The sequence below is a fragment of the Novosphingobium meiothermophilum genome (genome assembly GCF_003171715.1).
In the GTDB taxonomy this organism is placed as follows: domain Bacteria; phylum Pseudomonadota; class Alphaproteobacteria; order Sphingomonadales; family Sphingomonadaceae; genus Novosphingobium; species Novosphingobium meiothermophilum.
The window spans coordinates 284,858-339,310 of sequence record NZ_QGHL01000008.1 but is presented as its reverse complement, the minus strand read 5'-3'; the positions used below and the strand labels follow the sequence as shown (position 1 = coordinate 339,310).

General features: G+C 64.8%; 61 protein-coding genes (2 of these 61 only partly in view). 32 read left to right on the top strand and 29 right to left on the bottom strand.

What is annotated here, in order from left to right:
* Positions 1-1,519, bottom strand: the 5' portion of a protein-coding gene (locus tag DKM43_RS10165; protein ID WP_109798486.1) for a TonB-dependent receptor. The gene continues 809 nt to the left of window position 1, outside the view; only the first 1,519 of its 2,328 coding nucleotides appear in the window; it begins with the start codon at positions 1,517-1,519; its stop codon lies beyond the left edge, outside the window.
* Between the two features lie 194 nt (positions 1,520-1,713).
* Here DKM43_RS10165 and DKM43_RS10160 point away from each other — a divergent pair, with 194 nt between their 5' ends.
* Positions 1,714-2,340 (top strand): TetR/AcrR family transcriptional regulator, encoded by a 627-nt coding sequence (locus DKM43_RS10160; RefSeq protein WP_109798485.1) that lies wholly within the window; start codon positions 1,714-1,716, stop codon positions 2,338-2,340.
* On the opposite strand, the gene DKM43_RS10155 is transcribed toward DKM43_RS10160, so the two are convergent.
* Positions 2,322-2,720, bottom strand: a complete 399-nt coding sequence (locus DKM43_RS10155; RefSeq protein ID WP_109798364.1) for a hypothetical protein — start codon at positions 2,718-2,720, stop codon at positions 2,322-2,324. The two genes, DKM43_RS10160 and DKM43_RS10155, sit on opposite strands and share 19 nt — an antisense overlap.
* Before the next feature lie 101 nt (positions 2,721-2,821).
* On the opposite strand from DKM43_RS10155, the gene coaBC reads away from it, so the two are divergent.
* A complete protein-coding gene (coaBC, locus tag DKM43_RS10150; protein WP_109798363.1) occupies positions 2,822-4,027 on the top strand; it encodes a bifunctional phosphopantothenoylcysteine decarboxylase/phosphopantothenate--cysteine ligase CoaBC in 1,206 nt (401 codons plus the stop codon).
* Entirely contained in the window at positions 3,999-4,481 is a 483-nt protein-coding gene (gene dut / locus DKM43_RS10145) for a dUTP diphosphatase (RefSeq protein WP_109798362.1), read from the top strand. The genes coaBC and dut overlap by 29 nt, the downstream gene beginning before the upstream one ends.
* 78 nt (positions 4,482-4,559) lie before the next feature.
* On the opposite strand, the gene DKM43_RS10140 is transcribed toward dut, so the two are convergent.
* The 4 genes from DKM43_RS10140 to secB form a co-directional block, all read right to left on the bottom strand.
* The gene (locus DKM43_RS10140) at positions 4,560-5,324 is read right to left on the bottom strand and encodes a DUF4136 domain-containing protein (protein WP_109798361.1); all 765 of its coding nucleotides are present in this window, start codon (positions 5,322-5,324) and stop codon (positions 4,560-4,562) included.
* A gap of 153 nt (positions 5,325-5,477) precedes the next feature.
* A complete protein-coding gene (gene trpS / locus DKM43_RS10135) occupies positions 5,478-6,497 on the bottom strand; it encodes a tryptophan--tRNA ligase (protein WP_109798360.1) in 1,020 nt (339 codons plus the stop codon).
* An 11-nt stretch (positions 6,498-6,508) separates the two neighbouring features.
* Complete coding sequence (gene murJ / locus DKM43_RS10130; protein ID WP_109798359.1) at positions 6,509-8,080, bottom strand: murein biosynthesis integral membrane protein MurJ; 1,572 nt, start codon at positions 8,078-8,080, stop codon at positions 6,509-6,511.
* Between the two features lie 79 nt (positions 8,081-8,159).
* Positions 8,160-8,678 (bottom strand): protein-export chaperone SecB, encoded by a 519-nt coding sequence (gene secB, locus DKM43_RS10125; protein ID WP_109798358.1) that lies wholly within the window; start codon positions 8,676-8,678, stop codon positions 8,160-8,162.
* 254 nt (positions 8,679-8,932) lie between these two features.
* Between secB and DKM43_RS10120 the strand changes: the two genes are divergently transcribed.
* The 3 genes from DKM43_RS10120 (at position 8,933) to DKM43_RS10110 (ending at position 11,429) form a co-directional block, all read left to right on the top strand.
* Entirely contained in the window at positions 8,933-9,619 is a 687-nt protein-coding gene (locus DKM43_RS10120) for a Tim44/TimA family putative adaptor protein (RefSeq protein WP_145960499.1), read from the top strand.
* Positions 9,620-9,690: 71 nt separating this feature from the next.
* A complete protein-coding gene (mltA, locus tag DKM43_RS10115; RefSeq protein WP_109798484.1) occupies positions 9,691-10,857 on the top strand; it encodes a murein transglycosylase A in 1,167 nt (388 codons plus the stop codon).
* Positions 10,854-11,429 (top strand): Smr/MutS family protein, encoded by a 576-nt coding sequence (locus tag DKM43_RS10110; RefSeq protein WP_109798356.1) that lies wholly within the window; start codon positions 10,854-10,856, stop codon positions 11,427-11,429. The genes mltA and DKM43_RS10110 overlap by 4 nt, the downstream gene beginning before the upstream one ends.
* Here DKM43_RS10110 and DKM43_RS10105 read toward each other — a convergent pair.
* Positions 11,426-12,709, bottom strand: a complete 1,284-nt coding sequence (locus DKM43_RS10105; RefSeq protein WP_109798355.1) for an RsmB/NOP family class I SAM-dependent RNA methyltransferase — start codon at positions 12,707-12,709, stop codon at positions 11,426-11,428. The genes DKM43_RS10110 and DKM43_RS10105 overlap by 4 nt on opposite strands.
* A 73-nt stretch (positions 12,710-12,782) precedes the next feature.
* Between DKM43_RS10105 and DKM43_RS10100 the strand changes: the two genes are divergently transcribed.
* Positions 12,783-12,959 (top strand): DUF1674 domain-containing protein, encoded by a 177-nt coding sequence (locus tag DKM43_RS10100; protein ID WP_109798354.1) that lies wholly within the window; start codon positions 12,783-12,785, stop codon positions 12,957-12,959.
* Positions 12,960-13,011: 52 nt separating this feature from the next.
* On the opposite strand, the gene DKM43_RS10095 is transcribed toward DKM43_RS10100, so the two are convergent.
* The 4 genes from DKM43_RS10095 to dksA form a co-directional block, all read right to left on the bottom strand.
* Positions 13,012-13,437, bottom strand: a complete 426-nt coding sequence (locus tag DKM43_RS10095; RefSeq protein WP_109798353.1) for a DUF4112 domain-containing protein — start codon at positions 13,435-13,437, stop codon at positions 13,012-13,014.
* Between the two features lie 5 nt (positions 13,438-13,442).
* Positions 13,443-14,912, bottom strand: coding sequence for an ABC transporter substrate-binding protein (locus DKM43_RS10090; RefSeq protein WP_109798352.1), 1,470 nt, complete (start codon positions 14,910-14,912; stop codon positions 13,443-13,445).
* Between the two features lie 67 nt (positions 14,913-14,979).
* Complete coding sequence (locus DKM43_RS10085; RefSeq protein ID WP_201739831.1) at positions 14,980-15,336, bottom strand: PilZ domain-containing protein; 357 nt, start codon at positions 15,334-15,336, stop codon at positions 14,980-14,982.
* Positions 15,337-15,528: 192 nt separating this feature from the next.
* The gene (dksA, locus tag DKM43_RS10080) at positions 15,529-15,987 is read right to left on the bottom strand and encodes an RNA polymerase-binding protein DksA (protein ID WP_109798350.1); all 459 of its coding nucleotides are present in this window, start codon (positions 15,985-15,987) and stop codon (positions 15,529-15,531) included.
* Between the two features lie 311 nt (positions 15,988-16,298).
* On the opposite strand from dksA, the gene DKM43_RS10075 reads away from it, so the two are divergent.
* Positions 16,299-16,646: an SEL1-like repeat protein gene (locus DKM43_RS10075; RefSeq protein ID WP_236632499.1), complete on the top strand. Its 348-nt coding sequence runs from the start codon at positions 16,299-16,301 to the stop codon at positions 16,644-16,646.
* A 42-nt stretch (positions 16,647-16,688) separates the two neighbouring features.
* On the opposite strand, the gene DKM43_RS10070 is transcribed toward DKM43_RS10075, so the two are convergent.
* Positions 16,689-17,678: an agmatine deiminase family protein gene (locus DKM43_RS10070; protein WP_109798349.1), complete on the bottom strand. Its 990-nt coding sequence runs from the start codon at positions 17,676-17,678 to the stop codon at positions 16,689-16,691.
* A 14-nt stretch (positions 17,679-17,692) separates the two neighbouring features.
* Entirely contained in the window at positions 17,693-19,378 is a 1,686-nt protein-coding gene (locus DKM43_RS10065) for a M28 family metallopeptidase (protein WP_109798348.1), read from the bottom strand.
* 114 nt (positions 19,379-19,492) lie between these two features.
* Here DKM43_RS10065 and DKM43_RS10060 point away from each other — a divergent pair, with 114 nt between their 5' ends.
* From DKM43_RS10060 to DKM43_RS10030, 7 genes are all read left to right on the top strand, one after another.
* Positions 19,493-22,204 (top strand): bifunctional [glutamine synthetase] adenylyltransferase/[glutamine synthetase]-adenylyl-L-tyrosine phosphorylase, encoded by a 2,712-nt coding sequence (locus tag DKM43_RS10060; RefSeq protein ID WP_109798482.1) that lies wholly within the window; start codon positions 19,493-19,495, stop codon positions 22,202-22,204.
* The gene (locus tag DKM43_RS10055) at positions 22,201-22,674 is read left to right on the top strand and encodes a peroxiredoxin (protein ID WP_109798347.1); all 474 of its coding nucleotides are present in this window, start codon (positions 22,201-22,203) and stop codon (positions 22,672-22,674) included. Before DKM43_RS10060 ends, DKM43_RS10055 begins: the two co-directional genes overlap by 4 nt.
* Before the next feature lie 14 nt (positions 22,675-22,688).
* A complete protein-coding gene (locus DKM43_RS10050) occupies positions 22,689-23,498 on the top strand; it encodes a ferritin-like domain-containing protein (protein ID WP_109798346.1) in 810 nt (269 codons plus the stop codon).
* Between the two features lie 193 nt (positions 23,499-23,691).
* Positions 23,692-24,399, top strand: a complete 708-nt coding sequence (locus tag DKM43_RS10045; protein ID WP_109798345.1) for a M23 family metallopeptidase — start codon at positions 23,692-23,694, stop codon at positions 24,397-24,399.
* A 271-nt stretch (positions 24,400-24,670) separates the two neighbouring features.
* On the top strand, positions 24,671-25,189 hold the full coding sequence (locus tag DKM43_RS10040; protein WP_145960498.1) for a hypothetical protein: 519 nt from the start codon (positions 24,671-24,673) through the stop codon (positions 25,187-25,189).
* Positions 25,190-25,315: 126 nt separating this feature from the next.
* Positions 25,316-26,323 (top strand): sterol desaturase family protein, encoded by a 1,008-nt coding sequence (locus DKM43_RS10035; protein WP_109798343.1) that lies wholly within the window; start codon positions 25,316-25,318, stop codon positions 26,321-26,323.
* Between the two features lie 5 nt (positions 26,324-26,328).
* Positions 26,329-27,018: a hypothetical protein gene (locus DKM43_RS10030; RefSeq protein ID WP_236632498.1), complete on the top strand. Its 690-nt coding sequence runs from the start codon at positions 26,329-26,331 to the stop codon at positions 27,016-27,018.
* Between the two features lies 1 nt (position 27,019).
* Here DKM43_RS10030 and DKM43_RS10025 read toward each other — a convergent pair whose 3' ends face one another.
* Complete coding sequence (locus DKM43_RS10025; RefSeq protein ID WP_109798342.1) at positions 27,020-27,703, bottom strand: polyamine aminopropyltransferase; 684 nt, start codon at positions 27,701-27,703, stop codon at positions 27,020-27,022.
* A gap of 214 nt (positions 27,704-27,917) precedes the next feature.
* On the opposite strand from DKM43_RS10025, the gene DKM43_RS10020 reads away from it, so the two are divergent.
* Positions 27,918-29,483, top strand: coding sequence for an acyl-CoA synthetase (locus DKM43_RS10020; protein WP_201739830.1), 1,566 nt, complete (start codon positions 27,918-27,920; stop codon positions 29,481-29,483).
* Between the two features lie 22 nt (positions 29,484-29,505).
* Positions 29,506-30,813: a cytochrome P450 gene (locus tag DKM43_RS10015; RefSeq protein WP_407938489.1), complete on the top strand. Its 1,308-nt coding sequence runs from the start codon at positions 29,506-29,508 to the stop codon at positions 30,811-30,813.
* A 9-nt stretch (positions 30,814-30,822) separates the two neighbouring features.
* Here DKM43_RS10015 and DKM43_RS10010 read toward each other — a convergent pair whose 3' ends face one another.
* Positions 30,823-31,242, bottom strand: a complete 420-nt coding sequence (locus tag DKM43_RS10010) for a DUF983 domain-containing protein (RefSeq protein WP_109798341.1) — start codon at positions 31,240-31,242, stop codon at positions 30,823-30,825.
* 120 nt (positions 31,243-31,362) lie between these two features.
* Between DKM43_RS10010 and DKM43_RS10005 the strand changes: the two genes are divergently transcribed.
* Positions 31,363-31,986, top strand: coding sequence for a lysophospholipid acyltransferase family protein (locus DKM43_RS10005; RefSeq protein WP_109798340.1), 624 nt, complete (start codon positions 31,363-31,365; stop codon positions 31,984-31,986).
* Positions 31,979-32,788 carry a DUF1295 domain-containing protein gene (locus DKM43_RS10000; RefSeq protein ID WP_201739829.1) on the top strand — a complete coding sequence of 270 codons (810 nt, stop codon included), beginning with the start codon at positions 31,979-31,981 and terminating at the stop codon, positions 32,786-32,788. The genes DKM43_RS10005 and DKM43_RS10000 overlap by 8 nt, the downstream gene beginning before the upstream one ends.
* Before the next feature lie 28 nt (positions 32,789-32,816).
* Here the strand turns inward: DKM43_RS10000 and DKM43_RS09995 are convergent, their stop codons facing one another.
* On the bottom strand, positions 32,817-34,574 hold the full coding sequence (locus tag DKM43_RS09995; RefSeq protein WP_109798339.1) for a bifunctional metallophosphatase/5'-nucleotidase: 1,758 nt from the start codon (positions 34,572-34,574) through the stop codon (positions 32,817-32,819).
* A gap of 191 nt (positions 34,575-34,765) precedes the next feature.
* Between DKM43_RS09995 and DKM43_RS09990 the strand changes: the two genes are divergently transcribed.
* A complete protein-coding gene (locus DKM43_RS09990) occupies positions 34,766-35,401 on the top strand; it encodes a TetR/AcrR family transcriptional regulator (RefSeq protein WP_109798338.1) in 636 nt (211 codons plus the stop codon).
* Positions 35,402-35,569: 168 nt separating this feature from the next.
* Here DKM43_RS09990 and DKM43_RS09985 read toward each other — a convergent pair whose 3' ends face one another.
* Positions 35,570-35,941, bottom strand: a complete 372-nt coding sequence (locus DKM43_RS09985; RefSeq protein WP_109798337.1) for a DMT family protein — start codon at positions 35,939-35,941, stop codon at positions 35,570-35,572.
* Positions 35,942-36,033: 92 nt separating this feature from the next.
* Here DKM43_RS09985 and DKM43_RS09980 point away from each other — a divergent pair, with 92 nt between their 5' ends.
* Entirely contained in the window at positions 36,034-36,348 is a 315-nt protein-coding gene (locus DKM43_RS09980; RefSeq protein ID WP_109798336.1) for a hypothetical protein, read from the top strand.
* Positions 36,349-36,393: 45 nt separating this feature from the next.
* Here the strand turns inward: DKM43_RS09980 and DKM43_RS09975 are convergent, their stop codons facing one another.
* The 4 genes from DKM43_RS09975 to gluQRS form a co-directional block, all read right to left on the bottom strand.
* Positions 36,394-37,266, bottom strand: coding sequence for a 3-hydroxyacyl-CoA dehydrogenase NAD-binding domain-containing protein (locus DKM43_RS09975; RefSeq protein WP_109798335.1), 873 nt, complete (start codon positions 37,264-37,266; stop codon positions 36,394-36,396).
* A gap of 69 nt (positions 37,267-37,335) precedes the next feature.
* On the bottom strand, positions 37,336-37,896 hold the full coding sequence (locus DKM43_RS09970) for a cob(I)yrinic acid a,c-diamide adenosyltransferase (RefSeq protein WP_109798334.1): 561 nt from the start codon (positions 37,894-37,896) through the stop codon (positions 37,336-37,338).
* 12 nt (positions 37,897-37,908) lie between these two features.
* Complete coding sequence (locus tag DKM43_RS09965) at positions 37,909-38,139, bottom strand: HIG1 domain-containing protein (RefSeq protein ID WP_109798333.1); 231 nt, start codon at positions 38,137-38,139, stop codon at positions 37,909-37,911.
* Positions 38,136-38,981, bottom strand: coding sequence for a tRNA glutamyl-Q(34) synthetase GluQRS (gluQRS, locus tag DKM43_RS09960; protein ID WP_109798332.1), 846 nt, complete (start codon positions 38,979-38,981; stop codon positions 38,136-38,138). The genes DKM43_RS09965 and gluQRS overlap by 4 nt, the downstream gene beginning before the upstream one ends.
* 443 nt (positions 38,982-39,424) lie before the next feature.
* On the opposite strand from gluQRS, the gene guaA reads away from it, so the two are divergent.
* Positions 39,425-40,984, top strand: coding sequence for a glutamine-hydrolyzing GMP synthase (gene guaA, locus DKM43_RS09955; protein ID WP_109798331.1), 1,560 nt, complete (start codon positions 39,425-39,427; stop codon positions 40,982-40,984).
* 34 nt (positions 40,985-41,018) lie between these two features.
* Here guaA and DKM43_RS09950 read toward each other — a convergent pair whose 3' ends face one another.
* Complete coding sequence (locus tag DKM43_RS09950; RefSeq protein WP_109798330.1) at positions 41,019-41,513, bottom strand: asparaginase domain-containing protein; 495 nt, start codon at positions 41,511-41,513, stop codon at positions 41,019-41,021.
* A 176-nt stretch (positions 41,514-41,689) separates the two neighbouring features.
* On the opposite strand from DKM43_RS09950, the gene DKM43_RS09945 reads away from it, so the two are divergent.
* From DKM43_RS09945 to DKM43_RS09930, 4 genes are all read left to right on the top strand, one after another.
* The gene (locus DKM43_RS09945; protein ID WP_109798477.1) at positions 41,690-42,616 is read left to right on the top strand and encodes an SH3 domain-containing protein; all 927 of its coding nucleotides are present in this window, start codon (positions 41,690-41,692) and stop codon (positions 42,614-42,616) included.
* Between the two features lie 97 nt (positions 42,617-42,713).
* The gene (locus tag DKM43_RS09940) at positions 42,714-43,400 is read left to right on the top strand and encodes a response regulator transcription factor (RefSeq protein WP_109798329.1); all 687 of its coding nucleotides are present in this window, start codon (positions 42,714-42,716) and stop codon (positions 43,398-43,400) included.
* Positions 43,397-44,767, top strand: a complete 1,371-nt coding sequence (locus tag DKM43_RS09935) for a sensor histidine kinase (protein ID WP_109798328.1) — start codon at positions 43,397-43,399, stop codon at positions 44,765-44,767. The genes DKM43_RS09940 and DKM43_RS09935 overlap by 4 nt, the downstream gene beginning before the upstream one ends.
* Positions 44,764-45,387 (top strand): hypothetical protein, encoded by a 624-nt coding sequence (locus DKM43_RS09930; RefSeq protein WP_109798327.1) that lies wholly within the window; start codon positions 44,764-44,766, stop codon positions 45,385-45,387. The genes DKM43_RS09935 and DKM43_RS09930 overlap by 4 nt, the downstream gene beginning before the upstream one ends.
* Here the strand turns inward: DKM43_RS09930 and DKM43_RS09925 are convergent.
* Entirely contained in the window at positions 45,384-46,073 is a 690-nt protein-coding gene (locus DKM43_RS09925; protein WP_109798326.1) for a CPBP family glutamic-type intramembrane protease, read from the bottom strand. The genes DKM43_RS09930 and DKM43_RS09925 overlap by 4 nt on opposite strands.
* Before the next feature lie 122 nt (positions 46,074-46,195).
* On the opposite strand from DKM43_RS09925, the gene DKM43_RS09920 reads away from it, so the two are divergent.
* From DKM43_RS09920 to ruvC, 3 genes are read left to right on the top strand one after another with little or no spacing between them, the layout of a single operon-like run.
* Complete coding sequence (locus DKM43_RS09920; protein WP_109798325.1) at positions 46,196-46,960, top strand: YebC/PmpR family DNA-binding transcriptional regulator; 765 nt, start codon at positions 46,196-46,198, stop codon at positions 46,958-46,960.
* A gap of 8 nt (positions 46,961-46,968) precedes the next feature.
* The gene (locus DKM43_RS09915; protein WP_109798324.1) at positions 46,969-47,319 is read left to right on the top strand and encodes a DUF3147 family protein; all 351 of its coding nucleotides are present in this window, start codon (positions 46,969-46,971) and stop codon (positions 47,317-47,319) included.
* Between the two features lies 1 nt (position 47,320).
* Positions 47,321-47,797: a crossover junction endodeoxyribonuclease RuvC gene (gene ruvC / locus DKM43_RS09910; protein ID WP_109798323.1), complete on the top strand. Its 477-nt coding sequence runs from the start codon at positions 47,321-47,323 to the stop codon at positions 47,795-47,797.
* 105 nt (positions 47,798-47,902) lie between these two features.
* On the opposite strand, the gene DKM43_RS16680 is transcribed toward ruvC, so the two are convergent.
* Complete coding sequence (locus DKM43_RS16680) at positions 47,903-47,992, bottom strand: hypothetical protein (protein ID WP_109798322.1); 90 nt, start codon at positions 47,990-47,992, stop codon at positions 47,903-47,905.
* Positions 47,993-48,020: 28 nt separating this feature from the next.
* On the opposite strand from DKM43_RS16680, the gene DKM43_RS09900 reads away from it, so the two are divergent.
* Positions 48,021-48,980, top strand: coding sequence for a hypothetical protein (locus DKM43_RS09900; protein ID WP_236632497.1), 960 nt, complete (start codon positions 48,021-48,023; stop codon positions 48,978-48,980).
* A 498-nt stretch (positions 48,981-49,478) separates the two neighbouring features.
* Here the strand turns inward: DKM43_RS09900 and ruvB are convergent, their stop codons facing one another.
* From ruvB to DKM43_RS09875, 5 genes are all read right to left on the bottom strand, one after another.
* The gene (gene ruvB / locus DKM43_RS09895; RefSeq protein WP_109798321.1) at positions 49,479-50,519 is read right to left on the bottom strand and encodes a Holliday junction branch migration DNA helicase RuvB; all 1,041 of its coding nucleotides are present in this window, start codon (positions 50,517-50,519) and stop codon (positions 49,479-49,481) included.
* 1 nt (position 50,520) lies between these two features.
* Positions 50,521-51,138, bottom strand: coding sequence for a Holliday junction branch migration protein RuvA (gene ruvA, locus DKM43_RS09890; protein ID WP_109798320.1), 618 nt, complete (start codon positions 51,136-51,138; stop codon positions 50,521-50,523).
* A gap of 72 nt (positions 51,139-51,210) precedes the next feature.
* Positions 51,211-51,528: a heavy metal-binding domain-containing protein gene (locus DKM43_RS09885; RefSeq protein WP_109798319.1), complete on the bottom strand. Its 318-nt coding sequence runs from the start codon at positions 51,526-51,528 to the stop codon at positions 51,211-51,213.
* A 96-nt stretch (positions 51,529-51,624) separates the two neighbouring features.
* Positions 51,625-51,861 carry a DUF2312 domain-containing protein gene (locus DKM43_RS09880; RefSeq protein ID WP_109798318.1) on the bottom strand — a complete coding sequence of 79 codons (237 nt, stop codon included), beginning with the start codon at positions 51,859-51,861 and terminating at the stop codon, positions 51,625-51,627.
* Between the two features lie 140 nt (positions 51,862-52,001).
* A complete protein-coding gene (locus DKM43_RS09875; RefSeq protein ID WP_236632496.1) occupies positions 52,002-52,328 on the bottom strand; it encodes a DUF1244 domain-containing protein in 327 nt (108 codons plus the stop codon).
* A gap of 64 nt (positions 52,329-52,392) precedes the next feature.
* Here DKM43_RS09875 and pyk point away from each other — a divergent pair, with 64 nt between their 5' ends.
* Together pyk and DKM43_RS09865 are read left to right on the top strand one after the other, a co-directional pair.
* A complete protein-coding gene (gene pyk, locus DKM43_RS09870; RefSeq protein WP_109798316.1) occupies positions 52,393-53,853 on the top strand; it encodes a pyruvate kinase in 1,461 nt (486 codons plus the stop codon).
* A 187-nt stretch (positions 53,854-54,040) separates the two neighbouring features.
* Positions 54,041-54,453 carry the 5' end (the start) of a TonB-dependent receptor gene (locus DKM43_RS09865; protein WP_109798315.1) on the top strand. The gene runs 1,957 nt beyond the window's last position, so only the first 413 of its 2,370 coding nucleotides appear in the window; the start codon lies at positions 54,041-54,043; its stop codon lies off the right edge, out of view.

The window sequence follows — 54,453 nt, the reverse complement described above, 5'->3', positions numbered from 1 at the left end:
TGTCGGTGGTCGGCTTGTAGGACAGCGTGACCATGGGCGTCCACGCATCGTAGCTGACCGTGTTGATCCCGGTGAAGGGCGCGGGCAGGTTCTGCGGGAAGCAGTAGGCCAGACCGTTCAGCGCGCCCAGCGTCGATGCGGTGGTGGTGCAGCGGTCGTAGGTCTTCTTCTCTTGCGTGTAGCGCAGACCCGCCGTGACCGCGAACTTTTCGGTGAAATCATAGGTGAGCTGGCCGAAAGCGGCATAGCTCTTCGTCACCTGCTCGTCGTCGATCGTGCGCAGGAAAGTGATCGGGCTGCCGAAGAAGGCGAACAGATCGTCCGCATAGGCTTCCTGATGCGAGCCGACGTTCTCGTGCAGGTAGTAGAGGCCGAACACGCCGTTCAGCTTGTCGCCGCTATACTTGAGCTGGAGTTCCTGACTGAACTGGTTCTGGCGGGTGCCCACGAAGACATCACCGATCTCGAACTGGGTCGCGTCGATATCGACAAAGAAGTCGGTCTTGAGCTTGCGATAGGCAGTGATCGAGGTGAGTTGCAGGCTGTCGGTCAGGTCGATGTTGACCGTGCCCGAAAGCCCCCAGTGATCGAGCTTCTGCCCCTGATCGGGAGCAAGGCTGGTCGATGCGCGGAAGTCGTAAGGACCATAGGGATTGGCCGGTGCCAGCACCACACCGCCCAGCGCAAAGTCCGTCCGGATCAACGGCGCGGTAAGATAGCCCAGCGTGGCGGCGTTGCGCTGGCGGGTATAATCGCCCGAAATCAGCACCTCGACCGTATCGGAAGGCTTGGCGCGAAGCGTGGCGCGGCCGGCGAGGTTATTGCGGTCGTTGTAGCGGCGGCCCGTGCGCGGATCGGTCACGATGCCGTCACGGTCATCATAGACACCCGCAACCGAGAGCGCGAGCTTGTCTTGAATCAGCGGCGCGGAAACATAACCCTTGGCCGTCACCTCATCGTATTGGCCATAGGTGAAGGCCGCTTCGCCGCGCAGGGTCGAAAGATCGGGCTTCTTGGAAACGACGTTTACCGCGCCGCCGATGGTGTTCTTGCCGTAGAGAGTGCCCTGCGGGCCGCGCAGCACCTCGACCCGCTCGACATCGAACAGGTTCAGCAGCGCGCCCTGAATGCGGCTGAGATAGACGCCATCGACATAGACGCCGACCGCCGGATCGAAGGTGGCCAGCGCATCGGGCTGGCCGATGCCGCGGATATAGAAGTTTGCGCTGCTGGCCGAACCGCGGCCCTGCACGATATTGACGTTGGGAATAGCACCCTGAACGGCGGACAGATCGCGGCCACCCACCTTTTCCAGCGATTCGGTGCTGATCGCCGAAACAGCGATCGGCACGTCGAGCAGGCGTTCCTCGCGGCGGCGGGCAATGACGAGAATCTCGCCCGAATCGTTTGCCGCAGCGGTTTCGTCGGCAGGTGCTTCCTGCGCAAAGGCAGGCATGGCGGGCAGCGCCATCAGCGCGGCGGAAGCGGCCAGAACGGCGCGGGCAGAAAGTCGGGTCATCACAAACAGGCTCCCTCTCGCGGACTTCGTGCGTCCGCATTCCTGCTGATATTGAAAGTTGAACCACCTTTCAACTTCTCGTTGTGATAATCCGATTTGCCCGCTACGAATCGTGGCGGATTGGCAACAGCATCACCGCCGGGCGCGCGGCTGGATGCATCAGGCCGGGGGAGAAGCCGCGTGGACGATCAGCCATGGCGCAGGTAAGCGCCGCCAGTCCCGGCAAAGTGCCGCGCACTGCGCGGGGCCGGGAAACCCTGCGCAAGCTGCTCGATGCTGCTGCGGCCGAGTTTGGCGAGCGGGGCTTTCACGAAGCGTCAATCAGCGGCATCACCCGGCGTGCCGGCACCGCGCTCGGCAGCTTCTATACCTATTTCGATTCGAAGGACGCGATCTTCACCGCGCTGGTGCGCGACATGTCGGCCCGCGTGGCAACCACTGCTGCGGCCGCCGTCAGCGAAGGATCAATCGGTCTCACGCGCGAACGCGAGGCGCTTGAAGGATTCCTGCGCTTTGCCCGCGAACACAAGGAAATCTATCGGATCATCGACGAGGCCGAGTTTGCCGACCCGGTCAGCTACCGCGCGCACTATGAAGGCACGGCCACCCGCATCGCCGCGCGCCTTGCCGAAGGCGCCGCGGCTGGCGCACTGCGCGATGGCGCGCAGGATGTGCGCGCCTGGGCCATCATGGGCATGAACGTGTTTCTGGGCCTGCGTTTCGGCGTGTGGGACACCTCACGCCCGGTCGAGGAGATCGCCGAGATCGCCGCCGATCTGCTGGGCCGGGGCCTGGCGCGGGATCAGGCGGCGATTTCCTGAAGCCGGTGGTGCGGCAAGAGGCGCCATGCGGCCAGCATCAGCACCACGTGCCCTGCCTCGACCGCCATCGGAAATGCCCAGCCCGGATAACTGCCCGTCACTGCCAGATCGATCGCCCGGCCCACAAACGAAATGCCGAAGAGCACGGCGGGCACCAGCAGAAGATCAGCGTTGCGCCGCCATGCGCCCCACATCATGCAGAACGCCGCAACCCCAAAGAACGAGGTGAAATCCGCGCGGATGGTTGAAATGCCCGCCGTGCCCGTGGCGGCGATGCCAAACCCCGTGGCGGTCTGCGCCGGCCCGGTCAGAAAGCCGATGGCTATGAACAGATCGAACAAGCCCGCCAGAAACACCAGCGAAGTCAGCACCAGTCGCATTTGCCGGATCCCCCTTTTTTGCTTTGCGCCCAGCCTGCAACAGAATGCGGCCATGCGCAAAAGGATTGCGCGCGGCGGTGCGCCAATGCACAAGCGCGGGCATGATGAACAAGCGCATCCTGCTGATCGTCGGTGGCGGCATCGCGGCCTACAAGGCGTGCGAACTGGTGCGGCTGCTGCGCAAGGAAGGCGCGAGCGTCACCTGCGTGCTGACCGAGGGCGGATCGCGCTTCGTCACCGCGATGACGCTGGCCGCACTCAGCGAAAATCCGGTGCATACAACGCTGTGGGACCTCAAGAACGAGGTCGAGATGGGGCATATCCAGCTTTCGCGCAGCGCCGATCTGGTGGTCGTCTGCCCGGCCACGGCAGACCTCTTGGCCCGCATGGCCGCGGGCATTGCCGATGATCTGGCCAGCACGCTGCTGCTGGCGACCGACAAGCCCGTTCTGGCGGTGCCTGCCATGAACGTGCGGATGTGGCAGCATCCTGCAACGCAGCGCAATGTTGCCGTGCTGCGCGGCGATGGCATCACGGTGATGCAGCCAGATGACGGCGCAATGGCCTGCGGCGAGTTCGGCCCCGGACGCCTGCCCGAACCGGCAGCCATCGTGGCTGAAATCGCGCGGTGCCTTGAAGGACGTGCAGGGCCACTTTCCGGCAGGCACGTGCTGGTCACGGCAGGCCCGACGCACGAGCCAATCGACCCGGTGCGCTACATCGCCAACCGTTCCAGCGGAAAGCAGGGCTTTGCCATTGCCGCCGCCGCCGCCCGCGCAGGCGCAAGGGTGACGCTGGTTTCCGGCCCGGTGAACCTGCCCACGCCGCCCGGCGTGACGCGCATCGATGTGGAGACCGCGCGCCAGATGGCCGCCGCGGTCGATGCCGCGCTGCCTGCCGATGTGGCGGTGATGGTGGCCGCCGTGGCCGACTGGCGCAGCGCCGGCGAAGCGGCACAGAAGATCAAGAAGGATGGTTCGGGCACTGTCCCCCCGCTGCAACTGGTGGAGAACCCCGACATTCTGGCCACGCTGTGCCGGTCGGACCGGCGGCCTGCGCTGGTGGTCGGCTTTGCTGCCGAAACCAACGACGTGCTCGACCATGCGCGCGCCAAGCTGCTGCGCAAGGGTGCCGACTGGATCGTGGCAAACGATGTTGCCACCCATGCCATGGGCGGTGACATCAACCGTCTGCATATCGTGAACGCAGAAGGCGTGGACAGCCTGCCCGAACTGCCCAAGGACGCCGCCGCCGCCACCCTGATCGAGAGAATCGCCCATGCCATCGCTGCAAGCAAACACGCCTGAAGTTCCGGTGCTCGTCAAACGTCTGCCCCATGGGGCGGACCTGCCGTTGCCGGCCTATGCCACGCAAGGCGCTGCCGGAATGGACGTGGTTGCGGCCGAGGACATCGATCTTGCTCCGGGGGGGCGTCATGCCGTGGCGACGGGCCTCGCGCTGGCCATTCCCGAAGGCTACGAGATCCAGGTCCGGCCGCGCTCCGGCCTTGCGCTGAAGCACGGGGTCACGGTGCCCAACACGCCGGGCACGATCGACAGCGATTACCGCGGCGAACTGAAGATCATCATGATCAACCACGGCAGCGAAACCTTCTCTATCCGCCGGGGCGACCGTGTTGCCCAGCTTATCCTCGCGCCGGTCACGCGCGGCACCTGGGTCGAGGTGGATTCGCTTGCGCATACCGAACGCGGCGAAGGCGGCTTCGGATCGACCGGCGGGCTGGCCGCGCTGAAAGGCTGACACAAGCGCAAACGTTCAACGCAAAGAAGGCCCCGCATCGCTGCGAGGCCCCTTTTGCCTGTTCGCACAGGGTGCGGGTCAGTCGATCTTCTTGATCGTCTTCTTTTCGGGCGCGATCGAGATACGCACGGTTTCACCGTTGTTGCCGGGGAAATTCGTGAACATCGCCTCGACCAGATTGGGCACGACATAGGACAGCCGGTTCGACTGCGAAGCGGCTTCGGCCTTGCCCTCGAACAGACGCTGACCATCCTCGCGCCGATCGATCTTCAGGTTGATGCCCGAAGTATAGACCGTCACCACATCGACGCCGCCACCCCAGCCCGCGCCGCCGAAGAAGAACGGATCATACCAGCCCCAGCCCCATCCGCCACGGCCGTAAAAGCCGGCGCGGCCCCAGCCGCGGCCCCAACCGGGACCCCAGCCCGGACCCCAGCCGCCCCAGCCACCCCAGCCGCCCCAGAAGGGATCGGCAAAGCCGGTGTTGCGGATGCGGTCACGGCCGCCATCGATACCATATTCGAACTTGACGATGAGATCGGCCACTTCGGCATTGGCCGGACGGTAGCCAAGCTTTTCCATCTGCTTGCCGACGAGCGAGGCATATTGCGCAAACTCAAGCCCGCCCGCATCGCGCGGGTTGTCGGCAACCACGGCAAAAGTCTGCCCGGCAGGGGCGGGAAGCTGGGCCTGAAAGCGCTTGACATCGGCCTTGAACGGGGTGGCACACCCGCTGAGCGCCACCAGCAGCAAGGGCACGGCGGCCATGCCCAGAAGGCGGCGCCGGCTGCTGCCTGCGGCCGCAGGCTGCCCGGAAGGCTGACTGTGCAAAAGCGACTTCATCCTGCGACTCCTGATCCTCTGCCTGCGTCACGGTTATCTGACGCAACTGTGCTTAGCATGGCGTCTTTGTGGACAGGAAGTGCTGAACGCACGTTGAATGCCCCGGCAACAAAGATTGCGCCGGGGTAACATTGTGCAACATTGATCGCGTTTTCAGCCCCTTACCAGACCCAGCGCCGCATATGTGCGTGCCAGCATGGGCGCGGCCAGATCGCGGGCCTTCAAGGCACCCTTGGCAAGGATGGCATCAAGCGCTTCGCCATCGCCGCGCAGTTCGCGGTAGCGCGCTGCCATGGGCGAGAGCGTTTCCACCAGCAGTTCGCCCAGCGCGGGCTTGAACTGGCCGAAACCCTTGCCTTCGAACTGCGCCAGCACATCGGCCGCGGAAATCCCGGCCATTGCCGCATAGATGCCGACGAGATTGTTGGCCTCAGGCCGTCCGGCCAGCCCCTCGATCGTGCCGGGCAGCGGTTCGGGATCGGTCTTGGCCTTCTTCACCTTCTGCATGATCGCATCGGCATCATCCGTCAGGTTGATGCGGCTCATGTCGGAAGGATCGGACTTGCTCATCTTGGCCGTGCCATCGCGCAGGGACATGATGCGGGCCGCTTCGGGCGGAATGATGGGATCGGGCAGCGTGAACAGCGGTGCGTCTTCAGCACAGAAATCGTTGTTGAACTTCTGCGCGATATCGCGCGCAAGCTCCAGATGCTGCTTCTGGTCCTCGCCTACGGGAACGTGAGTGGCCTGATAAAGCAGCACGTCGGCGGCCTGAAGCACGGGGTAGGTGAAAAGCGCCACCGATGCGCCCTCGCGGTTCTTGCCGGCCTTGTCCTTCCACTGTGTCATGCGGTTGAGCCAGCCCATGCGGGCCGTGCCGTTCAGCAGCCATTGCAGTTCGGCATGGGCGGGAACCTGTGCCTGATTGAACAGGATCGACTTGTCGGGATCGATGCCGCAGGAAACTAGCGCCGCCACCATTTCCCGCGTGTTGGCGGCAAGTTCGGCCGGGGAATGCGGCATTGAAATGGCGTGAAGGTCGGCCAGAAAATAGAGGCACTGCGCCCCTTTGGCGGTCCATTCATCCTGCATCCGCACCCAGTTGCGGATCGCCCCCAGGTAATTGCCGAGGTGGAGATTGCCGGTGGGCTGGATGCCGGAAACGATACGCATTCAACATGCCTTCAGTTGGAGCGGCGACGCCGCAGGAGAAGTTTGAGATCGCCGGGCCGAAACGCGCCGGTCATCATGGCGGCGAGGCCATAGACCAGCACTCCGCCACTGACCAGACCGGCCATGGCCGCAATACGGACCAGCCATGTTCCCTGGACCCACGGCATGACCAGCCCCTGCCCGGCCCAGAGCACGCCGCCCATCGCCGCAGCCGCCAGCGCCAGCCGCCAGACCCGCCGCTTGAGCCGGGCATCGGCCACGAAATGCCCGCGCTTTGCCAGCGTCCGGTAGAGCAGCCAGACATTGACCGTGGAAGCCAGCGCCGTGGCGAGTGGCGGTCCCATGTGCCTTAGCGGCACGATCAGCGCGAGATTGCCAGCAAGGTTCACGGCCACGGCAATCGAGGCATAGCGCAGCGGGGTCTTCGTGTCCTGACGGGCATAGAAACCGGGGGTCAGCACCTTTACCAGAATGTAGCTGGGCAGGCCGATCGAAAAGGCGGCAAGCGCCTGCGCGGTATAGTGCGTGTCAAGCGCATCGAACTTGCCATAGCCGAACAGGGCCGCAGCAATCGGTTCGCCGCACAGAACGAGCGCGATCGTGGCCGGAAGGGTAAGCAGCAGGGCAAGCTCCATGCCCCGGTTCTGCGTGTCCATCGCAGCGGCATCCTCGCCGCCGCCAAGCTGGCGCGAAATCGTGGGCAGCAGCACCGTGCCGAGACCAATGCCGATCAGCCCCAGCGGCAACTGGTTCAGGCGGTCGGCCATGTAGATATACGTGACCGATCCATGATCGAGCAGCGAAGCCGCCAGCGCGGTGGAAATGACGAGGTTGATCTGCACCGCGCCAGCCCCTGCGGCGGCTGGCAGGATCAACTTCATCAGCCGCTTCACTTCGGGCGAGAGCCGGGGGCGGCGCAGGCGCAGGTTCACCCCGTTGCGATGGCAGGCCCACGCCAGCCACGCCAGTTGCAGCGCGCCCGAAACCGATACCGCGATCGCCTGATTGCGCGCGGTAATCAGCGGGTCATCGGCATGAAAGCCCAGCAGCGCAACGATCAGCGTGAGGTTGAGCAGGATGGGCGCGGCCGCATTGACCCAGAACTTTTGCAGCGAATTGAGGATTCCGCCCAGCAGCGAGACCAGACTGATGAGCATGAGATAGGGGATCGTCCAGCGCGACAGTTCCACCGCATAGGCGAACTGCTGCTCGCTGACACCGTTGAACCGGCCCGACAGCACCAGCGTGACCGGCCATGCGAAGATTTCCAGCAGCAGGGTCATCAGCAGCAGGACGGGCAGCAGGACTGCCAGCGCGGCTTCGGCAAAGTCCAGCCCGTCGCGCAGCCCCTTGCCTTCGGGATTGGCGACCTTCTGGTTGAACATCGGGATGAACGCCGACGAAAAGGCCCCTTCCGCGAACAGCGCGCGGAACATGTTGGGCAGCCGGAAGGCGACAAGAAAGGCATCGGAGGCGAATGCCGCCCCGACATAGCGCGCGAAGAGACTGTCGCGCACCAGCCCCAGAATGCGGCTGAGCAGGGTAAGCCCGCCAATCGAGCCGGTGGCCCTCAGAAGATTCACGGCAGAAGGTTCATGGCACAAGGTTCATGACAAGGCGTTCATCGCCGCATCCTTCTGGCTACCGGATCAGAGCGCCGGATCAGGCCTGCCCGGCAGGGGTAGCCTCTGCGGTGGCCTGAGCCTGCGCCAGTTGCTGGAGATAGAGGCCGTTGAAATCGATCGGCTCAAGCATGAGCGGCGGATAGCCAAGATCGCGCACCGCATCGGCGATCACGCGGCGCGCGAAGGGGAACAGGATGCGCGGTCCTTCGGCGAAGAGGAAGGGGTGGGCCTGTTCATCAGGCACGTTGCGCATCCCGATGAGGCCGCAATAGGCCAGTTCCACGATGAAGGCCGTGCCCTGCGCGGTCTTGGAGGTGACGTTGATCTTCAGTTCGATCTCGTGGATCTCCGGCTGGATCGAGCGCGCTGAGATATTGAAGTCCACCGCCATCTCCGGCGCTTCGGCCCACTGGTAGCTCTCAGGCGCATTCGGATTCTCGACCGAGAGATCCTTCACATACTGCGAGATGAGACCGATGGCGGGCGAGGTGTCCTCGCCGTTGGGCGCGGGGCCACCAAGATCGAGATTCGAGATGATATTGCCTTCATCGGCCATGGGAGACATGCTTTCGGTGAGGTTTGAATGCTGGTGCGCGCGACTAGCACTATGGCACCCGGCGGGCAATCCGCTTTGCCTGCGCCTCATTGTTGCAGCGCAAAGGCAACAGTCCGGCCGTTTTATCGTGCAGGTGATCCGCCCAAAGGGCCATGCACACGTTGTTCATTTGTAATCCGTACCTATTTGAGGCACGTTACTCTTGCGCCGTGTGCCCTTGCGGGGCGGCACGGTCAGTTTCGGGAACCCAGCGCGTGATTGTTCAAATTGTGATTCTGGCGATGATTGCGGCCTTCCTTGGCCTGCGCCTCTATTCGGTTCTGGGCCGCCGCCCTGAACGCGACGAGGAGCCGATGCGCCGCCGGATCGAACAGCCTGATCCTTCGGCGCAGAACCGTCCCGGACAGATCGCCCAGCGCCCGGCCGAAGGCGGCCAGGTTGCGCCGCGCCCGCGCGAGGCAGGACAGCCCGAAGTCCAGACCTTTGACAACAGCGCCGAAGCAGGGGTGCGCGCGATCATCGCGGCTGATCGCCGGTTCGATCTGGCACAGTTCCTTGCCGGATCGAAAGCGGCCTACACGATGATCCTTGAAGCCTTCTGGCGCGGCGACAAGGACGAATTGCGCCAGCTTTGCGATGATGACGTTTACGAAGGCTTTGCCGCGGCCATCGATGCCCGCGTGGCGGCTGGCGAAACCATCGATGCCCGCGTCATCCGCATCGAGGAAGCCCGCATCGTGGCCGCTTCGATCGAAGGCAGGACGGCACGCATCACCGTGCGCTTCCTTGCCGATATCGCTTCGGTCACGCGCGATGCGGATGGCAATGTGATTGCCGGTTCGCTCGACGATGCCATCGAGGCCCGCGATCTGTGGACCTTCCGCCGCGATATTTCCGCGCGCGATCCCGACTGGCTGCTCGACGAAACTGACGAAGCCTGATCCGTCACGGGAAAGCTGCCGTGCTTGCCCGCTTATCGCTTCGCAATGCTGTTCTGGCCGCGCTGGTCCTGATGGGCGGGTGCGTCAGGCTTATCCCTGGCGGCCCGGCACCGACACCGGTCACGCCGCCTGCGATCGTCACGGCGCCCAATGCCGCGCTGGCGGGGATTGCGCGCGGGCCGCTTCCAGCGGGGCTGGGCATGGGGGCAGACAATGCCGCGCGGGCCTTGGGCGCTTTCGTGATTTCGTGCCCGCGCCTCACCCGGCGCACCGATACATCCGGCCTGACCCGGCCCGAAGACTGGACCGCCGCTTGCGCCGCCGCGGCCACATGGCCTGCCGGAGATGCGCAGCGCTTCTTTGCCACCCATTTCGAAACCGCCGAGGTTGGTGGGGGCAATGCCTTCGTCACCGGCTATTTCGAGCCGGAAATCGCAGGCGTGCGCACGCGCCAGCCCGGCTATGACGTGCCGATCTATGGCCTGCCGCCCGATCTGGTGCGGGCGCGGCCGGGCGATGCCCCGCCCCTCCCCGATGGGCGGATGCCGCTTGGCCGCTATGACGAGGCAGGCGTCTTCACCGCCTACTGGGACCGCAGCCAGATCGAGGCAGGCGCACTGGCAGGCAAGGGGCTGGAGATTGGCTGGGCGGCCGATCCGGTCGAAGTATTCTTCCTGCAGATTCAGGGTTCTGGCCGGCTGCGCGGGCCGGATGGCAGCGTGATCCGTCTCGGCTTTGCCGGGCAGAACGGCCATGCCTATACCGGCATCGGATCGCTGATGCGCGAACGCGGGCTGATCGGCAGCGGACCGGGGCAATATTCCGGTTCGATGCAGGGCATCCAGCAGTTCCTGCGCGACAATCCCGCGCAGGGCCGCGTGCTGATGCAGCAGAACCGCAGCTTCGTGTTCTTCCGCGAACTCACCGGGCCGGGGCCGGTGGGCGCACTGAACGTGCCGGTAACAGGCGGCGCAACAGTTGCCGCTGATCCAGCCTATGTGCCGCTGGGCGCACCGGTCTGGCTCCAGCTTGACCGGCGCGAGGCCAGCGGCCTTTGGGTGGCGCAGGATACCGGCGGAGCGATCACCGGCGCCAACCGCTTTGACAGCTTCTGGGGCGCAGGCGCCGAAGCGCGGCGCATTGCAGGTGGCATGTCGGCACGCGGACGCGCGCTGATCCTGCTGCCCAAGGGCGTGCTCGACCGGCTTGACCGCACCGGCACCGTGACCCGGCGATGACCGCCCCTTACGGACTGACGCCCGAAGAGGCGGCACTGTGGGAACGCATTGCGGCCACGATCACTCCGCTCCACCCGCCAAGGCAGAAGGCCAACCCTCCCAGGGCGATGGCGGCGAAGCCCGCTCCCGAAGCCACAACCACCAAACGCGTCAGAGGGCGCATTCCGCCACCCTTGCCGGCACCCGCCGCCGTTTCACCGCCGCCCGCCCGCCCGCTTGAGCGCCACGGGTTGGATTCAAGCTGGGAGCGCAAGCTGGCGCGCGGCGCGATTGCGCCTGACGTGACGATCGATCTGCATGGCCTCGGCCTTGATGCCGCCCATGCCCGCCTCAACGGCGGCATTGCCCAGGCGCTGGCGATGGGCGCGCGGATCATGCTGCTGATCGCGGGCAAGCACCGGCCAAGCGACGAGCACGACCTGCGCGGCTCAAGGCGAGGAGCGATCCGGGCCAAATTGCTCGACTGGCTGGCCCACAGCCCCCACGCGGGCAGGATTGCTGCCGTCCGCCCGGCCCAGCCTCGCCATGGCGGCGCGGGAGCGGTCTATATCGTCCTGCGCAAGGCCCGCTAGCGTCTGGTCCAGCGGGTCGCGAAGAAGCCATCGATGCCGCCATGCTGTGCCAGCATTCCGGGATCGGACCGGAAATGCCCGCCTGTGGCTACAAGACCGGCGGGAAGTTCAGCATCGGTCACGGGCACGGGGGCAAGCCCGGTGAAGGCCGCCGCCTGCGCTTCCCCCTCTTCAGGTTCAAGCGAACAGACCGCATAGACCAGCATTCCTCCCGGCGCGAGCCAGCCCGCGGCACGTTCGAGCATCACGGATTGCAGCGAGGTCAATTCCGGCAGATTGGCCTGACGGTGCAGCACATCGGGATGGCGCCGACAGGTGCCGGTGGCGCTGCACGGGGCATCCAGCAGGATCGCATCGTAGGGCGCATCCGGTTGCCATTGCAGCGCATCCGCCACGACGACTTCGGCATCAAGCCTGCTGCGCCTGAGGTTCTGCGCCAATCGCTCGGTCCTCCGGGCGGATTTGTCCAGCGCGGTCACGCGCCATCCCGCGGCGGCCAGTTGCAGGGTCTTGCCGCCCGGCGCGGCGCACAGATCAAGCGCCCGGCGGCCATGCCCCGCACCCAGCAGGCGCGCGGGCACGCTGGCGGCAAGATCCTGCACCCACCATGCGCCTTCGCGAAAACCGTCGAGCGCATCTACCGCACCCGCGCGGGCAAGCCGGACATGACCGGGACCAAGCGAATGACCGCCGAGACGCTCTGCCCACTGCGCGGTCTGCGCCGGATCACGCAAGGTGAGATCAAGCGGCGGCGGTTCGGCCAGACCTGCGGCAATCGCTTCGGTCCGGCCGGGCCATGCGCTTTGCCAGCGCGCCTCGACAGCGGGCGGAAGCGTGGGGGCGGCGGGCAGCGCGGCGCCGCTGGCTGTGACGGCGGTAAACACGCCATGAGCAAGGCGGCGCGGCCCGCCGCTCAGCAAGGGCAGGCCAGTGGCGACAACCGCATGGCCGGGCAGGCCAAGGCGCAGCGTCTGTGCCAGCATGATGCGCAGCACCGAACGGGCCTTGGCATCTTCGGGCAGGATCTGCCGCGTCGCGCCATCGATCAGGGCATCGAGATCGGCCATCCAGCGCAGGGCTTCCTGTGCAATGGCAAGCGCCAGTGCGCGGTCATCGCCGCGTTCGATGGCGCGCAGGACAGGCGGCGCGGCCTGATCGAGCGGATCGCCCCGCCGCAGCACCGCATCCAGCAGGCGCAGCGCAGCGCGGCGCGCGGCAACGCCGGGGGCTTCATCTGCGTCGGTTGCGCGGGGCTTTGTACGGAACGTTGGCCGGGGCATGGCCCAAGCCTATCGGCGCTTGTGCCCCAATATGCAATTGCAGTTCATTGCGCGAAGGCCCATTTGCACGGTCATGGACAAGCCCTTCACCCGTGCCACCAAGCGCCCGGCAACCTTCACACCGCCTGCGCACTGGACCAATGAACCCGCGCCTGCGCCCAAGGCTATGGAGCGTGGCGATGACCCGGACGGCATCGATCCCACCCGCTTCGGCGATTGGGAAAAGAACGGCATCGCGATCGATTTCTGAAGTTCCGGCCGCGAGGCTTTCCGGCTTGCGGGCTTCGATGGCCAAGTGACGCCTAACCCTCGATCAGGCTTTGACAGGGATGGTGGCGATCAAGATGCCTGCGCAGAATGCGCAGGTTGCGGCTGTTGGAACGGAAGAACACGTCAAAGGCATCGCCGACCAACGGCACCGCCCCAAGCGCGGTATCGAACGCAACATTTGCGCCCATGCGCCACAGTTTCCACTTGGGCAGGCCAAGATTGCGCGCCTCCCACACGATATAGGCCCCCATCGTCGCAGTCAGCAGATCGCCCAGAACCGGCACCAGCCCGGCAAGAGCATCAAGGCCCACTTCGCGCCGTATGCCCGGAATGATGAAACCGCGTTCAAGCACGCGTTCCAGCATTTCCAGACGCTGGCGCACGGCGGCAGGATCGCTGCCAAGGCGGGGCAGCCCGGCGGCAAACGGTTGGGGGCGCGCGGGCCTTGCTCTGTCCATGACTGCTATCTGGGGAGCCATGCCATCGGCGGCAAGGGATGCCATCCCCACGGATTGGGCGCGAAACCCGTTGTGCCGCTGCGCACCATCGACCAGCGCAGCGGCCTGGCCAGCGGAATGAAGCCATTGGCGGCGGTAATCTCGGCCTCGGCCTCGGCCAGAAGGGCCGCACGCGCCGCCGGATCGGTGGCGCGGCGCGCCTCGGCCACGCGTTCGTCCCCCGCCGGGCTGCAAACCGCCTTCTGCACCGTGCAGGACAACTGATTGAGGAACCATGTGGCGCGGGCATAGCGAGCCGCCGCATCAACCAGCCGCAGATCAGCCCGATCGTTTTCGGGCACGCGGCGCACGGCAATGCCGATCCGGGCCAGATCGCGGCGCACCGCATCGAACACGAGGGTTGATCCCGCGCCGTCGGGCATGGCCAGATTGAACGTCGGCAAGGGCTGGCCCGCCGCCTTCCATGCGGCCACGCGGCTCGCCGCCTGGGCCTGCCGTTCCTCCATGGTCATGCCCTGCCAGCGCTCGCCTATGGTCCCGAGATCGTCCTCCGTCTGCGATGAGACGATGCGCGTGGTCGGCTGCCAGCCGCCGATATTGAAGCTCGCAAGCAGGGCATCGCGGTCGATCGCCATGGCCAGCGCCTCGCGGTTGGCGGCCGCACCCAGAAAGCCCTGCGTGTTCGTCACCATCAGCCCGAACAGCCCCGTGACCGGATCAAGCACGACATTCCCGCGCGTGAGGCCGATACGCCCTGCCAGCGGCACCGTATCCACCTTGCCGCCTGTCAGGACATCGACATCGCCCGCATCGAACATGGCCACGGCCCTCGCCGCCGGAACCAGCGAGAGAGCCACCGGCCGGGAACGCGTGGCAAAGTCGGGCTGGCTGGGCAGCCCGCGCGCTTCGGGTGGGATCAGTTCAAGATAGGATGCAGCCGAATCCCGCGGACGGGAAAGCGCCATCGGCCCCGTGCCCTTGCCGCGATAGGCAAGGCTCAGTTCCGGCTGCGCCAGCAAGGTCAAGAGATCGGGCACGGGGGCGGCCAGATCGATCTCGATCACCCGGTTGGCCATGACCCGCACTTCATCAATGGCGGCCAGATCAAGACCCAGCGCCGTGCCCTTGAGCGCCGCGATGGCCTTGCGCAGCACGGCCGCGGTCGTCTCGGCGCTGATTCGCGTCCCATCGGCCCAGGTTCCGTCACGCAGCCGGAAGATGTAACTGCGCCCGTTGTCGGTCACGATCCAGCGATCGGCCAGAGCGGGCACGACGCGCCCCTTCTCGTCGAAGCCGACCAGCCCTTCGTGGGTGGCTGCGCGCAGGAGCTGCGCCGGGGCCGAGAGCCGCGCGCCGGTTTCCCTGAAGGCCGATGCTTCGCCGATCACTGCAACCGCCAGTGCGCCTTCGCGGTTCTGGCCGCACGCGGCCAGAAGCAGAGGCAGAAGCAGGGTTGCAGGCAGAAAGCGGGACATGGCCCGTTGTGTCTAGGCGAGGGTCAGGCCGACGTCCACGTTGCTGTGAACCGCGCGCCGCGATGCCTCAGATCTTGCGGAGCGGCCCTCGCGGAACGCTCATGATCGGCTTGACGAAGCGGGGCGTCGACGGCCCCTCGCCCAGCGGAGCGCGGGCAAGCTTCGGATCAATTTCCTCGACGAAGGCGATGCCGAATCGGTTGTCCTGCACCCAGGCAACCACGCCTTCGACCCAGCCGATGTTGCGCAGGTTAACCTCAAGCCGGGTTCCGCGCTGAACCTTGACTGCGCCTTCGGCCATCATGCCCCCGGCCGAAAGATTGCGCACCTTGATGCGGTGTTCGGCATCGCAATCCAGCAGGCGCACCTCTGCCATGAGGAAAAGGCTGTCGCGCCCCAGCTGGCGATGGTCGTTATCGGTCAACAAAGGTCTCACCAGTCCCGCCCACATCAACGTCCATTACCCAATCCTGCGGATGCCCCTGCGCCCGCGTGGGCAACTATTGCACCCGGCTGTGGACATACTGTAACGAAACAGGGTTAACAGACGGTTTGCACGCCATTTCGTTAACCGCGTTTCCGGCCGGGCAGGCGCCCACCGGAAACTCTGCACACCCTACATGTCGCGAGAGATTTTTTCCCTGCGTTCATGGGCTTGCTGTGCCTCGACCGTCATTGTGGCAATGGGACGTGCGATCAGGCGGCCAAGGCCGATCGGCTCACCGGTTACTTCGCAGTAACCGTATTCGCCCTCATCGATCCGGCGCATGGCCGCATCGATCTTGGCGATCAGCTTGCGCTGGCGGTCGCGCGTGCGCAGTTCGATGCCCCAGTCGGTTTCGCTCGATGCACGGTCGTTGAGGTCAGGCTCGCGAATCGGACCATCCTGAAGGGCCGAAAGCGTTCCCGCAGCAGCGGAGAGGATCGACTTCTTCCATTCAAGCAGCAGGCGGCGGAAATAGTCCTGCTGCGCCTCGTTCATGTAGGGTTCGTCTTCGGTTGGCACGTAATCGCCCGGCATGGCGCGGCGCGCCTTTGCCAGAACATCAATCTCGTCACTCAGCACCCCAGCCATTCGGCCCTCCGCATAACAAGCTATCCGCCCCTCCCGGCCTGCATTCTTTTCCGTTTCCGGCGTGCAAGCTTCTTTGCTGGCGCGCCTATAGAATTGGCCAGTGACCGGCACAAGCGATTAGGCGGCCATCGTGCATTAAGGTGGCCTGAAGTGTGATGGGCGGCACAACAGTTTTCCCACGCTTTCCGATCCGGATTGCGGAGAGCCAATGCGCGTTAACCAATTGTTGACCAAGATTGTTGACCTTGGCCTTCGTGAAAGCGCCCCTGGAAGGTTCGGGGACCGGCTTTCCTTGAAGGGGGTTTGGGGTCATGACGAAAGCCTGGATCAAGCTGGTGCCCGATACGGCGGCGCCTTCCATCGCCGCCGAAAGCAGCAACGCGGCCGATCTTCTGGTGGCAAGCTGCCTTGCCGCTGCGGCCAATGGCGATTGCAACGCGCTGTTCGATCTTGGGGTGGCCTATTCCACCGGCAGCCACGGCGTGCCTTGCGACATGATCGAGGCACACAAGTGGTTCAACCTTGCAGCCGTGGGCGGCCACGAGGAGGCGGCCTGCTGCCGCGCCGACGTGGCCGAGGAAATGACCGCGCGAGAGATTGCCGAAGCCCAGCGGCGCGCCCGCGAGTGGCTGCGTGCAGGCCGCGCTGCCGCAGCCTGAAATCCGTAAGGAACGGAAAGACTTACGGCAAAAGGCCCTGACTCAGGCCGATGGCATCTGCTGGCTGGCGCAGTGAAAGCCGCCGCCCCCAGCCAGCACCGCATCGGCCATGACGCCCACGGTTTCGCGGCCGGGAAAAAGCTCGGCAATCGCGGCCACGCCATCGCTGTCGTGCGGTGATCCGAATACCGGCACGACCACCAGCTTCGTCGTGATGACAAAGTTCATGTAGCTGGCGGGCTGCACCACGCCGTCCCATTCGATTCGCCCCGGCGAGGGCACTTCGGCCAGATTAACGCCTGCATCATGCGCGCGCGCGCGCGCATCGGCATAGATCGCGGCATTGGGATCATCCCGCCCCGTTGCCCGCGGCAGGGCCAGCCGGTTGGGCGCGACAAACCGGGCCAGATTGTCGACATGACCATCGGTATGGTCGTTTATCAGCCCGTCACCCAGCCACAGGACACGGTCATAGCCCAGATCGCGCAGCAGGCGCGCCTCAAGATCGGCGCGTGACAGGTGCGGATTGCGGTTGGGATTGAGCAGGCACTGCTCAGTGGTTGCGACAAGGCCGGTGCCATCGCCATCGAGCGCACCTCCTTCAAGGATCCAGTCAGCCTTCTCGCCCGTCTCCAGCCCCGCAGATGCGGCCAGATCCGCGCCGATCGCCTGATCGCCCGGCATAAGGTACTTCCCGCCCCAGCCATTGAAGCCGAACAGACGGGCACACCGTTGGCCCGTGCTGCTGCGGACCACCAGCGGCCCGGTATCGCGCAGCCAGACATCGCCGTAGGTGCGTTCCTCAAGGATCACCATCGACGAGACGAGCGCCCGTGCCCGCGCGGCATTGGCCGCATCGCGCACCACCAGCCGCACCTCCTGTCCGCTTTCGGCAACGGCACTGGCAAAGGCTGCGATCTGTTCCTGCGCGCGATCGATGACGCCCGACCATTCTTCCGCCAGATGGGGAAAGCCTACCCACAGCCAGTCCTGCGGGTGCCATTCAGGGGGCATGGTGAAATCGGGCGTCATCTCGGTGCCTGTCCTTATTTCATGCCTGCGCGGCTCTGGTCGCGAATCGCGCGGAACTCGTCGCCCGCGTTCCAGTTGGGCCAGTCGGTTCCTTCGGACAGCGGGCGGCCGAGCCGGTAGTAGAGGTCCACTTCCTGCGCAATCCCGCGCATGTCCCAGCTATCGGCATATTCGTCGCTTGGCTGGTGATAGCGGTTGGCCACATAATCTTCTGCCAGCGCCCGGCCCGCCGCCTTGCCGCCTTCGACCAGATCGCTGCCGCGCTTCACGTAGAACATCGGCACGCCCCGCTTGGCGAGGCTGAAATGGTCGGACCGGTAGTAATAGCCCTTCTCCGGGCTGTCCTCAGGCCCCGTGGCAAGATCGAGTTCTTTGGCCACGCGGGCAAGGATGGCCGAAAGTTCGGACTTGTCGCCCCCGGTAACGGCGATGTCGCGCGCAGGACCGCCGGGATAAAGCGCATCGATGTTGACCCCGCCCACGGTGCGCTCCAGCGGGAAGACAGGGTTGCGGGCATAGTATTCCGAGCCGAGCAGGCCCGATTCTTCGAGCGTCCAGGCCAGATAAACCGAACTGCGCCGCGTCGGCCCTGCCTTCCGGTTCATGTCCGCCAGCGCCACCAGCGCGGCAATGCCAGTCGCATTGTCAACCGCACCGTTGCAGATGTCATCGCCGCTGGCATCGGGCTTGCAACGGCCAAGATGGTCCCAGTGCGCGGAATAGAGGACATATTCATCCGGTGCCTGCGTGCCTGGCTGGATGCCCACGACATTGCGCGAAACCGAACGCGTGATCGCCGATTTGAACGAGAGGCTGGCCTTGAGACCTAGCGGCACCGGCCGGAACCCCTTCTGCCCGGCAGCCTTGACCATAGCGCCGAGATCCTTGCCCGCCGCCTTGAACAGGCTTTCGGCAGCGGCCTTCTGAATCCAGCCATTGAATGCGGTCTGGTCGGCTCCGTCATTGGGCGTCGCCACGAAGTGCTGATCGCCCGACCAGCTCGATTCCACCACGTTCCAGCCATAGGCAGCGGGAAAGGTATCATGGACGAGAATCGCACCCGTTGCCCCTTGCCGCGCCGCTTCCTCGAACTTGTAGGTCCAGCGCCCGTAATAGGTCATGCGGCGGCCCTTGAAGGGGCCATCCTCGGTTTCCATGGCATAATCGGGATCGTTGACGAGGATGACCGCGGTCTTCCCCTTCATGTCAATCCCGGCATAGTCGTTCCAGCCCAGCTCCGGCGCATTCACGCCATAGCCGACGAAGACCAGATCGCTGTCCTTCACGCGGGTTTCGGGCACCACCCGGTAGCTGCCTGCCACGAAATCCCTGCCGTGCAGGAACGAAAGCGTCGCACCCTTTCCTCCGCGCACGCTGAGCGGCGAGAAATCACTTGCGTTCATGGTAACGGTCGGAACGTCCTGATACCATGAACCCTTGTTGCCCGGCGCAAGACCCGCCGCCTTGAACCGCGCCACGATTTCCTCAAGCGTTGCCTGCTCCTCGCCACTGGCAGGCCCGCGCCCGGCCAGGTCGTCGGAAGCGAGCGTCTTGATCACCTCGCGCATCAGACCCTCATTGACAGGCGGTGGGCTGGCAGTTGGACCAAGCGCCAGCGCCGCACTGCCGGGAACGGCAGCGGCAAGCGAAAGGGCAAAAAGCGAAGCGGACGCAAGACCGCCAATCCTGGGAAGAAACATGGGACAACTCCGAAATTGTCTTTGGGCAATCTGCCAATAACCTAGCTGGCAGAGCCCCATGCGAACCGCAAGCCGACTTGAAGCGCGTGGCCAATGCGGGCATCGCAAGGCGCGATGAACGAAACAGCGCACGACTTCGCCCACGCCCTTGCCCGCGCCCGCACTTGCGCGCCGTTCCTGTCGCGCGCGCTGGACCGGCTGCCCGAACTGGAAGTGCTGCTGGCATCCGGCGAGGTGGAGGAGGCGCTGAGACAGGCCCGTGCAGCGGGAAACGGCATCGACGATATCGCAGTTGCCCTGCGACGCGAGCGGCTGGCGCTGGCGCTCGTCGTGGCCATCGGCGATCTGGCGGGCGCCTTTCCCCTTGCGCGCGTCGTTTCCGAACTGTCGGATTTTGCGGACCGTTCGCTCGATGCCGCCATTGCCGCCGCCATCCGACGTCGCACGCCCGATGCCGCGCCCGCTGGCTTTGCCGCCATCGCTCTGGGCAAGCACGGCGCACAGGAACTGAACTATTCGTCGGATATCGATCCGATCCTGCTTTACGATCCCGATGTCCTGCCCCGGCGGGACCGCGATGATCCGGCCGAGGCCGCGCAGCGCGTGGCGCGCGCACTGATGGAAATCATGTCGGCCGTGACAGACGAGGGATATGTCTTCCGGGTCGACCTGAGGCTTCGTCCCGCCTCGGAAGTCAGCCCTTTGGCCCTGCCCTTCGATGCGGCGATCACCCATTACGAATCGAGCGCGCTGGCGTGGGAGCGCGCTGCCTACATCCGCGCCCGCGCCGCATCGGGCGATGTGGCTGCCGGGCAGGCATTCCTCGATACGATCCGCCCCTTCGTGTGGCGGCGCAGCCTTGATTTCGGCGCGATTGCCGAAATCGGGCGCCTGACCACGCGCATCCGCGATCACTACTCCGCAGGGCAGGCCATTGGCCCTGGCTATGATCTCAAGCGCGGGCGCGGCGGCATCCGCGAGGTGGAGTTCTTTGCCCAGACGCACCAGTTGATTCATGGCGGACGCAATCCCTCGCTGCGCCTTCGCGGCACGCGCGCCAGCCTTGATGCGCTGGCGCAGGCGGGCATCATCGCGGCCGATGACGCGCACATCATGGGCGAATGCTATGACCGCCTGCGCACGCTGGAACACCGCTTGCAGATGATGGCCGACCAGCAGACCCATGCGCTCCCCATGGATAGCGCTGGTATTGAAGCGGTGGCACGGCTTGACGGCTTGCCGGGCGGCGAGGCGCTGATCGCGGAGCTTGCGGAGATTTCGGAAACCGTCGGCAGCCGGTTCGATGCGCTGATTGCAACCTTTGCGCCAACTGGCGCGGTTACGGTGGAGGCAACCCCGCTGGCGGCGGAACTGGAGGCGCTGGGCTTTGATAATGCCGAAGCACTGGCCACGCGGGTCGATGGCTGGGACGGCGGGCAATACCGCTGCCTGCGCTCGGCCGAGGCCCGCGAAGCCTTTGCCCACATGCGCCCGCACCTGCTGCGCGCTCTGGCCGAAGCCCCCGATCCCGAACGCGCGCTGCTGCGTTGGGAACAGTTGCTGGGCGGGCTGCCCAGCGCAATCAACGTGTTCCGCCTGCTTGATGCGCGTCCTGGCCTGATGGCGGTGGTCATGCGCATCCTTGCCCATGCGCCGGTTCTGGCCGACGAGCTGGCGCGCCGGTCGGACCTGCTGGATACCCTGATTGATCGCAGCGCCTTCGATCTGCCCGGCAGCGTCGAGGACATAGCGGTCGAACTCGCGCGCGGCGAGGCGGGCGACGATTACCAGCGTCTGCTCGACAATGTGCGCGTGCGGGTGGGCGAGATGCGCTTTGCCCTGGGAGTGCAGCTCATTGAAGGGCAGCATGATCCGCTTGCCGTGGCGGCCGCGCTCAGCCGCGTGGCCGAGGCTGCCATTCTGGTGCTGGGCCGCGCCGCAATCGAGGAGTTCCGGCACAATCACGGCGTCGTGCCGGACAGCGATCTTGCCATTCTCGGCCTTGGGCGGCTGGGCGGGGCTGCGCTCACCCACGCTTCGGACCTTGATCTGGTGTTCCTGTTCAGCGGCGACCACGGCGGCGAATCCGATGGACGCCGCCCGCTGGGCGCAACGCTCTATTACAACCGGCTGGCGCAGCGGGTGATCGCGGCGCTCTCGGTGCCGACGGCGGCGGGCGCGCTCTATGAGGTGGACACGCGGCTGCGCCCATCGGGCGCACAGGGTCCGATTTCGGTAAGCCTCGACAGCTTCGAGCGATACCAGTGCGAGGACGCCTGGACATGGGAACACATGGCGCTGTGCCGCGCACGCCCCCTGTTCGGCACGTCGGCAGACCGCAACCGCCTGTGCGCCATCATCAGGCGGGTGCAGGACGCGCCGCGCGATCCGGCAAAGTTGCGCGCCGATGTGCTGGAAATGCGCGTCACCATGGCGGAACACAAGCCGCCCAAGGGGCCGCTCGACGTGAAGCTGGCGCGCGGCGGGCTGGTGGACATCGAGTTCATGGTCCACTTCCTGCAACTGCACGCGCACCTTGCCCATACGCCCGACCTTGGCGAGGCAGTGCGGGTGCTTGAGGAAGAGGGTCTTCTGCCATCCGGCCTGCGGGCCGCGCACGATCTGATGACCCGGCTGCTGGTGGTGGTGCGGCTGGTTGCCCCTGATGGCATGTATCCGCCGGAGGCGAGCCGGGGCATCGTCGCGCGGGCATGCGGCTGCGACGACTGGGACGGCCTGCTTTCGGCAGTTCTCGCGGCACGGCGGCAGGTTTGCCTCGGATGGCGGCAGGTTTTCGGGATCGAACTGGAGGTTGAACAAGGATGAGCGGACGAATTGGAGCGGGCGATGCGTTTCCCGATATGGCGATGACAACGCCCGATGGCGGCAGCGTTAAGGCAGCGGACTTTGCCGGACGCAAGCTGGTCGTGTTCTTCTATCCCAAGGACGACACCCCCGGCTGCACCACTGAGAACAAGGACTTTTCGGCACTTCACGCCGATTTCGAGGCTGCGGGCGTGGCCGTTCTGGGGGTGAGCAAGGATCCACCCGCAAAGCATGCGAAGTTTGCCGCGAAGCACGGCCTTACCGTGCCGCTCGCCACCGATGCCGAAACGGGGGGTGTTTCCGATGCCCTCGGCATCTGGACCGAAAAGTCGATGTATGGCCGCACCTACATGGGCATGGAGCGCACGACCTATCTGGTCGGGCCGGATGGCCGGATCGCGCAGGTCTGGAACAAGGTGAAGGTCAAGGGCCACGCCGAAGAGGTGCTGGCGGCGGCGCGGGCGCTCTGACAGGTCGCAGGCGCATGAGGGAAGACGGCCGGATCGGAGAGACTCTGGCGCAGGCGGTTCGCGCAGCCATGCTGGCCGCCGAGCCGCGGGCCAAGGTCATGGCTACACGCGAGGTAGTGCGGCGCTGGGGCGCAGGTGCGCTTGCCTTTGCCTTCGACGTGGCCATGCCCGATGTGCCCGGCCGCCCCGCCCGGCCCCAACTGCTCCCGCCCGCCGCGATGCCCAAGCGCGGGCGCGGCGGATCGGAACGGGGGCGCATCGCGCTGATCCACGCGCTGGCCCATATCGAGTTCGTGGCAATCGACCTTGCGCTCGATGCAGTCGGCCGGTTCGGCGAACAGATGGGGCGAACTTTCGTGGACGACTGGCTTTCGGTTGCCGCGGACGAGGCGATGCACTTTGCCCTGCTGGCGCGCCGCCTGCGCACGATGGGCAGCTTTTACGGGGCAATGCCCGCCCACGACGGCCTGTGGGATGCCGCGCGCGAGACCGCGCACGATGTCGCCGCGCGGCTTGCCGTGGTGCCCATGGTGCTGGAGGCGCGCGGGCTGGACGTGACGCCGCTCACGATCGAACGCTTCCGGGCAGCGGGCGACGAACGCTCGGCACGGATACTGAAACGAATCCTTGACGACGAAATCCGCCATGTGCGGTTTGGCACAACCCATTTCATCGCGGTGTGCGAAGAACGCGGGGAATCGCCGCCGCGCCATTGGAAAACCTTGGTCGAACGGCACTTTCGCGGCGTGGTTAAGCCGCCGTTCAACGACTCGGCGCGTCGATCAGCCGGTCTGTCGCGCGATTTCATGGCAGGGGTTGCCTAAGCGCAACACCCTCGCCTACCCCAACTCACGAGATGGCGGGGGGTTTCCGACCAGCTCTGAAAATACCGGGCAGCAGGGCCGATCCGGTCCGCTGTCCAAAGCTGGGTTCGCCTTGGGTTGGCGCGGACCGGCTCCCCAAAGGCCGCAAAAGGCCGGAGCCGGAAAGCGGAAGAAAAGGGTCACAAGGGTCGTAATGTTCTTCAACATCAAAGCCTTCAAGACTGCATTCAGCGCCCTTTCGGCAGTTGTTGCATTCGCTTCCGCCCCGGCATTCGCCAACAGCGCCGCTGTTGATGTGGCCGCCCCGCTCCGCAACGTCGAAGCTGCCAAGGCAGGCGTTCCCGCTGATCGCGGCGATGAAGAGTTCCGCCGCCTTTTCTCAAGCTGGCAGCAGCTCGACAATGGCATCCTTCCTGCGGCAAAGCCCGTGGCCAGCCGCCCCACTTCAGTTTCCATCCCCACCCTGATCCCGGTTGCCATCAGCCGACTTTCCAGCAACTTCGGCATGCGCGAGCATCCGGTGCTGGGCGGCCGCCGCGCGCACAAGGGTGTTGATCTTTCCGCCCCCACCGGCACGCCTATCCGCGCCACGGCTGATGGCGTGGTCGAAAGGGCTGACTGGTTCGGCGGCTATGGTCTCTATGTCCAGCTTGGCCACGGCGCTGCCATGGAAACGCGCTATGGCCACATGTCGCGGATCGCGGTTGCCGAAGGGCAGCAGGTGCGCAAGGGAGACATCATCGGCTATGTCGGTTCGACCGGCCGTTCGACCGGCCCCCACCTGCACTATGAAGTGCGTGTTGCCGGTGAAGCGGTGAACCCCATGCCCTACATGCACGGCAAGGGCGAAGCGCTTTACGCCTCGGAAGAGCACGATCACATGGGCGGACCTGAAGAATAAGGTTCAGTCAGGCTCAAACGGACAAGGCAAAAGCCTGCCGCATTGCATCTTGGAGAGGATGCGGAAAGGGGCGCCGATCGTGGCGCCCTTTTCTTTTTGTCTCGCTCTTCTTCCAGTCTCGAATTGCCCGTGATTGAAACCTGAGCCTTGCCGGGCAGCGCGCTGCCAGTCTTGACCTGCCGGTAACGCGAATCGGCTTATGGCAGGGCGCATGGACGAACGCCGCAATCGGCATGGCAAACGCCCCGCCCGAAATCTCCCCTGGCAGATCATGCTGCCTTTCGCGCTGCCCTTTATGCTGACACTGGCGCTGATCGTAACCATCGGCGAAGCATGGCCCCGCCAGATCGCACCGGGATCGGGATTGAAGTTCGAGGGCCTGATCGCATCGACGCTGACCGCCGCACTCGTGTGGCATCGCACGGCACGGCAGCACGATCAGCGCCACTTCCGGATTCTGGTGGGCTGCCTTTGCGCGGTGACAGGAATGATGGGATGGCCGGTCTGGACGCTGGGCATTCTGCCAAGCATCAACGGCAGCATTCTGCATGACGAGCGCGAAAGCACGATGCGGCTGGCCGGGCTTGAGACCAGCCAGAAGACCCGCCAGCGGGGCCTCTATCATTGGGCACGGGTTGAACCGCTGATCCAGGCACCGCCGATCGCGGCCGGGCGGCTCTTCATTGCCGAGGACATGTGGCAACGGCTTGCGCGCAGCCGCCCCGATACGGTCCGCGTCCGCTACGCTGACGGCCTTCTGGGAGAACGGGTCATCCTTGGGCTGCGGTGAAACCCCGCATACGTCATTCGGCGCGTATACGACCGAGGGCCAGCGCGGCAGGTAACGACGGTGATATTACTGATTCGCAGATCAGTATTACGCAAGTAGCCGTTTGTTATTACTGGGAAAAGCGATATGGCAGGCGTTCAGGTTGGCAACCGGATCATCGGCGCGGATTCACCCGTCACCATCGGATGGGAGAATGTGCCGAAGGTGGAAGGCGGCCCCTTCAAGCGAGCCTTCTTCACGTGGTTCCAGCCCACCGTGCTCTTCGCGCTGATCCTGTTCTGGTATTATGCCCCGAACGACATCGCGAAGGCATCGACCGCGCTCTATATCGGCATCGGCTTCAAGGTGTTCCTCCTTGCGCTGGAATGGGTGAACCCGCGCTTCCGCAGCTGGCAGCTTACCTGGAAGGAACTGGTGACGGACCTGTTCTATGTCGGGCTGGGTTACACCATCCTGCGCGTGGTTGACAGCTTCATCGGTTCGGATGCGATCATCACCGCTATTCAGGGCAGCTTCGACTTCGGCAAACTGAACTGGTTCACCGGGCTGCCGCTTCTGGTGCAGGCATTCCTGATCTCGTTCATTTTCGATTTCGGGCAATACTGGATGCACCGCGGGATGCACAACTGGTATCCCCTGTGGCTGACCCACGCGCCGCACCACTACATCACCCAACTCAACATCAACAAGGGCGCGGTCGGCAATCCGGTGGAACTGTTCCTGATCGGACTGGGCATCGGCGGGTTCTTCGACTTTCTGCCGCGGGCCTTCCTGCTGGCCGGCACCTTCGGCATGGCGGTGAGCACCTATCAGCACATCAACGTGCGCTTCAACACGCCTGCATGGTGGCGATTCATCTTCAACACCACCGAACATCACAGCGTGCACCATTCGCAGGACTACGAGGCGAGCCGCAGCAACTATTCGGGCACGTGGATCTTCATCGACCGCATCTTCGGAACCTGCGTGGATGGCGAAGCGGAACTGCTGGGCATGGAAGGCGGCCGCCGCATGTCGATCCGCGAGGCCATGCACTTCCCCTTCTCGGAAGGATGGAAATCGATCAGGGCGCGCCTTGGCCGCCGCACTACCACTGGCGGATTTGACGATCACGCTGCAATCCCGGCGGAGTAAGCGACGTGGCATCATCGGCCTGGCCAGAATCTGCGACACCCATCAGCGGCGGCGAACAGCGCACTGTCAGGGACGGCGGAAACCTTCGGCTGATCGACTGGATCTGGACGGCGCGCGGCGAAGTTCCCCTGCCGGACGGGCTGAGCGCTGATGAAGCGCTGGACCGGATCGAACCGATCTTTGCCGAAGCGCCGCGCACCAGCTATGTGCGCGAAGCCGGCACGCTGCACTATGCCAAGAAAGATCCTGCGGCGCAGGACACGCTCTCAGCGTTCGAAAAGGGCACGCTTGCGGTTGATGTGGGCGCTGCCGGGCCGGTTGTGCGCTACCGGCTGACCAGCCGGATCCTGCTGTTCTGCTTCCTGCTGCCGCTGCTGTTCATCGGCTTTGGCCAGATCACCCTGGCCGCCGGGGAATACCAGAAGGCCAAGGCCGAAGCGAAAGCCAAGGCCGAGCCGGAGAAGGCCAAGAAGGACGAGAAGAAGGTTCTGGAACTGCACCCCATCGACAAGATGCTGGGCGCGCCTGCGCCGGAAAAGCCAAAGGACGGCGAAGGCGGCAGCCGCAAGCGCAAGCCTTCGGCCACGGCAGCCTATGTCTTCGCGGGCTTCTTCGTCATTCTCTATCTGGTCGGCCGCTTTCTGGAGCCGTGGCTGGTCCGCCGTCTGCTGCGGCGCAAGCTGAGCGGGGCATAAGCTAAACCGTTGCGAACCAGATCACGTGCTTTGCGCCCTTGCCATTGGTGCGGGCGCGCACTTCCACTTCTTCAACCACAAAGCCCGCCGCTTTCAGCCGCTGGGTGAAATTGGCGTCGCGCGCGGCAGACCAGATCGCCAGCACACCGCCGGGGCGCAGTGCATCCATCGCGGTGCGCAGGCCACGCATCGAATAGAGCCGGTTGTTGCCCTGCCGCACAAGGCCGTCAGGGCCGTTGTCGACATCCAGCAGGATCGCATCGTAGCCGGTGCCGCCCACCGGAAGGGCATTGGCTGAAATCACATCGGCCACATCAGCCATGACCAGCCGCACGCGCGGATCATCAAGGCATCCTGCCTCAAGCGCCTGCATCGGCCCTCTTGCCCACTGGATGATTTCGGGCACGAGTTCGGCAACCGTCACCTGCGCATCGGCGGGCAGCTTTTCCAGCGCGGCGCGCAGCGTGAAGCCCATGCCGTAGCCGCCGATCAGCAGGGCAGGGCGCTGCGCCCTCGCGATGCGGGCGATGCTTTGCGTTGCCAGCGCGATTTCCGAGCCGTTCTGGCGGGTGCTCATCAGTTCATTAGCACCCAGCACAATCATGAAATCGCGATCATGGCGGTAGAGCCGCAGTTCCTCACCGCCGGGCACCTGCGCCGTGCCAAGAAGTTCGCGTGCAATCATGGGGCTGGCCTTCTCGCAAATGTCCCGGAACGGGTTGGCCCGTCCGTAGGCCGCTTGCCCGATGCGCGCAACCTGAGGGAATCCGGCATGAATTGCTGTTGCTGCCCGGCAGCGAAGGCGCAAATGGCGGTTGCACCCCTTAACCGATCGATTAAGCTTTGGCCGAAGCAGGCAGGGCGAATCTGCCACACGAAGAACGAGAGAGGACGAGGCCGTGCAACCCCAGGCGCACTTCCACCCCAAGTTCCATGCCGCGCGCAATCCCCACCGTCCGGCGGTCATCATGGGCGGCAGCGGCAAGATGCTGACCTACGCCGAACTTGATGCCGCATCGAACCGCTTCGCCCAGCTTCTGCGGTCAAGGGGCCTTGAGATCGGCGATACCATCGCGCTGTGCCTTGAAAACCGGGCAGACTACTTTGCGCTTGCCTGGGGAGCGCAGCGCGCGGGTCTTGTCTATGTGGCGGTATCGAGCCGGCTCGCCGCACCCGAAATCGCCTACATCGCCAGGGACAGCGGCAGCCGCCTGCTGATCGGATCGGCCTATACCGCCCCGGTGCTGGACGAAGTGGCAAGGCTGGCCCCGGAAGTGCCGCAACTGCGCTTCGACACCGATGGGCCGATGTCGCTTGATGCGGCGCTTGCCACCATGCCCGATACACCGATTGCAGACGAGCGCGCGGGATGCGACATGCTCTATTCTTCCGGCACGACCGGCAAGCCGAAGGGCGTGCGCATTCCCCTGCCCGAAGACCCGGAAATCGGCGCAGTCAATTCGCTCATCGGCATTGCCGCGCAGGCATTCGGGATTACCGGAGACGCGGTCTATCTTTCGCCCGCGCCGCTCTATCATGCAGCCCCGCTGCGCTGGTGCATGACCATCCATCGCATGGGCGGCACCGTGGTGGCGATGGAGAAGTTCGATCCCGAACACGCCCTGCAACTGATCGAGAAATACAAGGTGACAGACAGCCAGTGGGTGCCCACGCATTTCGTGCGGATGCTCAAGCTGCCCGACGAGGTGCGCGCCAGATATGACACATCCAGCCTGAAATGCGCCATCCACGCTGCCGCGCCCTGTCCGGTTCCGGTCAAACAGGCAATGATTGCTTGGTGGGGCCCGATCGTGCGCGAATACTATGCGGGGACCGAAGGCAACGGCTTCACCTTTATTTCCAGCGAGGAATGGTTGCAGCGCCCCGGATCGGTCGGCCGCGCGCTGCTGGGCACGATCCGCATCTGCGACGAAAACGGCGACGAGGTGCCGCCGCGCACCGAAGGGCAGGTCTTCTTCGAAGGGGGAAGCCCCTTCAGCTACCACAACGACCCTGAAAAGACCCGCGATGCCACCAACAAGCACGGCTGGACGAGCCTTGGCGATGTGGGCTGGGTGGACGAGGACGGCTATCTGTTCCTGACCGACCGGAAGAGCTTCATGATCATTTCCGGCGGGGTGAATATCTACCCGCAGGAGATCGAGAACCTGCTGGTCACGCACCCCAAGGTGGCCGACGTGGCCGTGATCGGCGCGCCTGATCCGGATATGGGCGAAAAGGTGGTGGCCGTGGTCCAGCCGCGCGATATGGCCGAGGCTGGCCCGGCACTGGCACAGGAACTGTCGGACTGGCTGGCCCCGCAGCTTTCGCGGATCAAGATGCCGCGGCAGATCGACTTCCGCGAGGAACTGCCGCGCGAACCGACGGGCAAGCTGTTCAAGCGCCTCCTGCGCGATGAATACAAACAGGCCCACGAAGCCTCTGCCCCCAAGGCCGATGCCTGAACCGGTGTTTGAAGGAACCAGCATGATGACAGCAGAACACCTTGTTCCCGCCGAAATCGGCCGGGCGGTCATCGATCCGAAAAGCTATGGCGCATGGGATCCGCTGCTCGACCAGTTCGATGCCCTGCGCAGCGTGATGCCGGTGGGCAAGGTGATCGATCCGGATGACACGCACGAGCCTTTCTGGCTGGTATCGGGCTTCGATGCGGTGATGAAGGTCAGCAAGGACAACGCCACGTTCCTCAACAATCCCAAGTCGGCGGTGTTCACCCTGCGCGTGGGCGATGCGCTGGCACGCTCGATCACTGGTGGCAGCCCGCATCTGGTGGAATCGCTGGTGCAGATGGATGCACCCAAGCATCCGAAGATGCGTCGCCTGACGCAGGACTGGTTCATGCCCAAGAACCTTGCCCGGCTGGACGGCGAGATCCGCAAGATCGCCAACGAGGCCATCGACCGAATGCTGGCAGCCGGCGATGCCAATGGCGGCGAGGGGGATTTCATGGCGCTCGTCGCCGCGCCCTATCCGCTTCATGTCATCATGCAGATTCTTGGTGTGCCGCCTGAAGACGAGGCGAAGATGCTGTTCCTGACCCAGCAGATGTTCGGCGGACAGGACGAGGACATGAACAAGTCGGGCATCCGCAACCTGCCGCCCGAACAGATCAGCGCCATCGTGGCAGGCGCGGTGGCCGAGTTCGAACGCTATTTCGCCGGTCTGGCGGCGGAACGCAGGCGCAATCCCACCGACGATGTGGCCACCGTGATCGCCAATGCCATGATCGACGGAGAGCCGATGAGCGACCGCGACACGGCAGGCTATTACATCATCGTTGCCAGCGCCGGGCATGATACGACATCGGCATCCTCTTCGGGCGCGGCGCTGGCGCTGGCGCGCAACCCGGATCTCTTCGCCCGCGCCAAGGCCGATCGCAGCCTGCTGCCCGGCATCGTGGAAGAAGCCATCCGCTGGACCACACCCGTTCAGCACTTCATGCGCACGGCGGCGGTCGACACCGAACTGGGCGGTCAAAGGATCAACGCGGGTGACTGGCTGATGCTGAACTATGTGGCGGCCAACCACGATCCGGCACAGTTCCCCGATCCGCGCGCCTTCGATCCGACACGGCCTGCCAACCGGCACATTGCCTTTGGCGCAGGTTCGCACCAGTGCCTCGGCCTGCACCTGGCGCGGCTGGAAATGCGCATCCTGCTTGACGTGCTGCTGGACCGGGTGGACAGCCTTGAACTGGCGGGCGAACCAAAGCGCGTGAACTCCACCTTCGTGGGCGGGTTCAAGGCACTGCCTTTGCGGTGGAAAGCGGCCTGAGCGCCAGCTTCAGTCCGTTTCCTTCTCGCGCGCGTTGAGCTTGGCCCACAGATCCTCGGTTCCCGCCTCGATCGCGCGGTTCACATATTGCGAGGCCACGAGCCAGCCCTTGAACGGGCGCAATGTCGCAAGGCAGCCGATGCCGAGGATGGGCACCGATGTAAGGACATGCACCCACCACGGCGGAGAGTAGGCAACCTCCAGCCAGACCGCGACGAAAGTGAGCGGAAACGCGGTGATGCACAGCGCAAAGAAGGCGGGGCCATCATCGGCATTGGCGAACTGGTAATCGAGCCCGCAGTGGGGGCATGTTTTCTGAAGGCGCAGCCAGCCATTGAACATCGGCGCCTTCGCGCAGCGCGGGCACAGCCCCTTCCAGCCGCAGCGCAGGATCCAGTCGAACTTGGGGTTCTTGGTAAAAAAGGCCATGGCGCAAGGGGTTCCACACAGAGACTGGCCACCACATAGGCCGCCATGCCAACATGCACAATCGGCCACGCAATCGACAACCTGTCCCGGCGCCGCTATCCTCGCGCCGGGGGGAAACTGATGGGCAGGACCGACGCAGGGAGGATTGATGATCGCAGGCCGAGCCTGCTCTCGCGGATCGTGCGCAAGGCGCTGGTCTGGTTCTATCGCAGCCGGGGCTGGAAGGCGGTGGGCACCCCGCCTGCCGACGGGCGCTGCGTCATCATTGCCGCGCCGCATACGTCGAACTGGGATTTCCTCTATTTCATCGGACTGACCGAAGATCTGGGAATCAGGCCGCATTTCATGGCCAAGGACAGCCTTTTCCGCTGGCCGCTGGGCGGCTTCATGCGCGACATGGGCGGGGTTTCGATCGATCGATCGGCCCGCCGCAACGTGGTGGACGCCATGGTGGCCGAGTTTGCCCGGCGGGATCGCTTCATGCTGACCATCGCGCCCGAAGGCACGCGCAGCAAGGTGGGCGAATGGCGCAGCGGGTTCTATCACATAGCCCTCAAGGCCAAGGTGCCGATGGTGGTGGGCATGATGGACTACGGCACCAGGACCGGCGGCCTTGGCCCGGCCATCTGGCCATCTGGCGATTATGCGGCCGATATGCGCAAGATCTTCGAACTCTACCGCAAGGTCACGCCGCGCCATCCGGGCCGCGGTCTGGCCAGCCTGCCGGACCTGGACGATGCCTGATGCCCTGCTTGCCCCGCTGCTGCTGAATGCCGCCATTCTGGCTGCGGGAATGCTTGTGCTGTGGCGTGTGGCGGTGAAGATCGGCGATGTCAGCTTCATTGATGCGGTGTGGGGCGGCGGCATGGGCGTGATGGCACTGGCATCATGGCTCCATCTGCCGGGAGAGGCCGGCGCAAGGGCCAGCCTGATTGCGGGCATGGCGATGATCTGGGCGGCGCGGCTTGCTTGGCATCTCTACACCCGGTGGCGGGCGCATGGCGAAGACCCGCGCTATGCCAGAATGCTGGGCAAGGCCAAGGCACAGGGGCGTTTCGCGGACGCCGCGCTGAAGTTCGTCTTTGCCCCGCAGGCGCTGCTGCTGTTCATCACCTGCCTGCCCGCGCAGCTTGGCATTCTGGCCAGCCCCGCCCCCGCCCCGCCGGGAGCGCTGGCGCTGCTTGGGGCGGCATTGTGGCTGGTGGGCATGGTGTTTGAAGCCGTGGGCGATGCGCAGCTCAGCGCCTTCCGCGCCGATCCGGCCAACAAGGGCAAGGTGCTGTCCACGGGACTGTGGCGCTACACGCGCCACCCCAACTATTTCGGCGATGCCTGCGTGTGGTGGGGCATCTGGCTCGCCGCGGCCGATGCGGGGGTGTGGGTTGCCCTTGCCAGCCTGATCGGCCCCCTGTTCCTCACCTTCACCCTCACCAGGTGGTCGGGCAAGCCGCTGCTGGAAAAGGGCATGGAAGAGCGGCGACCGGGGTATCGGGCCTATGTGGAGCGCACATCGGGGTTTGTCCCGTGGTGGCCGAAGCGGGGCTGAAACTTCGCCCCGCTTGACCTGTGCGGGTTTACTTCACCGAAACGACCCGCACGTCCTGCGGCACGGCCTGCACCGGCGCAGCCTTGAGCCAGCTTTCCAGCGCATCTATGTCGGTCGGCCCGGTCACGCCATCGGGCTTGCCGACAAACCCCGAAAAGCCATCGCCGCCAAGGCCGAGGAACCCGTTGACGGTCACGCGGTAGGTGCGGGCCATGTCGAGCGGCTGGCCATTGAACCGGATCGAGACGACACGATCACCCGCGGGCCGCGCCAGATCATAGGTGAAGGCAAATCCGGTTGAGGGTGCCAGCGCCTGCTTCGGGCCGGTATCGTCAAGCCCTTCCTCCAGCACGGCCTTGATTTCAGCCCCGGTCATGGTCTGGGTGACGACATTGTTGCCGAAGGGCTGGCACTGGTAGATGTCACCGAAGGTCAGCGTGCCATCGGCCGCGGGCACCAGCGGGGCGCGAAGGCCGAAGGGGTTCATGAAGGCAATTTCGGCGCCGGCAGCACGGGTGGCCGCAAGCTGCGCATCCGCGACGAGATAGCCCAGCGCGCCGCCGCCGTCGCTCCCGTCGGTCTTGGGGGCAGGACGGTCGATCCGGCCCACGGGGCGCTGCGTATAGGCCTTCGATGCCTCGACATATTTCGCCACGTATTGCGCAATATCGGCACGTGGCTGGAACAGCGGGAACAGCGGTGTATTCTCAAGCGGTCCGCGCGTCGAGACATAGGGCACCGACTGCACGATGATATTGCGCGCCTGCTTGGACACGACCCTTCCCGCAACGGGATCGATCTTCAGGGTAATGTCCGTCACCAGTTCGCCGTAAACGCCCGCGCTTGTCAGCAGGAAGGGCTTTTCCGGGTTGAGAGCGCCATAATCGCACACATAGGCCCAGTGCGTGTGGCCCGAAACCACGACGTCCACCCGGCTGTCCAGCCGGTCGAGGATCGGCCGGATATCTCCGGCAAAGTCATTGCAACCCTGCGGATCGGGCTCCCCTTTGGTGCGGCCGCCCTCGTGGATCAGCACGACGATGGCGTCCGCGCCCTGCTTTTTCAGCATGGGAACAGCAGCATTGATCGTCTCGGCCTCGTCCTCGAACGTCAGCCCCGCAATGCCCGTGGGATTGACGAGGTTGGGCGTGCCCTTGAGCGTCAGGCCGATGACCCCGACAGTAACGGCATTGCGCCCCTTGCCGAAGGTCCGGATGCCGGTTGCCGGAAACAGGGTGGAACCATCGGCCCGCCGGGTGCTGGCGGCAAGATAGCGAAAGCGCGCGCCTGTGAAGGGTTCAAGCGCACAGGGCTGCTTGGCGGTAAACTTTTCGCAGCCGCCGTTCTGCATCCGCAGCAGTTCCTGCTGGCCGCGGTCGAACTCATGATTGCCTACCGCGTTGAAATCCACCCCGATGCGGTTCATCACGCCGATCGTGGGTTCATCGAGATAGAGCGAGGACGCAAGCTGCGAGGCGGAGATCATGTCTCCGGCCGAAACCGTGAGCGCATGGGCATATTTGCCACGCACGCTGTCAATCGCAGAAGCCAGCCAGGCCGCGCCGCCTGCCGGAACCGGAATCACGCCGCCCTTGCCATCCGCAACGTTGACCGACTGGCGTGGCGGCTCAAGGCTGCCATGAAAATCATTGATGCCGATGATGCCCACTTCGACAGGCGCTGCCGGACCAGTTCCGGCCATGGGGGCAGCGCAGGCGCCAAGCAGGACTGGGACAAGCAGCGCAGGGCCAAAACGGAACAGGCGGCGGCAGGCGGGCTGAAGCATTGGACGGAGGAGCCTTTTTCGTAGCAAGTGCAACCGGTTGGCAGGCTCCTAGACCAACAACGTGCAGGTTTGAAGGCACAAGGGACGCAAACTTCGCCGGCGCGATCACTGAAAGGAGCGGAGCGGGCATTGGCAAGGGCGCGGTGCATCCCTACAATGGAGAAAGTTCCCCACGAGGACGCGAAACCGCCATGGCCCTTTCCGACAGTGACCGAGACGCCATGCGGGCAAGGCTCGTCGATCTGGCGCAGACGATGATCGAAGAGCGCGGCGGGGCGGGCCTCAATCTTGCGGAACTGGCGGCGCGTGCCGGCATGTCTTCGGCCAGCCTTGCCCGCTATTTCGAGACGCGCGAGGAGCTGATGGAGGCAATTGCCGACCACTGGTTCCAGCCCATGGTCGAAACCATGGAAGATGTGCTGGCCAGCGATCTGCCGCCGCGCCGCAAGATGTTCGAGTTCTTTGCCCGCCGCTTCCTGATGATGCGCGCAAAATGGGAAGACGATCCGGTCAAGCTCCAGACCTATATCGATGTCGGCAGCGACTATTTCGAGCAGGTGCGCAGCTACATCGATCTGGCCGACCACTACCTTGGCGAGATCATCGCGCAGGCAATGCACGATGGCTACTTTGCCGGACTGGAGATCGATGAAACGATCAGTCTGGTGAACCAGATGTGCGCGCCCTACTGCTCGCTCCAGACCATGATGATCGCAATGGAACGGCTGAACACCGACAAGCTGGCGCGGATCATCGATGCCGTGTTTGATGGGCTTTCGGCCACGGATCGCGGCGCCAAGGCGGTTTCAGGGCTGCGCGCGGCCTGAACCGGGCTCATGCACCCGCCGCGGCGCACCAGTTGCCGCGCCAGTGATTGCCGCATTTCACCGTTCAGGGATTCTGGCCAGATCCCTGAGGCGATGCCTCTTGGCGGGATTAGCGTGCGTATTCCCGCTCAGGCATCAGCGCGCGAGCCTGCCCTGCAAGCCGTTCGCTCATTTGCCGGAAAACAGGAAGAACACGGCCGCCATGATGCAGCCGAAGGCGGCCAGATGGCGCCAGTGCAGTGGCTCCTTGAGAAAGAGCACCATGAACACCCCGAACACGGTCAGCGCAATGGCTTCCTGCGTTATCTTCAGCTGGCCCGCGCTCCAACCGTGCAAGGCGCCAAGCCGGTTTGCGGGAACCGCGAGGCAATATTCGAACAGGGCAATGCCCCAGCTGGTAAGGATGACCCATACAAGCGGCCGCGCTGCAATCTCGGCCGCGTCGCCCCTGATGTGCCAATACCACGCCACGGTCATGAACAGGTTCGACACGACAAGCAGGCCGACTACGGGAAAGGCCGAAGGAAGAGCTGGAAACATGCAGGCATCCGATTCTTAACAAATTAGCCACGATGCTTAACTGACCCGAAAGAGATCAGCGCGGATTTACCATCAACTGCGGGAGAACGGCCATGCGTTCCCATAGACCGCGCATCCGCCCGGAAATCGTGCTGGCGGTGCTGGGCCTTTTGGCGTTTGCGGCACTGCTGTTTTCAGGAGCCGACGGCGCGCGGACCATCGTGTCCTCGCAAAAGGATGCCCGATCATCCGGACAGGATCCCGGCCCCGCTCCGTGGAACCCGCAGCCGGCAGGGCCTGCGCCCATGGCAGGCGGTTTTGACGATGCAATGGATGCGGGCGAGCCTGTGGAGCCTGAGCCGGAACTGGCGGAGGATATCCAGATGGAAGCGAACGGAAACGAGGCGCACGGCGCATGGCCCGATTGAGTATCCGGGCCGGCACGCACGCCAGCCCGGAATGCACGCCGCTTGTCAGCGGGTGGGAACGGGAACCTCGCCGGAATAGTCATAGAAGCCGCGGCCCGACTTGCGGCCGAGCCAGCCTGCCTCGACATACTTCTGGAGCAGAGGCGCGGGCCGATACTTGGGATCGCCGGTCGATGCGAGGTAGATCTTCATGATTTCCAGCAGGGTGTCCAGCCCGATGAAATCGGCCAGTTCAAGCGGCCCCATGGGATGATTCAGGCCCAGCTTCACGCCCTTGTCGATATCCACGATCGAACCGGTGCCGCTGCCCAGCACGAAGGCGGCCTCGTTGATGAAGGGCACGAAGATGCGATTGACGATGAAACCCGGCTCATCCTGCGAAAGCACGATTTCCTTGCCGATTGCGGCCACATAGCCGCGCACGCTCTCGATGGTGGAAACCGAGGAGGCAAGGCCGGGGATGACCTCGACCAGCTTCATCAGCGGCACGGGATTGAAGAAGTGGATGCCGATGAAGCGTTCCGGATCGGGCGAGGACACCGCCATGCGCGTGATGGGAATGGAGGACGTGTTCGTTGCCATGATCGCGTGGGGCGCAAGATGCTGCCCGGCGGACTGGAAGATCTTGTGCTTGATGTCCTCGCGCTCGGTCGCGGCCTCGATCACCAGATCGGCTTCTGCAAGCGCGGCGTGATCGGCAAAGGTGTGAAGGTTGGCAACGGTCGACGCGGCCAGTGCGGCATCGACCTTGCCCTTTTCGACCAGCTTTGACAGACCCTTGGCGATCTTGTCCTTTGCCTTCTCGGCCAGTTCGACCGATACGTCACCAAGCAGCACCTTCATGCCAGCCTGCGCCGAAACCTGTGCGATGCCTGAACCCATCTGGCCCGCACCGATAACCGCAACTGTCCTTATCATCTGATTCCCTCGCCAAAATCCTGTTTGCGAGGCTGCCTAACCGGCGTTCCCGGCCAAGTCTACCTGCGCCTAACGCGAGGCTCCGGGCACCCACAGCGGGTCTTGCCCGGCGTTGGTGGCGCGCGCCAGCACGAAGAGGAAATCGGAAAGCCGGTTGAGATAGGCCAGAGCCTGCGGATTGACGGCTTCGGCGCTGGCCAGCGCCACGGCGCTGCGCTCGGCCCGCCGCACCGCCGCACGGGCGACATGGATGCGCGCCGCTGCTTCGGAACCGCCTGGAAGGATGAAACTGGTCAGCGGCGGCAAGCCTTCGTTCAAGGCATCGATCGCGGCTTCCAGCCATTCCACCTGGCTTGCAACAATGCGCAGCACCATCTCCGAAGGCGTGAAATCATCGCCCGGTGTCGCAAGATCGGCGCCAAGATCGAACAGGTCGTTCTGGATACGCTGGAGATTGCGCGCGGTGACTTCGGAAGCGGCAACTGCGGCAAGGCCGATCAGACTGTTGGCCTCGTCTACATCACCGATGGCCTGCATCCGCGCATCGTGCTTGGCCCGGCGCGAACCATCGACCAGCCCGGTCGTGCCATCATCGCCCGTGCGGGTGTAGATCCGGTTGAGCTTGACCATGGGCGGGCGCAATCAGCGCGAGAAAGCGAGCAGGATCGCCACGGTCAGCACGGCCAGCCCCTGAAACTTGATGCGATTGAACATCATCCTGTTCTGGAGCAGCTGGTTGGCCGTTGCGCCCGATGACGGATCGCGGTTCAGATCTTCCTTGGTGCTGTTCAGGAACGCGATGATCCCGCGCACCAGAGACACCACCGTCATGACGGTGAAGATGATAATCAGCGGGATCAGCACATAGTTCATGCCCGCTGATCTATGGCGTCGGACAGTGAAATACCAGTGTCAAATAGGGTAGCCCGCACTTCGGCCGCGACGGCACGCCCGTCTTCTCCGGCGCGGCGGCGGTCGGCCAGTGCGGGGGCATCGCGGCGCTTGGCCAGCTTGCGGCCATCGGCCTCGACCAGCACCGGATGGTGGTGCCAGACAGGCACCGGCAGACCGAGGAGATGCTGCAGGAGCCGGTGGATGTGGGTAGACTGGAACAGGTCCACCCCGCGCGTGACATGGGTGACGCCGTCTGCCGCATCATCCAGTGTTGCTGCCAGATGGTAGCTGGCGGGCGCATCCTTTCGCCACAGCACGACATCGCCGAACAGTTCGGGACGGGCCTGCTGCGTGCCATGGCGCTCGTCGGTCCACTCCAGCGCCCCGGCAATCAGCGTGGCCTGCTCCATATCGAGCCGCCACGCCACCCCCGGCCCCGGCACCGGGCCGCGGCGCAGGCAGGTGCCGGGATAGAGCGGGCCATCCGGGCCATGCGCCACGGCCGCGGCCGCCACTTCGGCGCGAGTGCAGGTGCAGGGATAGAGCAGGCCCATGGCGCGCAGTTCATTCGCGGCGGTGCGATAGGCAGAGATCCGGCTTGATTGCGGCGCCACCTCGCGGAAATCGAGCCGCAGCCAGCGCAGATCCTCGCGGAACTCCTCGGCCAGTTCGGGGCGGGAACGGGCGCCGTCGATATCCTCGATGCGCAGAAGAAAGGTGCCGCCATCCCGCATGGCCCGGTCATGGGACACGATTGCGGAATATGCATGACCCAGGTGGAGCGGGCCGTTGGGGCTGGGGGCGAAACGGGTGACGGTCATCACCGCGCAGACTAGCGCCGGGAGACAGGGGTTAGAAGCCTGTCACTTCGTGTGCGGGCGAGAGAAGGTCATGCCGTGCCGGACAAACAAAACGGCTGCCCCGCCGGGGCAGCCGCTTTTGTCGTGCAACGCTCTGTTGCCTCGCTCAGGCGAGCGTGGCGCCGAACATCATGCTGCTGAGACCAGCGGCAAGGATGATCGGAAGCGCGATCGCAGTGATGCTGCGCATGGTGTACCTCCTCATGTGGTTCACCCTTGCAGGCATTCTCCCCGGTCCTTGGCTGTCCGGCAGGGTGGGCTGGAAGCATTGGAACCGGGGTCGCAAATACGCTTTTAGGCGTATGCTGCAAGTGCGAAGCCGGCACGCGCAGTTGCATGTAACGCAATTGTCACATTCTCCGCCCCATCTGGACAGAAACGGCCCTTCCCCCTATCGGCCAACCATGAGCATCCAGCCTTCAGAATCCATCCTGATCGTCGATTTCGGCAGCCAGGTTACGCAGCTTATCGCGCGCCGCGTGCGCGAGGCCGGGGTCTATTCCGAGATCGCGCCGTTCAGCCAGGCCGAAGCCGCATTTCACCGGATGAAGCCCAAGGGCATCATCCTTTCCGGATCGCCCGCCAGCGTTCCCGCCGAAGGATCGCCCCGCGCGCCGCAGGTGCTGTTCGACAGCGGCCTGCCCATCCTCGGCATCTGCTATGGTCAGCAGGTGATGACTCACCAGCTTGGCGGCAGGGTGGAGCCGGGCGATTCGGGCGAGTTTGGCCGCGCGTTCCTGACCGTTACCGAACCGTGCGTCCTGTTCGACGGGCTATGGGCCGTGGGTGAGCGCCATCAGGTCTGGATGAGCCATGGCGACAAGGTGACGCAGTTCGCGCCCGGCTTCCGGATCGTGGCTGTCTCGGATGGTGCGCCCTTTGCGGTCATCGCCAATGACGAGAAACGCTATTACGGGATGCAGTTCCACCCCGAAGTGGTCCACACGCCCGATGGCGGCAAGCTGATCGCCAACTTCGTGCGGCACGTGTGCGGCTGTGCAGGCGACTGGACGATGGCCGAGTTCCGCCGCACCAAGATTGCCGAGATCCGCGAGCAGGTGGGTGATTCCCGCGTGATCTGCGGGCTTTCGGGCGGGGTCGATTCGGCCGTTGCCGCCGTGCTGATCCACGAGGCAATCGGCGACCAGCTCACCTGCGTGTTCGTGGACCACGGGCTGATGCGCATGGGTGAGGCCGAACAGGTCGTATCGCTGTTCCGTGGCCACTACAACATTCCGCTGGTCCACAAGGATGTCTCGGCGCTGTTCCTTGGCGGCCTGGCGGGCGTGACCGACCCGGAAGCCAAGCGCAAGTTCATCGGCAAGACCTTCATCGACGTGTTCGAAGCTGAAGCGAGGCAGGTTGGCGGCGCCGATTTTCTGGCACAGGGCACGCTCTATCCGGACGTGATCGAATCGGTATCCTTTACCGGCGGCCCTTCGGTCACGATCAAGAGCCACCACAACGTCGGCGGCCTGCCCGAACGCATGAACATGAAGCTGGTCGAACCGCTGCGCGAACTGTTCAAGGACGAAGTGCGCGCGCTGGGCCGGGAACTTGGCCTGCCGGAAATCTTCGTCGGCCGTCACCCCTTCCCCGGCCCCGGCCTTGCCATCCGCATTCCCGGCGAGGTGACGAAGGAGCGCTGCGACATCCTGCGCAAGGCAGACGCGATCTACCTTGAGGAAATCCGCAACGCGGGCCTTTATGACGCGATCTGGCAGGCCTTTGCCGTGCTGCTGCCGGTGAAGACCGTTGGCGTGATGGGCGACGGACGCACTTATGACAGCGTCTGCGCGCTGCGCGCCGTCACCAGCACCGACGGCATGACCGCGGACATCTATCCCTTTGATGCAGGCTTCCTCAGCCGCGTGGCCACGCGCATCGTCAACGAGGTCAAGGGCATCAACCGCGTGGTCTATGACTACACGTCGAAGCCGCCCGGCACGATCGAGTGGGAATGACCGGGGCTGACCCGCTGCCCTGACGCGGTGCGGGTCAGTCGATCGCCACGAACTTGCCCGCCGCGCGGTCTTTCCTGACTTTCCGTCCGTCGAAGACCTGACCGCTCATCGCGATCCACACGCCGGGGGCCGCGGTCTGGGCGGTGGCGAAGGCCATGCCGAGGTTGAAGGGGGCATCGGTTTCGGCAAAGCGGGCCGGAGAAAGCGCCCCGGTCAGCACCACGGTCTTGCCTTCGATCCCGCTGAGCGCCTTGGCCGTTTCGGTCATCGTATCGGTGCCGTGGGTGATGACAACGCGCGCTTCGGGTGCCTCGCGCACGGCGGCAGCAATCAGGGCACGGTCGGCATCGGTCAGTTCAAGACTGTCCTTGCGCATGAGCTCGACCACGCGGAACGGCAGGGCAACGCGCGCCTCGGCGATGAGCGCGGGAATGCCGCTTTCAACGATCTGGTATTCGCTCAGCGCGTCGAAATAGGCCTTGTCGATGGTGCCGCCGGTGGTGAGCACGAGGATCGGTTCTTGCTGCATGATCCGGCCTATAGCGCGCCCGCCCCGGCTGCGACAGAGGCGCGCAGTGTCCGCCCGCCTAACAGTATTTGTCATTTCAATGACGGCACTCTTGTCTGTGACCGGCGCGGGCTTGGGCGCATGATCCGCCCTGCGCCGACGGTGAGAACGGCGGGGGTAATCAAGGGGTGTCCGAAATGCTTCGCAAATCCAGCATCATTGCATCGACTGCCACCCGGCTGGCCATTGCCGCCGGCCTGATCGGCACTTTTTCCGCAAGCGCGGTGGCTGCCGACAAGGAGCCGCCGGTCACGCTCGACAAGTGCGAGAAGAGCCTCGGCACGGTGGCGCTGGTCGATGGCGATACGCAGGGCTGGACGAAATACGGCCTCGGCTCTCCGCGCGAACTGATTGCCGCGCTTGCGCGCGAATCAGGGTGCTTTTCCATCCACGACGCTGCCAGCGGCAAACCGGCAAACTTCCTGATGAACGTGATCGCAGGCGACAAGGAGGAAGTCGACAAGTCCATCGAGACCGCCAAGGGCGTCGCCATGGAGGGGCTGGTCCGTTCGGGCGCGGCCAGCGGGATGCTGCGCGGCATTCCCGGCGGGGGGTCAATGCTGGGCATGTTCGGCGGCTTTGGCGGCAAGAAGAAGGTGGTGGCCGCCGGTATCCGCCTTATCAGCCCGGCCAGCGGGCAGACCGTGGCGACCGGTTCGGGCGAGGTCAAGAAGACGACGATCTCGTTTGGCAGCGGTGGCGGCCTTGCCGGTGGCGGCACCATCGGCGCGATTGCCAATGGCGCCACGGGCGCGGCCTATGCCGGAAGCAAGGATGGCCAGATGCTGATCGAAGCCTTCATCAAGGCGTTCAACGGCATCTCCGCGCAGCGTTCCGCGCTGGCCTCGCTGGCGCCGGCAGCGACGGCACCTGCCGCGCTTCCGGCAGCGACGGCGGCAGTCGATACCAAGCTGCTGGCAGCAGCCGATGCAAAGTCCGCAACCCTGCGTTCCGTGCGCGCCGGAACCGCTCTCACCCCCACCGGCCAGCGGCAGGGTCTGTTCATCGAGGTCCAGGACAGCTTCGGCACCAAGGGCTGGGTCTCGGTGGAAGACATGCGCTGAAGCCCTCACGGCAAGGCAGGTGTTGCATGGCCACCGTCCGGCGTGAAATGATCGCGCCGGACGGTTTGCCATTTGGCGATCTGGAAACACGGGACCGATGAGCAACCTCAACATCCTTTACGTTGAAGACGATCCGCGCGCCGCAGAAGCCGTGCGCTCGCTGCTCGATGCCGATGGCGATCGCCTGGCCTGGGAACAGACCGGGACCGGCGGGCTCCAGCGTGCGGGCGCCGAACCCTTCGATGTCATCATCCTTGACCGGATGCTGCCCGATATCGACGGCCTGACCATCGTGTCGCGGTTGCGCGCGGCGGGGGTGGGCACGCCGGTGCTGATGCTTTCGGCGCTGGGCCGCAGCGAGAACCGCATTGAAGGGCTGGAAGCGGGCGTGGATGATTACCTTGCCAAGCCTTACGAACCGCCCGAACTGGTGGCCCGGCTGCGCGCGCTGCATCGCCGTGCGGCCGGTGCCGTTCACGGAGCGGTCATCATCTATGGTGCCTTCGAATGCCACGTTAAGGCCCGCACGGCGTTCCGTTCCGGCAGACACATCCCGCTTTCCCCGCGCGAGTTTGCGCTCTTTCGCTATTTCATGGAGAATGCGGGCGAGACCGTGACGCGCGAAATGTTGCTGCGCGATGTGTGGAACATGAACTTCGATCCGCAGACCAATGTCGTCGACGTGAACATCGGACGCCTGCGCCGCAAGCTGGAAGACGGCTTTTCCAGCCCTGCGCTCGAAACCATCTGGGGCGCAGGATACCGCCTGACGAGAGGGGAATGAACGCCGCAACACCCCAGCGCAGACGCCGCCGGTCGATCTTCGGGCAACTCACTGCCGCCTCGATCCTGATTGCGGTCCTGGCGGTGGCGGTGCTTTTCGCGGTCACGCTGCTGACCGTCCAGCGCCAGACCCGCGCCTCGCTCTCGGCTACGGTATCGACCGATCTTGCCGGGCTGATAGACATCTACGCCACTGCCGGGCGCGAAGAGCTGCTGCAACGGGTGAACGACCGGCAGGCTGTCGTCAGCCTTGAAGGGCGGCGTTCGCACTATCTTGTTGCCGACGGTGCCGGGCGCCCGCTTGCAGGCGACATCGCGAAATGGCCGCCTCTCGACGCAGCGCGATCCGAGCAGGGCTTTCTTGCGCTTTCCGACGGAACGAAGGTCTATGCGCAAGGAGCGCGCCTGGCACCGGGGCTGCAACTGCTGGTCGCCCGCGAGTATGAACGCGACAGCGCGGCGCAGACCATGCTTTCGGGAGCGTTCCTCGGTGTCGGCGCGGCCATCGTGGCCGCCGTGGCGCTGGTTGCATGGCTGACGGCCCGGCATCTGGCGCGCCGGATGGATGCGGTCAATGCCGCGCTGGGGGCCGCCGCCGACGGCCGCAGCGCCCGTTTTCCGGCCCGGTCGCGGGGGGGCGACGAGATCGACGAGATCGCCGCCCATGGCACGCGCCTGCTGGCCCGCAAGGCGCAACTGCTCAAAGCCTACAAGCAGGTGTCCGAGCATGTCGCCCACGAAGTGCGCACGCCGCTGATGCATCTCGACAACCGGCTGGCCAGCGCCATGCAGGAACGGCCCGAAGCACCCGGCGGGCCGCTGGGCCAGGCAAGAGACGAGATCCGCTCGATCGCAGCCATGCTGGATTCGCTGCTCGACATTGCCTCTGCCGAAAGCCGCAGGGGCGATCTGGCAGGGCTTGCCGAACTTGATCTCAGCGCCCTGGCGCGCAGTCTCGCAGAGCTTTACGAAGGCAGCGCGGAGGATGCAGGGCTTCTGCTCGAAACCGCGATTGCGCCGGGCGTGACCATGCTGGGCGAGCGGATGCAGATCACGCGGCTACTTTCCAACCTGCTTGACAATGCCATCAAATACGTTCCCGAAGGCGGCACGATCCGGCTCAGCGTGGGGCCCGGCCCGCGCATCGTGGTCGAGGACGATGGCCCCGGCATCCCGCACGACCAGCGCAGCCGCATCTTCGAACGCTTTTCGCGCGTCACCGCCCCAGCCGACCCGGAAGGGCCGGAAAAGCCCGGCCACGGGCTGGGGCTTGCCCTTTCGAAAGCCATCGCCGAACGGCACGGCATGATCCTGCATCTGGGCGACAGTCCGCGTGGCGCGAAGTTCATTCTGGAGCCTGCACCATGACCTTTGCGAAAGCGAAGATGCATAACCCGTTGGGGGTGGCGGCGGCCCTCATCGTGCTTGCCACGGGCTTTGGCGGTTGCAGCACGGGCCGCGCAGCACCCGATGCGCACGCCCGTTCTCATCCGGCAGCGGTGGCACCCGTGGCGGATCAGCCTGCCGCACACATTGCCCGGCTGCTGGCCGAAGCCGATGCCACCCAAGATGATCCGCGCGCGCTGGGCAGGGCCATCGCCATGCTCGACGCATATGGCGCCCGCCCCCTTGATCCGGAGGCCGATCCGGTCGCTGCGTGGCGCAGCACGGCGCATATGCCGCAAACCCCGCCCTATCGCGGGCGTTTGCTTGGTCCGGCCTACAAGGCCGGTCAGCTTCCCCCCGGCACCAGCGTCCGCCTGCCGCAACTGTTCAACGGTGGCCGCATCGCCCGCGTGGCCGTGGCGACACCGGCGCAGGCCGCCATCGAGTTTGCCGTGCTCGATGCCGAAGCGCGCCCCGTCTGCCCGCCCGCGCGTGCGCGCAATCCCGAATGCACGTGGACTCCGCTCTACAGCGGGCGCTTCGAAATCGTGCTGAGCAATTCGTCGGCAAGCGCGGCCGGATACTATCTCGTGATCGATTAGGCCGACAGTTGCGCCAGCGTCAGCATGATGGCGTTGGATGCAATGTGGTTGAGGATTGCCGCCAGCAGGCCGAGCCGCACCCGCATGTGGCCGAACATCAGCCCCGAAAAGTATTGCGGCAGGACCATCGGCAGGACGATCAGGCTGACCTTGGGATAGTTGAACACGTGGAGCAGCGCGAAAAGCGCGGTCATGGTGTGAAACAGCCATGGAAAGCTGCGCACGAACCAGCCCGGCACCGTGCGGCGGGCATCGAGGCGATACCACAGCACCGCACCGACAATGACCGTGGCAAGCAGGATTGCTCCGCCGACGAGGGGATTGCCCCGTCCGAATGCGGCATAAAGCGGCAGTTCCACCATGACGAGCGCCATCGTCGCGAGCGTGGCGGGCCGACCGCTCATCCAGCCGCGGAAGAACAGTTCCTCCAGCACCGGCGCGAGCAGCACCGCCCCGCCCCACAGCGCCAGCGGAGAAAGACCCTCGAAGGCATTGGGCGATGGCAGGCCGAACAGCTTCTGCCAGCCCAGCATCAGCGGCATGACGACCAGCCCCAGTCCGCCGATCTGCACCACAGCCAGCACCAGCCAGCGCTGGATCGCGCCATCGGCGTTCAGGCCTTCGGCAATCATCGGGCGGGGGTTCTTCAGGAACGCGACGAGTTCGGTCAGGGTCTGGCGTATCATCGGCGCCTGTTCTGCCGCCAAATGGCCGATTGCGCCAGTCCGCCTTTGCGCGGCGATTGCCAGAAGGCCGCCGCGTGGGCTAGGGGCCTTGCAGACTCACGATCACCGCAAGAAGACGGATCATGGCAGGCCATTCCAAATTCAAGAACATCATGCATCGCAAGGGCGCGCAGGACAAGAAGCGCTCGGCGATGTTCTCCAAGCTTTCGCGCGAAATCACCGTGGCGGCCAAGATGGGCATGCCCGATCCCGACATGAACCCGCGCCTGCGCGCGGCGGTGAACGCGGCCAAGGCCCAGTCCATGCCCAAGGACAACATCGCCCGCGCGATCGACAAGGCGTCGAAGGGCGATGCCGAAAATTACGAGGAAGTGCGCTACGAAGGCTATGGCCCTGGCGGCGTGGCGATCATCGTCGAGGCGCTGACCGACAACCGCAACCGCACCGCCACCAACGTGCGCACCGCCTTTGCCAAGAATGGCGGCAATCTTGGTGCGAGCGGCGCGGTGAGCCATGGCTTTGAACGCCTCGGCCTGATCGAATATCCGGCCAAGGTGGGCGATGAGGAAAAGGTTCTGGAAGCCGCGATCGAGGCGGGCGCGGACGATGTCGAGTCCGATATGGGCGATGGCGACGAGAACCCCGGCAGCCACCAGATCTGGGTTGCGGTGGAGAACCTGCACGAAGTCGCCCGCGAACTCGAAAAGGTTCTGGGCGAGGCCGAAGGGGTGAAACTCGCCTGGCGTCCCAACATGAAGACTGAAGTTTCCGCCGAAGACGCCGCAACGCTCCTCAAGCTGATCGACGTGCTTGACGACGATGACGATGTGCAGACCGTCTGGGGCAACTACGAAATCCCCGATGAGGTCATGGAAAAGCTGGGCTGATTGCGGGCATGTGGCAACTGGTCGCCAAGGCGCTCCTGTCGGGCGTGCTGATCGCGGCCATTGCCGAAACCGGAAAGCGTCTGCCTGCGCTGGGCGCACTGGTCGCCTCGCTTCCGCTCGTATCCGTGCTCGGCATGGTGTTCCTGTGGCACGCCCGCCCGGATGCCGAGAACATGGCGATCCATGCCGAAGCGACGTTCTGGTATGTGCTGCCATCGCTGCCGATGTTTCTGCTGATCCCGGCGCTGCTGCGCCATGGCGTGTCGTTCTGGATAGCGCTGGTTGCGGGGTGTGCGCTCACCGTGCTGCTCTATCTGGCGATGATGCAGATCGGTCCGCGCTTCGGACTGAAGCTGTAGGATGATAATCCTGGGTATCGACCCCGGCCTCACCGTTACTGGCTGGGGCGTTGTGTCCAAGGCGGGCAGCCGCCTCAGCCATGTCGCCAACGGGCAGATCCGCACCGACAACAAGGCCACGATGGCCGAACGCCTTGTGGAACTGGATGCCGCCCTTGCCTCGGTGATCGACATCTACAGGCCCGACAGCGGCGCGGTCGAAGAGGTCTTCGTCAACGTCAATCCGCAGTCCACGCTCAAGCTGGGGCAGGCGCGCGGGGTGGCGATGGTCGCCGTGGCGCGCGCTGGCATACCGGTTGCCGAGTATCCGACCAAGGTCATCAAGAAAGCACTCGTCGGCACGGGCGGCGCGGAAAAGCAGCAGATCCAGCACATGCTGAAGATCCTGCTGCCCGGCGTGCTACTTGCCGGCGAAGATGCGGCCGACGCTCTGGCGGTGGCCATCACCCACGCCAACATGCTCGGCAGCCACCGCTAACGCGCCCGGCAGCTTACCCCGCAAGGCACACTTCGCACAGAAAAGGGCGGCTCCCCCCGGAGGCCGCCCTTCCCGCTCGCCTGCCGCGGCAGGCGATGAAATGCTTCAGCCGCGCGGCGCGCGAGCCTGCCTGGGCGCGCCGAAACGCCGCCGCGCAACCAGAGCCGCCGCCGCCGCTCCGAACAGGATCACCATCGAGGGTTCGGGCACATCGGTGCCCCCGTTGGTTCCGCCCGTCGTCGTGCCGCCGTTCGACGAGGAGGTGGAGCTGGAAGTCGATGTCGAGCTGGAGGTCGAAGACGAGGTGGATGAGGAGGTCGAGCTGGAGGTCGAGCTGCTGGTGCTGCTCGAAGTCGAGGAGCTCGTGCTCACATTGCCCGAAGACGTCGATGTCGACGAACTCGTGCTGACGTTGCCCGACGAAGTCGATGTCGAGCTGCTGGTGCTGACATTGCCTGACGAGGACGACGTGGAACTGCTGGTGCTCACGTTGCCCGAAGACGTCGAGGACGAAGAACTGGAGGTAACGTTGCCCGATGAGGAACTGACGTTCCCGCTGGAGGAGGAGACGTCATTCCCGCTCGACGAGGACACATTACCGCTTGAGGAAGAGACGTTCCCGCTCGACGATGAAACATTGCCGCTGGAAGAGGACACGTTGCCGCTCGACGACGAGACGTTCCCCGAACTGCTGCTGACATTGCCGGAGGAGGTGCTGGACGAACTGCTGACCGCGCCGCTTGAGGTGGAGACATTGCCGGACGAGGTCGAGCTTGAGGTCGAAACCCCGCCCGTGGAGGTTGAGACACCACCGGTCGACGTCGAGGTGGATACGCCCCCGGTAGAAGTCGAGACCCCGCCGGTAGAACTGGTGCTGGAGATGCCGCCGGTTGACGTTGAAACCCCGCCGGTCGAGGTCGAGACGCCCCCCGATGTCGACGAGGTGGAACCGCCAGACGTGGATGTAGAGCCGCCGGAGGTCGAGGTCGAACCGCCGGAAGTGGAGGACGAGCCCGTGCTGGTCGAGGAAATCACGACGCTGCCGCCGCCACCGCCGCCGCTGCCGCCGAAGAACCCGCCGAAAAAGCCGCCGCCAAAGCCGCCGAAGCCGCCGCCGCCGATCACGACCGGCACGCCGCCACCGCCGCCGCCCACGGGCTGTGGGGGCATGGGCGGCATGTAGGGCACGGGCATCATCGCCATTTGCTGCGCTGGCTGGCAGGTGCGCGTCGTGGTGGTTGTCACCACGCGGCGCGCGCGATGGACGACCCGCGCGCTCTTGCGGGCCGGAGCCACACGCTTGGCCACCTTGGCCTGCTTGACCTTCACCGGCTTGACGCGGTGGATCTCGCTTGAACTTGCAGGTTCGGACACGTGAACCGCACCGCCGCCGAGCATTGCCCCGCCTGCTGCCGCTGCCGCCAGTTTTGCCAAAGCCATCCGAACAGACATGATCTTGCTCTCGTTCTTTCCTGGGAGCGGCTTAGCAGATGCGCGGTTAACGCCCTGTTGGCCCTCCTTGACGGATCAAACAACGCAGATGGCCGGGCCAAGGGCAATGCCGTTAACCCTCTTTGCAGGCCGGATTCTGACCGAAATCGGGACCGATCCGGGCAGGCCGTTCACCTTGTGCCAATATGGGACCGAATCCGGCGCGAGTCCTTATCGCAGGCGACGTCCGTCAGTCAGCGCTGTCGAACAGGCCGGGAAGTTCGCCGGCCTTCTGCCCGGTTGGCGGAGCAAGGCCGAGATGCTGCCAGCCGCGGTCATTGAGGCAGCGTCCGCGCGCGGTGCGGGCAATCAGGCCAAGCTGGATGAGGTAAGGCTCGATCACTTCCTCGATCGTGTCACGCGGCTCAGAAAGTCCTGCGGCAAGGGTTTCGACGCCCACCGGCCCACCCTTGTAGATATCCGCGATCATCATGAGATAGCGGCGGTCCTGCAGGTCCAGCCCGATCTTGTCGACCTCAAGGCGGGTCAATGCGTCGTCGGCAATCGATTCGCTGATCACCTGCGCGCCGGCGACCTGCGCAAAATCGCGCACGCGGCGCAGCAGGCGCCCGGCCACGCGCGGCGTCCCGCGTGAACGGCGGGCGATCTCGGTGGCGCCGCCCTTGTCGATGCCGATGCCCATCAGGCTGGCGCCGCGCACAACCACGCGCTCAAGCTCTTCGACCGAATAGAACTGGAGCCGCACCGGAATGCCGAACCGGTCCCGCAGCGGGGTTTGCAAAAGACCCTGCCGGGTGGTCGCGCCGATCAGGGTGAAGGGCGGCAGGTCGATCCGCACCGAGCGCGCCGAAGGCCCCTCGCCGATCATCAGATCAAGCGCGCGGTCCTCCATCGCCGGATAGAGAACTTCCTCGACCACCGGATTGAGGCGGTGGATTTCATCGATGAAGAGCACGTCGCCATGCTCAAGATTGGTCAGGAGGGCGGCAAGATCGCCCGCCTTGGCGATGACCGGGCCGGACGTGGCGCGGAAGTTGACGCCCAGTTCGCGCGCGATGATCTGCGCCAGCGTGGTCTTGCCCAGCCCCGGCGGGCCGAAGAACAGCACGTGATCCATCGCCTCGCGCCGCATCTTGGCGCTTTCGATAAAGACGTGCAGGTTGTCCTTCGCCGCCGCCTGCCCGACAAACTCGGCCAGCGTCTTCGGGCGCAGCGCGGCGTCCTGATCCTCGATCTGAGAGGCGGCGGAAAGGAGCGGGTTATCGGTCATCTCACCCCGCCGCTCTCTTCAGCGCCACGCGCACCAGATCGTTCAGGCCTGCATCCTCGCCCAGTTCCTTGACTGCTGCGGCCACGGCGCTGCTGGCGACAGCCGGCTTGAAGCCGAGGTTCTGCAAGGCCGAGACCGCATCGGCGCTGGCGTTGCCGGGAGGTGGAGTGAACCCTTCGTCGCTGCCCATGCCGATCGGGGAAGCATAACCCGCCAAGCCGCCCGCCTTGTCCTTCAGTTCATTTACGATGCGGCTGGCAAGTTTGGGACCAACGCCGTTGGCGCGGGCGACCATGGCGGCATCGCCCTGCGCGCAGGCGCGCTGGAGTTCTTCGACCGAAAGCGCCGAAAGGATGGCCAGCGCCACCTTGCTGCCAACGCCCTGCACTGCCGTCAGCAGGCGGAACCACGCACGTTCCCCGGCGCTGGCAAAGCCGATGAGGCGCTGGTCGGTTTCGCTCACCTGCATTTCGGTGTGGACCACCACCCTGTCGCCGCGGTTGCCGAGGTGGCTGAGCGTCTTGGCCGAGCAATGGACGAGATAGCCCACGCCGTTCACGTCGATCACCGCCCAGTCCGGGCCGGTATCATCGAGTATGCCGGTGAGCTTGGCGATCATGGTTTGTTCCTATGCACCGCCCTTGTGCGGGGTGCAAGGGGCAGGGTGGAAAGGGCGCATGCGGCCCGATCTTCAGACCAGCACTGCCGTGCCGCTCACGCTTACCATCAGCATCGAGCCGCGCGCGCCGATGGTTTCATAATCGATATCCAGCCCGATCACCGCATTGGCGCCAAGCGAGCGGGCACGATCTTCCAGTTCGCGCAGGGCCTGTTCGCGGCCGCGGGCCAGCACTTCCTCATACTTGCCCGATCGGCCGCCGAAGATGTCGGTGACAGAGGCAAAGATGTCGCGCACGATGTTGGCGCCGAGGATGACCTCGCCGGTTACTACGCCGAGATAGCGCTGCACCGGCCGACCTTCGATGCGCGACGTGGTGGTAAGGATCATGGCTGCCCTTTCGAACTCAGGTTCTGCAATTGAGTCAGGCCAGCCTAGCGGCCGCACAAGTCAATGCCGAGGGGTTTTCACCCCCGCAGGCAGGCATCAGTCGATGCCGAGGGCGTTCTTGTAGGTTTCGAGAACGGCTTCCATCTCGCGCCGGTCATCGGGCTTCATCTTCCGCAGGCGGACGATCTGGCGCATGATCTTGGCGTCGTAGCCTGTGGCCTTGGCCTCGTTGTAAACGTCCTTGATGTCGTCGGCGATGCCCTTCTTCTCTTCCTCCAGACGTTCGATCCGTTCGATCAGGAGGCGCAGGCGGTCGTCGGCGGAATCAGCCATTGGGAAAATCTCCGGGCAAGAAGCGTGAATCGGTTGGCGGGCCTGATAGACGCGCCAACCGCTTCGGGCAAAAGGGTGCCTGTGGAAATCTGCGGCAGGAGAAGGATGGCGCGCAAGCGCAAGCCCGCGCCATCGGGCGATCAGTGCGTCCCGCCGTTCCGCTTCAGGCTTTCCTCCATGCGCGCCAGTTGTTCGGGCGTGGCCTCGGTCTGGTAGGCGGCCTTCCATTCATCGAACGGCATGCCGTGGATCACCGCACGGGCCGCGGCCTTGTCGGCGGCAAAACCCGCATCGCGGATCCAGTCGGCCAGACAATTGCGGCAAAAGCCCGCAAGGCCCATCAGATCGATGTTCTGCACATCATGGCGGTGCTGAAGATGCTTTACCAGCCGACGGAAGGCCGCAGCGGCAACCGCATCGGGAAGATCATCCACAGTTACGGCAGGCGGGGTTGCATTCGTATCCACTGCAATCGTCCTTGGGTTTTGAAATGGCATGGGCCATAGCGCGTCACGCGTTCTGATAAGGAGTATGATCGTCGTGGCCAAGCTTGATCCTCGCGGCAGAAAAGTGAAGATCCTGGCAACGGTCGGCCCTGCAAGCCGCGATCCCGAAATGCTGGAAAAGCTCTATCGCGCCGGTGCCGACGCCTTTCGCGTGAACATGAGCCACGGCGAACACGCCATCCATGCCGAGACCATCGCCAATATCCGCGCGCTGGAAAAGAAGATGAACCGGCCCATCACGATCCTGTGCGATCTGCAGGGGCCGAAGCTGCGCGTCGGCACCTTCAGGGAGGGCCGTGCGGTGATCCGCCATTCGGGCCACTTCACGCTGGATCGCAATCCCGAACCGGGCGATGAAACCCGTGTCTGCCTGCCGCATCCCGAACTTTTCGGCATCCTGCAAAAGGGCCAGCGCCTGTTGATCGACGATGGCAAGCTGCGCCTGCGCGTGATCCGGGCCGACCAGAACGAAATCCTGTGTTCGGCCGAAGTGGGCGGCGTCATTTCCGATCGCAAGGGCGTGAACGTGCCCGATGCGGTGGTGCCGGTGCCCGCACTCACCGAGAAGGACCGCCGCGACCTTTCCTTCGCGGTCGAACATGGAGCCGACTGGATTGCGCTCTCGTTCGTCCAGCGTCCGGAAGACGTGGCCGAAGCGCGGCGCCTGATGGGCGGCTACGGCTCGCTCATGGCCAAGATCGAAAAGCCGGCGGCAATCTCGCGACTGGAAGAGATCATCGAACTGGCCGACGGCATCATGGTGGCGCGCGGCGATCTGGGCGTGGAACTCAACCCCGAAGACGTGCCCCCGCTGCAAAAGCGCATCGTCGAAAGCGCCCGGCGTCAGGGCAAGCCTGTGGTGGTGGCCACGCAGATGCTTGAATCGATGATCGAGGCCCCCACCCCGACGCGCGCCGAGGTTTCGGACGTGGCCAACGCGGTCTATGACGGGGCGGATGCGGTGATGCTTTCGGCCGAAACCGCGGCGGGGGCCTGGCCGGAAGAGGCGGTCACGATCATGCACCGCATCGCCGCGCAGGTGGAGGCCGATCCCGGATACCTTGCGCGCGTCCACTTCATCGAAACGCTGCCCGATCCGACCACGGCCGATGCGCTGGCGCAGGCCGCCGCCAGCATTGCGGCAACCCTGCCGATTGCCGGGATCATCGTGTTTACGGGATCGGGGTCCACCGCGCGGCGCGTGGCGCGCGAACGCCCCGGCGTGCCGATGCTGGTGCTTACGCCTTCGCAGACGACCGCACGCAAGGTGGGCCTGCTTTGGGGCGCCCACGCAGTCAGCACCAAGGACATCGGCAGCTTCGAGGAGATGATCGGAAAGGGCAAGCGCATGGCGCTGCGCCACGGTTTCGGCTCTGCCGGGTCGAAGCTGGTGGCGCTGGCCGGGGTGCCGTTCGGCACGCCGGGTGCGACCAACCTGCTGCATGTGGTGACGCTGGCCGGAAACGAACTGGAACGCCACGGTTGAGGACGGCCGATAGGCCGGAAGACCAAGGGCAAGCCACCGCTGGCGCACCACCACGTTGGCGAGGCGGCATCAGTGCCGTGCAAAACTGCCACACCTGTCTGTAATATTTAATTGCTTAGTTGAAAACCGGTTGATCGCCGCGCGCTGCTGAACCAAGTCCCGTGCATAATCAAAACGGGAGTTGTGAATGCCAGCTATTCATGCACGTGGTCTGCGATATGAGGGTCTGCGTTCCGGCCTGGTCCGCTCGGCCAGCGCCCTTGCCCTGCTCGTTGCGGGTGCGGGTGCGGGCAGCGCCGTGGCGCAGGAAACGCCGCAGAGCGAGGAGCAGATGTCCTCGATCGACCTGCTCAACGCCGACATCATCGTGACCGCAACCAAGAAGAAGGACGTGGAGAACGTCCAGGCCGTTCCGATGGCGATCACCGCCTTCAACGCGCAGACCCTTCAGGCGCTTCAGGTGCGCGATCTCCAGACACTGACCTTCAGCGCCCCCAACGTCTCGCTCGATCAGGTGGGCACCTCGCGCGGCACGGCGAACTTCTCTATCCGCGGCCTTGGGGTGAACAGCTCTATCCCATCGATCGACCCGACCGTGGG

Bases quoted from the DNA above. Each gene is read 5' to 3' on its own strand.
- DKM43_RS10160 (WP_109798485.1), top strand. From the start codon at position 1,714: ATGGCGCAGGTAAGCGCCGCCAGTCCCGGCAAAGTGCCGCGCACTGCG.
- DKM43_RS10155 (WP_109798364.1), bottom strand. From the start codon at position 2,720: ATGCGACTGGTGCTGACTTCGCTGGTGTTTCTGGCGGGCTTGTTCGAT.
- coaBC (WP_109798363.1), top strand. From the start codon at position 2,822: ATGATGAACAAGCGCATCCTGCTGATCGTCGGTGGCGGCATCGCGGCC.
- dut (WP_109798362.1), top strand. From the start codon at position 3,999: ATGCCATCGCTGCAAGCAAACACGCCTGAAGTTCCGGTGCTCGTCAAA.
- DKM43_RS10140 (WP_109798361.1), bottom strand. From the start codon at position 5,324: ATGAAGTCGCTTTTGCACAGTCAGCCTTCCGGGCAGCCTGCGGCCGCA.
- trpS (WP_109798360.1), bottom strand. From the start codon at position 6,497: ATGCGTATCGTTTCCGGCATCCAGCCCACCGGCAATCTCCACCTCGGC.
- secB (WP_109798358.1), bottom strand. From the start codon at position 8,678: ATGGCCGATGAAGGCAATATCATCTCGAATCTCGATCTTGGTGGCCCC.
- mltA (WP_109798484.1), top strand. From the start codon at position 9,691: ATGGGCGGGTGCGTCAGGCTTATCCCTGGCGGCCCGGCACCGACACCG.
- DKM43_RS10110 (WP_109798356.1), top strand. From the start codon at position 10,854: ATGACCGCCCCTTACGGACTGACGCCCGAAGAGGCGGCACTGTGGGAA.
- DKM43_RS10105 (WP_109798355.1), bottom strand. From the start codon at position 12,709: ATGCCCCGGCCAACGTTCCGTACAAAGCCCCGCGCAACCGACGCAGAT.
- DKM43_RS10100 (WP_109798354.1), top strand. From the start codon at position 12,783: ATGGACAAGCCCTTCACCCGTGCCACCAAGCGCCCGGCAACCTTCACA.
- DKM43_RS10095 (WP_109798353.1), bottom strand. From the start codon at position 13,437: ATGGACAGAGCAAGGCCCGCGCGCCCCCAACCGTTTGCCGCCGGGCTG.
- DKM43_RS10090 (WP_109798352.1), bottom strand. From the start codon at position 14,912: ATGTCCCGCTTTCTGCCTGCAACCCTGCTTCTGCCTCTGCTTCTGGCC.
- dksA (WP_109798350.1), bottom strand. From the start codon at position 15,987: ATGGCTGGGGTGCTGAGTGACGAGATTGATGTTCTGGCAAAGGCGCGC.
- DKM43_RS10075 (WP_236632499.1), top strand. From the start codon at position 16,299: ATGACGAAAGCCTGGATCAAGCTGGTGCCCGATACGGCGGCGCCTTCC.
- DKM43_RS10070 (WP_109798349.1), bottom strand. From the start codon at position 17,678: ATGACGCCCGATTTCACCATGCCCCCTGAATGGCACCCGCAGGACTGG.
- DKM43_RS10065 (WP_109798348.1), bottom strand. From the start codon at position 19,378: ATGTTTCTTCCCAGGATTGGCGGTCTTGCGTCCGCTTCGCTTTTTGCC.
- DKM43_RS10060 (WP_109798482.1), top strand. From the start codon at position 19,493: ATGAACGAAACAGCGCACGACTTCGCCCACGCCCTTGCCCGCGCCCGC.
- DKM43_RS10055 (WP_109798347.1), top strand. From the start codon at position 22,201: ATGAGCGGACGAATTGGAGCGGGCGATGCGTTTCCCGATATGGCGATG.
- DKM43_RS10050 (WP_109798346.1), top strand. From the start codon at position 22,689: ATGAGGGAAGACGGCCGGATCGGAGAGACTCTGGCGCAGGCGGTTCGC.
- DKM43_RS10045 (WP_109798345.1), top strand. From the start codon at position 23,692: ATGTTCTTCAACATCAAAGCCTTCAAGACTGCATTCAGCGCCCTTTCG.
- DKM43_RS10040 (WP_145960498.1), top strand. From the start codon at position 24,671: ATGCTGCCTTTCGCGCTGCCCTTTATGCTGACACTGGCGCTGATCGTA.
- DKM43_RS10035 (WP_109798343.1), top strand. From the start codon at position 25,316: ATGGCAGGCGTTCAGGTTGGCAACCGGATCATCGGCGCGGATTCACCC.
- DKM43_RS10025 (WP_109798342.1), bottom strand. From the start codon at position 27,703: ATGATTGCACGCGAACTTCTTGGCACGGCGCAGGTGCCCGGCGGTGAG.
- DKM43_RS10015 (WP_407938489.1), top strand. From the start codon at position 29,506: ATGATGACAGCAGAACACCTTGTTCCCGCCGAAATCGGCCGGGCGGTC.
- DKM43_RS10010 (WP_109798341.1), bottom strand. From the start codon at position 31,242: ATGGCCTTTTTTACCAAGAACCCCAAGTTCGACTGGATCCTGCGCTGC.
- DKM43_RS10005 (WP_109798340.1), top strand. From the start codon at position 31,363: ATGGGCAGGACCGACGCAGGGAGGATTGATGATCGCAGGCCGAGCCTG.
- DKM43_RS10000 (WP_201739829.1), top strand. From the start codon at position 31,979: ATGCCTGATGCCCTGCTTGCCCCGCTGCTGCTGAATGCCGCCATTCTG.
- DKM43_RS09995 (WP_109798339.1), bottom strand. From the start codon at position 34,574: ATGCTTCAGCCCGCCTGCCGCCGCCTGTTCCGTTTTGGCCCTGCGCTG.
- DKM43_RS09990 (WP_109798338.1), top strand. From the start codon at position 34,766: ATGGCCCTTTCCGACAGTGACCGAGACGCCATGCGGGCAAGGCTCGTC.
- DKM43_RS09985 (WP_109798337.1), bottom strand. From the start codon at position 35,941: ATGTTTCCAGCTCTTCCTTCGGCCTTTCCCGTAGTCGGCCTGCTTGTC.
- DKM43_RS09980 (WP_109798336.1), top strand. From the start codon at position 36,034: ATGCGTTCCCATAGACCGCGCATCCGCCCGGAAATCGTGCTGGCGGTG.
- DKM43_RS09975 (WP_109798335.1), bottom strand. From the start codon at position 37,266: ATGATAAGGACAGTTGCGGTTATCGGTGCGGGCCAGATGGGTTCAGGC.
- DKM43_RS09970 (WP_109798334.1), bottom strand. From the start codon at position 37,896: ATGGTCAAGCTCAACCGGATCTACACCCGCACGGGCGATGATGGCACG.
- DKM43_RS09965 (WP_109798333.1), bottom strand. From the start codon at position 38,139: ATGAACTATGTGCTGATCCCGCTGATTATCATCTTCACCGTCATGACG.
- gluQRS (WP_109798332.1), bottom strand. From the start codon at position 38,981: ATGACCGTCACCCGTTTCGCCCCCAGCCCCAACGGCCCGCTCCACCTG.
- guaA (WP_109798331.1), top strand. From the start codon at position 39,425: ATGAGCATCCAGCCTTCAGAATCCATCCTGATCGTCGATTTCGGCAGC.
- DKM43_RS09950 (WP_109798330.1), bottom strand. From the start codon at position 41,513: ATGCAGCAAGAACCGATCCTCGTGCTCACCACCGGCGGCACCATCGAC.
- DKM43_RS09945 (WP_109798477.1), top strand. From the start codon at position 41,690: ATGCTTCGCAAATCCAGCATCATTGCATCGACTGCCACCCGGCTGGCC.
- DKM43_RS09940 (WP_109798329.1), top strand. From the start codon at position 42,714: ATGAGCAACCTCAACATCCTTTACGTTGAAGACGATCCGCGCGCCGCA.
- DKM43_RS09935 (WP_109798328.1), top strand. From the start codon at position 43,397: ATGAACGCCGCAACACCCCAGCGCAGACGCCGCCGGTCGATCTTCGGG.
- DKM43_RS09930 (WP_109798327.1), top strand. From the start codon at position 44,764: ATGACCTTTGCGAAAGCGAAGATGCATAACCCGTTGGGGGTGGCGGCG.
- DKM43_RS09925 (WP_109798326.1), bottom strand. From the start codon at position 46,073: ATGATACGCCAGACCCTGACCGAACTCGTCGCGTTCCTGAAGAACCCC.
- DKM43_RS09920 (WP_109798325.1), top strand. From the start codon at position 46,196: ATGGCAGGCCATTCCAAATTCAAGAACATCATGCATCGCAAGGGCGCG.
- DKM43_RS09915 (WP_109798324.1), top strand. From the start codon at position 46,969: ATGTGGCAACTGGTCGCCAAGGCGCTCCTGTCGGGCGTGCTGATCGCG.
- ruvC (WP_109798323.1), top strand. From the start codon at position 47,321: ATGATAATCCTGGGTATCGACCCCGGCCTCACCGTTACTGGCTGGGGC.
- DKM43_RS16680 (WP_109798322.1), bottom strand. From the start codon at position 47,992: ATGGTGATCCTGTTCGGAGCGGCGGCGGCGGCTCTGGTTGCGCGGCGG.
- ruvB (WP_109798321.1), bottom strand. From the start codon at position 50,519: ATGACCGATAACCCGCTCCTTTCCGCCGCCTCTCAGATCGAGGATCAG.
- ruvA (WP_109798320.1), bottom strand. From the start codon at position 51,138: ATGATCGCCAAGCTCACCGGCATACTCGATGATACCGGCCCGGACTGG.
- DKM43_RS09885 (WP_109798319.1), bottom strand. From the start codon at position 51,528: ATGATCCTTACCACCACGTCGCGCATCGAAGGTCGGCCGGTGCAGCGC.
- DKM43_RS09880 (WP_109798318.1), bottom strand. From the start codon at position 51,861: ATGGCTGATTCCGCCGACGACCGCCTGCGCCTCCTGATCGAACGGATC.
- pyk (WP_109798316.1), top strand. From the start codon at position 52,393: ATGATCGTCGTGGCCAAGCTTGATCCTCGCGGCAGAAAAGTGAAGATC.